This window comes from Devosia rhodophyticola (assembly GCF_028816475.1).
Taxonomy (GTDB): Bacteria; Pseudomonadota; Alphaproteobacteria; order Rhizobiales; family Devosiaceae; genus Devosia; species Devosia rhodophyticola.
The window spans coordinates 114,306-170,489 of the sequence record NZ_CP118247.1; the positions used below are offsets into that span (position 1 = coordinate 114,306).

Below are 56,184 nucleotides of genomic sequence, written 5' to 3' on the forward strand. Positions count from 1 at the left end.
GTTGCCATTGCCCTGCTGCTGGGAGGAGGCCTAGCCGCGCTGCAGGCGATGGCAGTCTCAACTGGCCTGCCATTCGCTGTCATTCTGCTGCTTGGCTGTGTGGCTTTGGTGAAGGGTCTGATCGCCGAACCGCGCTAAACGATCGGTAATTTGGAAGCATCAACTCGCCGTCGGAAATCAAATGGCGAGGAATCTTCCAGCTCAAAAAATCTGTGCCCGCCAACTGTAAGGCGGGCACATCCGATCCACGAGACGGCGGACGCCCAAACAGAACGAGGTAAGTGGTTCGCTCTTCTGTGCAACCGGCGATAGCAGGCGTTGCGCGCTTCCGGCTCAATGCGTTAGCACCAATGAAATCGGCGGCACTGATCCCGATCGGCGCGCAACGGCGGCCTTGGCCGTGCACGGCGCAATGCTTAAAAAGCGGCTATTGATGTCCGAGGATATCACCCAGGAATGCTTGAGCGCGTTCGTGCTTGGGATTGGAGAAGAACTCTTGCGGCGTCGCCTCCTCGAGGATTTCACCATCGGCCATAAACAGCACCCGGTCTGCAACCTGACGGGCAAAACCCATCTCGTGCGTAACGCAAATCATCGTCATGCCGTCCCTGGCAAGCTCGATCATCGTGTCGAGAACCTCTTTCACCATTTCAGGATCGAGGGCGGATGTCGGTTCATCAAAGAGCATGGCTTTTGGCTCCATGCACAAGGCACGAGCAATGGCAACGCGTTGTTGCTGGCCGCCTGAGAGTTGAGCGGGATATTTTTCAGCCTGTTCCAGTATGTGGACGCGATCAAGATATTTTCGCGCAGCCTTCTCCGCCTCATCACGCGGCATCTTCTTCACACGGCGCAACGCCAGAGAGCAATTGTCGATGATGCGGAGGTGCGGAAACAAGTTGAAACTTTGGAAAACCATGCCAATGTCGCGCCGAACTCCTTCCACAGATTTTGCCGTTTCCCCCATGACGCGACCGTCGACAGTTACAGTTCCGCCACGAATTTTCTCAAGATGATTGATGCACCGGATCAGAGTCGACTTCCCGGAACCCGATGGGCCGCACAGGACGATTTTCTCGCCTTTGCGGACCGAAAGGTTGATATCCTTGAGGGCATGGAAGCCGCCATACCATTTGTCTACGTTCTTGAGCTCAATGAGAACTTTGCCCTCTGACGTAGGCAATTTTGACTTTGTGGGCATGGCGACTTCCAGTTTGTGGTTGTTCAGGCCTATGGGACGGTGAAAGACACGCCTTCGACGGGCGCCTCGAACTTTGGCTGGTCCAGCTTGAACCATTTTTGGTACAGCGTTTCCATCGTGCCGTCGGCTTTGAGGCCTTCGATGAATTCGTTTACCGTCGCGTTGATCGTCTTATCTCCCAGAATGGTGCCGACGCCTTTGTAGTTCGTCGCCAAAACAATCTTTTCTGCAAACTTGCCGGGCGCAGCCTCATCAATGCGCTTGATCGCGAATTGGGTCGTTCCGATTGCGTCGACCTGGCCGGATAGCAGCGCCTGGATGGTCGAGGAGTCGTCGTCAAAACTCAACATTTTGGCGTCTGGCGCAACGTTCGGCAGCGTGTTTTCCTGCGTGCTACCTTTGGGTACACCAACCGTCAACTTATCGAGGTCAGCGAAGCTTGCAATTTTGGTGTCGATCGGCGCAATAACGGGCATGCTGTCCTCGGCATAAGGAATGCTGTATTGCAACGACTTCGCGCGTTCCGCGCTGATGCCAAGCGTTGCGAACAATGCGTCGACCTTTCCCGTCTGCAGGGCGGCGATGCGGTTCTGGTTGGTGACCACAACCAGTTTGAGATCCACTCCAAGGTATTTGGCAAATAGTTGCGACAAGTCGGCGTCGTAACCATCATTATTGCCGGTCGAATCCAGGAACCCGAATGGTGGATTGTCTCCCTGGATTCCGATGACGATGGTGCCGCGATCCTTGATGTTGTCGAGCGTGTCGGCGGCGGCGGGATTGACGCCGAGAATTCCTACCATGGCGAAAACAGCCACGGCACTCCCGAATGCTCGTCGCGAAATACTGGTCATCTTCATTTTCAGTCTCCTCAGTTGAACACGTAGTATGCAGCGGTTGCTGCTCTTCGCTGTCTGGACCCCAAACAGCATCAGATGGCGCGGTCTCCTCCGACCGATACGCTAGCGGCCAAGTGACATCTTCTTCTCCATCGCACTTCCGAATATCGACATTGGCCAACAAACGAAAAAGTAGATTACCCCGACGATCCCGTAGACCAGCAGCGGCTGGAGGAGCAGGTTCGAGACGATCTGCCCGGCGCGCGCAAGTTCCACAAAACCAACGATTGCGGCGAGCGATGTTCCTTTGGTGAGCTGAACTGCGAAACCAATCGTCGCGGGCAGGGAAATTTTGAGCGCTTGTGGAAGTATTACGTCCCGCATGCGCGACACATAACCGATCGCAAGCGCATTTGAGGCTTCCGTCTGTCCGGCAGGAAGCGACTGGATCGTCCCACGCCAGATATCGCCCAGAAAGGCGCTAGCGTGTGCTGTGTATGCAATTGACACTGCCAGCCAAGCGTCGATGCTAAATTGCATCAGGGCCAGGCCGTAGTAGATGACGAAGAGTTGCATCAGCAACGGCGTACCCTGAAAGAGTGCAATGTAGGTTGCGGCCGCCCTGCGAATGATGGCTACCCGGCTAACGCGAGCAAGAGCGATCGCAAGCCCGATGATGCCACCACCAACAAAGCTGATGGCCGTCAGCAAGACAGTCCATTTTAGCCCTTGAAGGAGGAAGAACATTTCGGGAATGCCAAAATCGTGCATCTATTCCACTCACTGATTGGGATAGCTGAACAAACGGCGGCCAAGCATCGAAAGCGTGGTCATCATCAGCCATGAAATCACCAGGTAGAGGCCGGTGATCGTGAAATAAACCTCGAAACTGCGGAATGTCTCAGACTCGATCCGTTGTGCGTAATGCGTCAACTCATTTGCCGATATCGACGAGCAGACCGACGAAGTTAGGGTCAGCAGAATGAATTGCGACGTCAGCGCGGGATAAATTGCCCGGAGCGCAGGCACCATCACGATGTCGCCCAATATCTGAAATTGCGACAAGCCAAGGGCAGCGCCTGCTTCAATCTGACCACGTGGAATCGATTCGACTCCGCCCCTGATGATTTCGATGGAGTACGCGCCTCCGTTTATCGCGAGCGCGATGACGGCCGTCATTGTCGGGTCCATGCGAACGCCAATGAAGGGAAGGGCAAAAAACAAAAAGAAAATTTGCACCAGAAACGGCGTGTTTCGGATGACCTCCACGAAGATGCGGACTGGCACCAGAAATATCAGACGAGAAGAACGCTGTAGCGCAGCACCCAATAGGCCGATGCACAGCGCCAGAACAATCCCAGCACACGACAATGCAAGCGTGGAGCCAACTCCATACACCAGGTCCTGCCAGCGATTGACCACGACGCTAAAGTCCAGCATGTGCAACGGTCTTTCCCTTCAGCTATCTTTTTCAATCATCTTTGGCGCGACAGTCGCTCTTGGATTGGCGTTCGCCGACTCATGCGTACAGCTGCCTGAACAGTCCAACGGACTGGCGGAAACCGTCCTCGAAGTTTCCGTTTCCGGGGTGGTAGACGCTCTCGAAGGAGATAACGCCGTCATATTTGTCGGCTTTCAACGCGTCGGCCATAGGTTTGAATTGATCCGCTAATTGACCATCGCCCATGCGACGCACTTCCAGCGTCGCGCGGGGAGTGTCGACTTTTACATCCTTGATGTGGACATGGCCGAGATAGCCGTCCCGCACCTCATCGTAACCGTCGGGAAAAGCGCGCTCATGGCACCAACAATTGTTGGCTGGGTCCCAAAGGACTTTCAGCGTATCCTTCGCATCCAGATCGTCGATGAGCTTTCGCGCTGTGTAGTTGGAGTTCACCATGGTCCCGTTGCCGGTTTCAACAACCAGAGTCAGCCCTTCCGCCCGAGCCAACTCAACGGCAGGAGCAATCATTGGGAGCATCGTTTCCCATGCGCCATGCGCGACGTTCCACTTTTCTGCGCCGTACCGTCCCCAGAGAATCTGTTCTTTCCTCTGGGTCATGATGCGAACCAGGGGCGAATTTAGTTCGTGAGCCATTTCCATGACCCGCTTGAGGGCATCCATGTGCTTGACATGAAGCGCGTCGCCCGGTCGGTTTGCTGTAGTCATACCGGCAAAGACGTGGCGCGAGAGGCAAGAAACAGGCTTACCGTGTGTTTTAAGCAGGCTCTTGATATCGAGGATTTCCTGCCTTGAGTGATCGCCGACCTCTTTTTCACCCACAAACTGCAGTTCGGCATATTCCAGGTCGAATTCGTCCATCACAGTGAGAGCATGGGCCAAGTCGCGGCTAACGCCGTCGCAGATCAGACCAAGTTTCATTTCGATATTCCCCGTTAGCGGTGCAGTTCTGCGCCAATGATTTCTTCCATGACCCGTGTGCAAACCCAGTTGTCGCCCTTGGGGTATTTGGTCTTGCCCTGATGGAAAATCTGCATTGCAGTCGACGCCATAAACATCGGGACGCCAAGATCCTCGGCCATATCGAGAGAGATCGTCAGGTCCTTATGCATCGTGCCGATGCCGGATCCTGTTCCTTCGAATTTCCGATCAATAATATTTGCCAGTGCAGTGTTAGCGACGCCGCATCCCGCTCCGCTGGTTGAAAAAACGTCGTACAGTTTTTGGCCTGACACACCAGCTTTTGCAGCTAGCGCGGCTGCCTCGAAGGTTGCACCAAAGATGGAGCCAATCAGCGTCTGAAGGCACGACTTCATAACTTGCCCATCGCCAGCGCGATCGCCCACCCGGTGTATTGTTCCGGACACCGCCTCCATGACCGACTTGAACTCGTCAAGCGCGTCCGCATCCCCCGCCGCCATCATTGTCAGCGTGCCGCCCTGGGCGCCTGGGAAGCCGCCCGACACAGGACTGTCAATCAACTTGATACCTGACCCCTCGAGCGCGTCGCCTATTTCCCGCGCTTCGCTCGGCTTGATGGTTGCGGTCAGGATAACCGCGCCGCCCCCAGGCATGTGACTGACAAGCCCGTCAGCGCCCAGGATGATGGATTTAGCCTGCAAGCCATTCATCACCATCACGTAGACAGCGTCACAGACTGCCCCAAGCTCGGCCGCGCTCTGTGCTGGTTTGCCACCCATCTCCACAAACGCCGCCATTCTCGGGGGGCTAAGATCCAGGCCTGTGGTTTCAAATCCATTCTTGATCAGATTTTTGGCCAGACCACTTCCCATGTCGCCAAGCCCAACCACGCCTACCCGTTTCATCCCAGTCTCCATTGTCGACAGCTATAAGGCCTTATTTGATGTGTTTTTGTATAGTTAATATCCCCGACTACGTCAATCATTCATCTAATGAGCACTCACAGTTGACGATTTTAGCCCAAATTGGTACTACTTTTTCAGCGTGGGAATGTAAGAACGCGCTTTCTTGCCAACTTCCCTTAATCAATAATGACCTTGGTTAAACCGCTGAATGGAAGGCTTATTGATGAGTAGAGACAATCGACCCCGCGCACTCGACATCGCACTGAGAGCTGGACTGAGCACATCCACGGTCGATCGGGTGTTAAATGGTCGCGGTCGCGTCAGTACCAAAGCCGTCCAGCTCGTCATGCAGGCGCAATCGGAACTGGAGCAGCCGGCCTCATCACCTGCGGACACCATCGAAATAATTTTGCCGCTGAACGCCGGCAATTCAACACGTTATCTTGGCGCATTTTTCCGCCTTGCAGGCCAGAAGAACGGGGTTTCCGTCAAAGTAAATTGGGTCGATCGAATGATCCCGGCGGCTTTGAGTGCTGCATTGCTTGAAACTATTGAGCGCTGTCCGCGCGGTGTCGCGTTCCAGGCGTTGGATGACCCGCTGGTGCACGAAGCGGTCGCTGCGCTACGCTCGAAAGGCGTGAGGCTGACGACGATCGTTTCCGACTTAACCGGAGAAGGCGTGGGTTATGTTGGTATGGACAATCGTGCGGCCGGCAGAACTGCCGCGCTTCTGATGGGCAATTATTGCGCTGGCAAAGGTACAATCGCCGTAGTCTGGAGCGGCCAACTTTCGCGCGCCCATGAAGAGCGTGAATCGGGATTCCGTGCGCTCATGCGGGCCGAATTTCCTTCCATGCTGGTTAAAGACGTCAATAGCGGCAACGATCAACCGGATGAGAATTTCCGCTTGATCCGCGAATTGCTGACATCCGATACTTCGATAGCAGGCGTCTATTGCGTAGGTGCGGGTCCGTCGTCCATCGTCGATGCTGCTAAAGCGACCGGGCAGATCAACCGAATCAAGATTTTCGCGCACAATCTCACTCATGTTACGCGCGCGCATCTGCTGGATTCCGAAATTGACGTCGTCATTCACCAGAACATGCACGAAATTGCCAACCGGGCATTGGCCGAATTGCTGTCGGACGAGCCGATTGGCCGGATTGCTGTCGCCACGCATATCATCACCCGCGAAAACGCACTTCACCACCTCGATCTAAACGCCATCAGCGATTGGCTTGAATGAGGATGATTGAAGCATCGAATTGCAAATTACTCCTGACAGAGCGGGCTGGAATGCGGTGCGTGGCGGGACCGGTTTCAAGAAATGTCGTCACGCGCAACCACATTCTGGATGGTGATTGCTCATGACACATCTTAACGTTACGGCAAAGGATATCCCCCTCGCCATGATCGGTGGTGGTTTTGGCTCCGCGGTTGGCATCAGCCATCGCGACGGTGCCCAGATGGGAGGCGTGTTCAAACTTCGGGCCGGCGTGTTCTCGTCAGAGTTGGAACGCGGTCGTGCATTCGGAGCGACGGTCGGTGTCCCGCCGGAGCGATGCTACGCGAATGTCGACGAACTTGTGAGGTGTGAATCCGGCCGAGCCGATGGTGTTCGCCTCGCAACTATCGTCACGCCGAATGCACTGCACGGACCGGCCGCCAAAGCACTTTTGCTGGGCGGGATCAACGTGATGTGTGAGAAGCCCATGGCCATTTCACGCGCAGAGGCCGCAGAGCTCAAGTTGTTGGCGCGACAGCGCGGCCTGGTGTTTGCCTTGGCGCACGCGTATTCCGCCTACGCAATGGTACACGAGGCGCGGGCGCTGGTCGCAGAGGGCGCGATCGGTAAGATCGTCATGGTCCAAGCCCAGTACGCATCGGGGTGGGCCAGTCTTCCCATTGGCAAAGATGCCCGCCGTGGCGCGCTTTGGCGCACCGATCCTGCGCAAGCTGGTCCGTCGAGCGTGTTGGGCGATCTCGGCACACATATACACCATCTAACCCGTTTCGTTACGGGGCTGGAGATCACCGAAGTTGCGGCGGAATTGTCCTCTGCTGTTGTTGGTCGGAGCGTCGACGATACCGCCGGAATTCTCTTGCGCTTCTCGAACGGCGCCAGTGGAATGATGTGGGTCACAATGGCCGCTGCCGGATCTGGAAACGAGCTGACGATCCGAGTTTTTGGCGAGAGCGGCCAAATTGCATGGGAACAGGAAATTCCTGACATCCTGACAGTTCGACATGTGGACGGCACCGTCGAACTGCGCCGACGTACCATCGTACCCGGGTCGGTATCGAGCAAAATTTCTCGGAGGCGCCCGGGCCAGCCAGAAGGTTTTGTGGACGCATTCGCAAATCTTTACCGCGACGTGGCGCTGCGTCTAACAGCATTAGCTGCTGATGACGTTTCCAGTGCTCCTATCATCCCGGATGCAGATGATGGCGTTTTGGGCATGGCGTTTATCGAGGCGGCAGTCGGCTCGCATGAAAATGGCGGCGCTTGGACAGCAATTCGGGGAGTTCTATCATGAACGGGTGCATTGGCGTTGCTGTGATTGGTGCGGGTTTTATCGGCAAAGTACATGCAAAATGCATCCACGAAAATCCACGCACGCACCTTTCCGCAGTCTACGACGTCAATACCGAATCCGCAGGCCTGCTCGCGGCCCACCATTCTGCTACCTGCGCCGTTTCCTTAGAAGAAGCGATCCGCGATGCCGACGTTGTCATCATCGGCACACCCACAGTCACGCATGGTGAGATCGCGCGACGCTGCATCGAAAACGGGACCCCGTTCATGTGCGAGAAACCTCTCGATACAGAACTCCAGTCGGCAATGCGAACTGCTGGAATGGCAAATCAGGCCGGGGTGTTTGCCGGAATGGGATTTAACCGCAGGTTCGACGCCCAGTATCAAGTGCTGCACCAATCGATTGGCAATGGAGATTTGGGCAAAGTCGAAATCGTCCTGATGACATCCCGCACCCAATCGCTGCCTTCGGTTGAGTATGTCGCCAAATCCGGTGGACAGCTTCGCGACAAGGGAGCGCACTGGTTCGACCTGCTTTGCTGGCTCACGCGCGAACGTCCAAGAGAGATTTTCGTGCAGGGAAGCTGCCTGATCGACAAGCGCTTTGCAGACTATGGTGACGTCGATACCGCGACAATCGCCATTGAAATGGAGAGTGGCGCGCTTTGCCAGATGAATTTCAGTCGGCGGACCGCTTATGGATATGATGAGAGAATAGAGATTGCCGGGTCCAACGGCATGATGCAGTCCTGCCTTCCCATCCCGGTAAACGTACAGCATTATCATGGAAACAGGATTACCCAGGGCGGCATTCATCCGGATTGGTATTCTCGCATCCAGGGCACCTATCCCGCTCAGCTCAATGCACTCATCGATGCGATCGAGGGCAAGGGAGAGTTTCCGAGCTTAGTGGACGGGCTCGTGGCCGAGGCTATCGCGCTAGCCGGCACCCAGTCGTTGGAGCAGAGAAAGCCTATCCCGATACCATACGATTTTGATATCTGATTGTGGCCTGTAGGCCGTCGCGGTTGACGTGTAAAATGACTATCGAGGGAGAGGCAACTCCCAACTGTAGCTGGATCCAAATACCTTTAGTTTGGACTACGCCGCTGCAAGGCCGGCAAGGGCGACCGAAGTACGGTCTCTACACGATCCTGCCCCATGTCGGCACGGATAGAGGATAACGCTGCCCCACAACTTCGCCTAGAGACTGCCGCACAAGGCCGACAAAGAACTGCGTTGAACCGACGTTGCCGATCGAGATTTGCCCGGTCGCCGACAGCAAAACGCCTATGCCAAGAAAAAGGCACAGTGATCAGATCAAAGCACAGGCGATAGGCCGCGGAAATTTTGCCAGCCTACTACGTTCGGTATCCCTATTGGGGGACGGAACAAGATGCGCAGCCGCGACTATCCTGCCAATAGCAACTTCGGTGGTGCCAAGTTGAGAATTCCGCACTGCACTCGCTAGACGGCAACAAACGACGAGGTTTCGCTGCGCGCTGCCGTCCTGTTATGGCATCGACCAACATGAACGCGCACGCTGGTCAGGCGTCCGCGTGTTCGTTCAATCATGCCGCAGAGGGCGACAGCGAAGGGCCAGGTAAGGCTTGCCCGGCAGCTTGATGCCAAAATCTGCGTCTGCCTTGCCGCCGCGAACAATGGCACCGTGTCGTGTTGGGTGAGGAACTACAGGCGGCACCTGCTCGGCGGGATTGATGGTCATATTCCAAGTGTCGATAAGGTCGACCTGATAACGGCGACCGTCTTTGGGCAGGCCACTCGACCAGTGAGCGGGCTGGTGTTCACCGAAATATATATAGCGGACCTCACCATCCACAGCGCCGGACACGCGGCTCCACGGAAAAGAGTTCGTACCTCCCATTGGCGTTAGACCGGCGCCCGCATCCTCCTCAAGCAGATTGCGCAAGAAAGCGAGCCGCTGCCAGGCTTGCCCATATAGTTTGCCGCCTTTGGCCCACCAAATGATGTCGTTTGGATGCTCATAAGTTTCCCCATGCCCAGCATATCCGCCACGCAGCGTGGTGGTCCAAAAGCGATGAACCAACTCCTGGGCCGAAATGTTGCCCCAGGCCGGCCAGATATTACCTTCATATTCAGGCTCATCATTGACCACAGGCTTGCCATAGTCGTCGCGCCACTCCGGGGTCTTCCTGACGTCCCAGTTCTGGATGCAGACGTGGCTAATCCAGGGCTTGGTGTGATCATAGTACATCGTAACATCGCCATTGTGGATCGACGTCAGGTGCCTGCAGGGATCGTCACGTTCAAGGATGTGGAAATATTCGTCCCACTGCTCCATCGGCTTGGTGTCGAGCAAAAAATCATACTCATTGGCCATCGACCACCACACATTGCTATAGGCCGACAGGCGCGCCGCAAGATAGGCTACATAACGGTAGTCCTGCTCCGCGCTCATGTCGCAATAGCCCCAGCGATCATAGGGATGGAACACGATGATATCGGCTTCAATACCCATGTCACGCAGCTTACCGACCTGTTGTTCGAAATGGCGGAATGCTTCGGGATTAGGTCGATCGAAGTCGAGCGTCCCATCCGCCTTTTCGGCATAGATCGGGTAAAGCGGTTCATTGGTGTTGAAAGGGTAATTTTTGGGGAAGACTCCCATACGCAATTTGTTGAAGCCAGCCGTTTCCAAGGTTTGCAGGGTTTCCTCCTGCAATTGCAGTGCCTGGTGGGTCCATGCGTAACAGGTTGTCCCAAATGGCAAATAGCGGGTGCCATCGGCGTAGGCAAAATGAAATTGGTCGGCAACGCGCACTGGTCCATGCGCCCCTTGTCGCGGCGCGTCGACGGTCAAGCTGCCTGTGGCACCATCAAGTGCTGGCACCGAACTTTTGGTTTTATAAGTCCATTCGCCCATCACATCGGGCATAAAGCGCACTATGTAGGCGCCGTCGCCATCGTAAAATCCCGTCACCCGAACGCTGCGCGCGCCATGAGCAAAATCGGCTTCAAGGCTAACGTCGAGATAGGGGTTGCCATCGGATGGTCCCGAAAGGCGCAATTCGAAAATATCCCATTGGGCGGTTGTGGTTGTCATTTTGTTTCTCCAAGGGGGTGGCGTCGGTGCGCCGCAACAGGAATGCCTGAAACGGCTTTGCGGGAAAGTGCAACACGTCGCCCCGCACTACGTCTGGCGCAATCTCGGTTTCGGTCATTTCCCAGGTGTCAATCAGAGTGGCGCGATAATGTTCATCGGGTGGCACTACCACGCTGGCTTCGCCGGGTTGGTTGACGCCGAAGTAGCTCAGATAATATTGGTGTGCCTGTCCAGCCGTTGCATAGTGGATGCCCACTCGCTTCCAGTCCTCTTCGCCGGGCATCGGCCGGGTTAATTCGGGCAGCGTGACGACATCAAGCCCACCGCCCATGGTGATGCGGTAGTGGCCGGTATGAGGCATCGGCTCGAGACCTTTGTCAGGTCCCTCCTCCAATATGCGGCGCAAAAAGGCGATCCGTTTTGGGCTTTGGCCAACCAATTTGCCGCCCTTGGCCCACCAGATCGTTTCGGTGTCGTTATTGTAGGTTTCGCCGTGGGTGACATATCCGCCATTGACGGTACCCGCCCAGAACCGGTGCACCATTTCCTGGCCGCCGATATTGCCCCAGTCCTCAGAAATATCGCCTTCATAGGAACATTCATCGTCCGAGATCGGCTTGTTATACATCTGGCGCCATTGAAGCGCCCGCGCTGTATCCTGGCGCTGGATGCTGACATGGGTAATTCGGGGATGGGTATAGTCGAAGGGCGCAAATCCGTTGTGAATCGAAAGCAAATGACCGAACGGGTCAGCCTTGGCAACGACCTCGATCATGCGGTTCCAGTCGTCCAGCGTTTTGTTGGCCATGAAATCATACTCATTGGCCATCGACCACCACACGTTGGGAAAGGCCGCCAGCCGCGCCACCAGATAGCGCAAATAGCGGTCGTCCTGTTCAGCCGCCATGCGCGAAAACCCCCAACGATCATAGGGGTGCAGAACGATTAGATCAGCTTGCACACCGATTTCCGCCAGTTGGCCAATGCGCTTCTCCAAATGATGGAAATAGGCCGGATCGGGTCGATCAAAATCGAACGCCCAACCGGCATCCTCGATCTTTGCCGGCCAATTGCTCGACCCCTGCTTGAGCATCGCGAAAGGATAGCGCTCTGGCTCGTTTTGATTGTAGCGGTAGTGCTTTGGGAACACGCACATCCGAATTTTAGTGAAGGGTGCATTGGCCAATGTCGCCAGGGTTTGTTCTTCGAGCGCGTCGCCCTGCAGGTTCCAGACATAGGCGGTGGTGCCAATATTGATGAAGCGCGTGCCATCGGCATGACGAAAATGAAGTCCATCGGCCCGCACCGGCCCATGGTTGCCTGCTTGTGCCGGCCCCACCTCAACGGTGCCGCTAACGTCATCAAGTTTTGCTGCATTGCTCGTGGTATTATAGCGCCACTCGCCAATTTGATCCGGCAGGAAACGAATACGATAAATACCCTCACCATCGTAAAATCCAGGAACATTGACCACCCGGTCGCCAAGACTGAACCGCGCTGCGAGTTCGACATCCAAATACGGATTGCCCGAGGTGGGTCCATCTAGGGTAATTTCAAACAGCCCCCAAAGCGAGGCACGCTGATCGGTCATGGTCGGTTTCACTTCCAGATTGGTTAGCCGGCAATACGGCTACGAGGCCGCCATCGGCTACGGGTGGTCGGAATAGAACTGAGAAGCAGTCGGGTATAATCATGTTGTGGATTGCCCATCACATCACGGGCCGCACCGAACTCGACAACGCGCCCCTTGTTCATCACAGCCACAAAATCGCTGATATAATAGGCGGTCGCCAGATCGTGGGTGATATAGAGGAAGCTGCGCCCTTGTTCATCGCGCAGGCGCTTGAACAGATTAATGATGATCATGCGCCGAGATGCATCGATCATGCTCACCGGCTCATCGGCAACGATCAGGCTGGGGTCCGGTATCAGGGCGCGGGCAATGGATATCCGCTGCAACTCACCGCCTGAAAACTGATTGGAATATTTGCCGCGCACATCCGCCAGGTCGAGACCCACCGCCACCAACGCGTGGTCAACGGATGCCTCCGCCTCTTTTGCCTGCAAGCCAGCCACGCGATCTGCTGTTTCAAAGAGATAGGCATCAACCGGGCGATAGCGGCTAAAGGCTTCGAAGGGGTTCTGAAATATCGGTTGAACCGATTTCATAAAATCCCGTTTCGATGGTTGCGCACCTTTGCCCGCAACCACCTTGTCATAAACGATGGCGCGCCCCGCGCTCGGCTCAACCAGCCGCAGCAAGGTTTTGGCCAGTGTCGTCTTGCCGCTACCAGACTCCCCAACAACACTAATGATGACCGGCCGGTCGCTCTCGACATTGATGTTAACGTCATCGAGCGCGGTAATGATCTTGGCCCGCCCAAAGCCGCCCAAGCGATAGTCCTTGTTAAGGCCCTCGGTGCGCAGGATTACTGCCATATTGGTTCTCCGGCAGCGGGAATTTCAGACCCGGCATGATGGCAGGCGGCAAAATGACCCGGCTTATGTTCAACCAACGGTGGCTCTTCGGCCCGACACTTGTCTGTCGCCAACGGACAGCGGGCGGCGAACCGGCAGCCACCCAATTCGCCCCAAAGGCTCGGCGGACTCCCTGGAATGCCGTTTCGCGCACTTTCGTCGCCAATGGTGGGGAGCGAACTGATCAACATGCGGGTATAGGGGTGGAGCGGCGCGGCAAAAACGCTGTCGGACTCTCCGTATTCCACAGCTTTGGCGGCATACATGATCAACATGCGGTGGGTAATTTGATAATGCACACCCATATCATGCGACACCAGAATGATGGTGTTGCCCATCTGCTCCTGCAATTCCATGAGCAGAAGCAGGATTTCCTTTTGCACCACCACATCGAGTGCGGTTGTCGGCTCGTCTGCCAAAATAAGTTCGGGTTGGAAGAAGGTCGCTAGCGCAATCATCACGCGCTGTCGCATGCCGCCAGAAAGCTGATGGGGATATGAATCAAGAATTTCAACCGGCAATCCTAACTTGCCAATATAGGTTTTAACCTGTTCCATAACCTTGCGTTTATTGGGTTCATGGCCGGGAAAGTCGACAAATTGTTTGCCGATTTTAACCACGGGATTGAGTGAGCTCATCGAACTTTGCGGCACATAGGAAATGCGCTTGAACCATTGCTTTTGAATGGTGTCACTGGTGACCGGCTTATTTTGGTCATCGTTGAATCCGTACTCAATCGAGCCCGACGCCAAACTCATGGGTGACAGGACGTCGCCATAAAGTACTTTCATCAGGGTGGACTTGCCACAACCCGATTCACCGGCGACCCCAAGAATACAGCGATCAGGGATTTCAATATCGACCCCATCGACAGCGTTGATGGAACCACGCCCGGTTCGATAGGCCGCAACGAGATTATTAAGACGGATCATGAGACACCACGCTTGCTGGCGAAAGCTGCATTAAAACCTGTTGAGGTCAAGAACAGGCCAACAAACAGGGTAACCGTGGCCACGATCGGCGCAACGATCCAGACGTAGTTCCCGGTAAATAGGGCGTTGTAACTCAGCGCCCAGAATATGATTGAACCAAGAGTTGGAATTTCAACTTTTGACAGGCCAATGACCGCGAGCGTTGCCTCGGTGTTGATTGCGAACAGCACCGTGTTGATGAACCCCACCAACAAATAGGCCGACACATAGGGAAAGATTTCGCGCATCAAAATGTCCATGGTATTGGCACCCGAAAAACGAGCCATATTGATGAACTCCCGCTCGCGCAGGGTCAGCGCCATAGATCGCACTGTTCGCGCGCCCCAGGCCCAGCCAAAGATGATGATGATGAAGCCTACAGTTAAAAAATTAGAGTTGCCCCGGATGACCGCACCCAGAATGATCAACACCGGCAAAAGTGGGATGGTGATGAAGGTGTCAACAAAAAGCATGACGACACGTTCGAAGGCGCCACCGATATAGCCAGCGCTCAGGCCGATAATCGTTGAAATGATCGTAACGCCAAGCGCGACGACAAAGCCCAGCATCAGGGAATTTCGGATGGCATAGACCAAGAACCAGAAAATGTCCTGGCCAAGGGCATTAGTGCCTAAAAGATGCTCCCATGAAACCGGCAGGTTTTTCCAATAGGTGGCCTGCGCGGCCGGATCAACTGTATTGAAGAGCGGCAGAATGAAACTGCCCACGGCAAGCACCATGACAATCGTCAGGCCAATGATGAGCCGCACATTGAGCAGCCAATAGAAATTTTCTCCATACGATCTGGCGCTGACGGAAGCCGCCACCGGATCGCTTGTACTAGCGTCTATAGTGGAGGTCATTTGTGCCTAATCCGTGGATCTAGAAGGGGATAGATAAGGTCGATTACCAAGCCAGCTGTTGCTACAGCGACGATGGAAACGGTGATGGCGCCATAAAGCACGTTGTAATCACCGCCGCTGGCGGCGGTGCGCATGATCAAACCAACGCCGGGGAAGGAAAACAAAATCTCGGTGAGCAAAGCGCCGTTAAAAACCGTGCCGATTGACAGTGCCAGGGCCGTGACCTGAGGTAGCATGGCGTTGCGAAACACATAGCGGACCATTCGGGTCCAATGCGATGTGCCTTTAAGGCGGGCATAGGTAACATAGGCCTCCTCGGTGGTGGCCACAGCCAGCGCCTTCATGCTCAAAATATTCCAGCCAAAACCGGCCAAAATTAGCGCCATGGCGGGCAGTAATGAATTGTACACGATCAGCCAAATCTTGCTGAGGGAGATATCCCCCACCGGAAAGGTCGGCGACAATGGGAAGATTGGGATTATGTAGGCAAACAAAATGATAAGGCTGACGGCCAAAATATAATAGGGAATTGGGTAAATCATAATGCCGACGATCTCGAGCAATGTCGCCAGCTTGCGGGTGTGAAAATAGCCGGCCACCAGCCCAACCATATTGCCGAGTGCCCACCCCAAAACCGTCGTGGTCAGCAGCAGTGTCAGCGTCCAGGGCAGCGCATTGAGAATGATGTTACTGACCGGCTCGGGATAAAATGCAAATGAGGGCCCAAAATCGAAATGCAGCACGACCCGATTAAGAAACGAAACATATTGAGTAAATAGATCGCCTTTAAGGCCATAAAGCTGCTCAAGATTGTCTCGCAGCTCCGCGATGGCTTCACTTGTTAGGCTACCGCTGGCACGCGACTGCAACTCGCCGATATACCCATCAATAGGATTGGCAGGCATAAAGCGTGGCAGGAAAAATGTAATCGTCAGCCCGATAAACAGGACCGCAAAGTAAAGACCCACCCGCTTGGCAATGTATTGGACGACGCCCATTTCATGTTCCTTGAAACGCAGTTTGAATAGTGGGGCGGCAAACGTACCGCCCCACAAGCGAATCAGATGAGCCTATTTGCCAGTCGGCTCGATATTCACCAGCGTCTTTTTGAACGAACTCCACCAAGTGTAAGGCGCAGCATAGAAATTGTCCTGCTTGGAGTAATTGGTCCAATATGTGTTGTTGGTCGGGATCGAGGTAGGAATGCTCATCAGGTTAATTTCCTGCATGCCCTCGGTGAGCATGTGAGCGATCTCGATGCCATTTTTGACAAATTCATCAGAGTCGGTTTCCAGCGAAGCGCTGTCGCTAACAATTTTGAAAATGTCAGGATCGGTAACGCGCAAATAGTTCCCCGTTAGAGGGTCGCTCGAATCTGCGGGCTTCACATTTTCTGGCCGCAGGACGCGCCACGTATTACGCCAGTTGGAGTTATAAACGCAGGTATTGGACCAGTTCAGCATCAATTCGAGCTTGGAGTTCGTGTTTTGAACGGCGTTGAACTCGCCATTGTCAACTTGACGAACCTGGACATTGAAGCCTGCTTTCTGCCAGCTATCGCCGATAGAAAATCCGAGCCGCTGCAAGGTCTTGTTCCAGTCACCCGGGACGGCAAAATCGATAGTGAACGGGGTGCCATCAGCATTCATGAAGAAGCCGTCGGCGCCCTTTTTCATACCAACCGAAGCCATCAGCTTTTCGGTCTCGGCGGGGTCAAACTTCCACCAACCCATACCAAAACTGGCCTCGATTGCGTCACCAGTTGGCAGGTCGGCCTCGGGCATGCCCTGCGCCTTCAACGCGTCAACAAGTTCGCTCCCGAAATTTGGGTTGAACGGCTTATAGCCATCTTCCAGCGTCAGGTCGTTGAGGAAGGATGCCGATGGCTTATAGAACAATGGATCAGTGATTGGCGTGTCCGAAAGCGGCAATGCCGCAGCCTTGAACTGACCGCTAAGAGCGGTAATGCCAACCTGCTTGAGGTCGAGCCCTAACGCCAATGCCCAGCGCACTTCTGACTTATCAAAGGGCGCTTTTTCCTGGTTGATATAAACGCCCCACGAGCAGGCATCATTCATATCGTGGAACGGCATGGTCGCCGAGAACGTCTGAACGGCCGGATTGCGCCCCTTTGCTGCCTGAATACTATCGGGGCTCATGAACGTATCAACGTCATATTGGTTCTGCACGAACGCCAACGTACGTGTCTCTTCGGGGCCGAAATCCTTGTAAAGAACGTACTTAGCCTTTGGTTCGCCAAGATTGCCCCAGCCCGAGCGCTCCCAGTCATCCCGGCGCTCCCACAACTGCCAGAAACCATTGGGATCAAAGGCTTTGATTTTATAGGGTCCAAGCGTCACCGCATTGGTGTTTTTGAAACTTACAACATCATCACCCTGCGGCTCGAATATGTGCTTGGGAACAGGAACGAATTGAGCGCCCCAGGAGTAAACGCCCATCGCGGTCTGAAAGTCATAAGAGGGTTCGGCAGTTTCAAATTCGATGGTATATTTGTCGATCACATTCCAGCTTTTGATCAAGCTGGTATAGGCCGAAACACGGGTGAGCTTGTCGCGATATTTAAAAGCAGTAGCGAGCGTATAATCGAGATCGTCCGTGGTAAATTCGACCCCATCGCTCCAATAAACGCCTTCACGGAGCTTGACCCGGAACTTGGTGTGCTCGGGGTTCAAAACCTCCGGCATCTCGGCGGCAAGTTCGGGGTAGGATACACCCTTTGCGGTATCCATTTCCCAAAGTGAACTCCAGCCCAGTTCTCTGAAACCGCGCCAAATCGCATATGAAATAAGCGGATTTTGTGCATCGGGGTTGGCGACCTTGCCGTCGAATGTCTGCACGATCAGGGTTTCGCTACGCGGCGTCCCTACATCGGTCATTTCGCCTTGCGCAAATGCGGTACTTGTCAAGAGAGCGCCCAAGAACGGCACCAATAGGAAGCGGCCTAGCCTAGCCATGTCTGATCCTCCATAGCCGGCCAATCGCCGTTGGGCGGGACGGCTTAACTGTTTCAAGCAATTTCGAGATCAAGCTTTGAAATTTGGCTCATCATCCGCTCAACTGAACGACGGATAACCGACCCCACAATTTCCTAGCATTCCTCGCGCATGCTCTCATGCGCATCGCCAACCACTTTTGATTAAGTGCGTTTATTTGCGATATTTAAGGAATATGGGGGGAAACCGACAGAGTCAACACACATCCCGCCCACAAGGCGAAATTTTCTGGACGATTTGAACTATGTGATTTTTTAGTCGGCGACGATGACTTCGACACCGCGCCGCTCAAATTCGGCGCGATCAGCCGCAGAAATGCCGCTATCGGTAATAAGGGTATGGACCAAATCGACGGCACCCAATGCGGAAAATGATACGCGGCCAATTTTGGTGGAATCGGCGAGCAAATAGATATGAGACGCAGCCTTCACCATGGCTCGTTTGACGTAAATATCGCCAATTGCTGGATATGTCAGCCCAGCGTCAAACGAAATTCCGGCCGTTGCCAGGAACAGTTTCTGGGCGAAGATGCCCACAAAGAACTCGACTGATTTTTCGCCGCTCAACGAGAGTGTTGGCGCCTTGAACTGACCCGCAGGCATGTGCACGCTGTTGGTTGGAATGGCCCCCAGGATCAGCGCAATATTGAGCGCGTTGGTAATGATGTTGAGATTCTGCCGCCCTTTGAGGTTTTCTGCGAATTGAGTGGTTGTGGTGCCCGAGTCAATAATAATCGTCTCGTTATCGCCAACCAGCGCAGCCGCCGCCAATCCGATCCGCGTCTTCATATCCATGTTCTGCCCGTGATGCAGGGTCATGGATTGCACTTGCTGGGGAATAGATTTCAGGTAGGCTCCGCCGTGCTCGCGCGTGATATAGCCATCACGATCAAGACGCTCCAGGTCCTGCCTGATCGTGGCTTCAGACACCCCAAACGCAGCTGAAAGGTCGCGCACCCGGGCGCTCCCTTCCTCCTGTAACCACTCGAGAATTTTCATGCGGCGCGGCTCGGCCAGCAGTTGCGGAGCACCATCCAACCGCACTTTTCGATCGCGCGACGCTCTGGTTGTTTTAGCTCCCGCCATACTGATCCCCCACGCCTTCCGCACACGCTGTGTAATTGAGTATTCTTGCTACCGGTTTTGTCATTCGCCGCAACGGAAAGCAACAGTTCACACTCGTCGCGCTCAACCATAATTCTTCATTAAACGAAAAGAAAACGCATTTTTCGCTACTTTTCAGTATTGCATGCAAACAGACCGCGCTGTAGCCTTCAGAAAAATCAGAGACGGCGACAGGCAACGCCGCGCCCATGAGGAGGCAATTGTGCAAACAAGTGTCTTGCGCCGCCCGCTGACGAACGACTTCAACAGCCGTTCGCCACGTTCAAGGCCAGCAATCTCGGGGGCGCTACGCGCCAAAGAGTCACCCCGTCATTGAACAGGAGGCAAAATTGCTATCGTCCCCACCAGCTGGCCGCACACTTACCAATGACATGACATTGATCATTCGTGACAAGGCACTGTGGATCCGCCGTCGCAGCTTTCAAATGGTCTATGAGGCGCGCCTGGGGCATCCGGGCGGCGACTTTAGCGCTGCTGATATCTTGGCCACCCTCTATTTCGGGGTACTTCGATACGATCCTACCAATCCCACCGATCCTTCCCGCGACCGTTTCGTCATGAGCAAGGGGCACTGCACCGGAGCATTCTATGCCGTTTTGGCCGCCGCCGGATATTTCCCCGAGGCAGACCTCAGCACCTATATGAAACCGCTCTCAATGCTCAACGGCCATCCCAATCGCAACTATTTGCCCGGTGTTGAGACCAATACCGGGCCCCTTGGTCACGGTCTGCCCGTTGCCACCGGCATTGCCATTGCCGGCCAGATCGACGGCACCGCGTCGCGAACCTTTGTACTCACGGGCGATGGCGAGTTGCAGGAAGGCAGCAACTGGGAGGCCGCCTTAACCGCGGCACACCGCAAACTAGAAAACCTTACGTTGATTATTGATCGAAACCGCCTGCAACAGGGTGCCCGGACCGAGGAAACTGCTTCGCTGGATCCGCTGGACGACAAGTGGCGTGCCTTCGGTTGGCATGTCGAAGTGGTTGACGGACACAATTACGACGAGCTCTTCAATGTGCTCTCAGAAAGCCCCAAAGGCCGCGGCAAGCCGCTTTGCGTCATTGCCAATACCTTCAAGGGCAAAGGCGTCAGCTTCATGCACGATAATGTTGCATGGCACCATGGGGTGCCGAATGCAGAACAATTTGAACAAGCCATGGTGGAGTTGGTCTGATGAGCGCTGCACCACAGCCCAACGGCGTCTATTTTGATTGCCGCGACAGCTTTGCCGCTACCATTGAAAGTCTGGCCGAGGCCGATCCACGCATTGTTACCGTAGTCAGCGACAGTGTCGGTTCTTCAAAACTTGGCGGATTCAAGACAAAATTTCCCGACCGCATGGTCAATGTCGGCATTGCCGAGCAAACCCTGGTGGCCGTGGGCGCGGGTCTGGCCAATGGCGGCAAACTGCCGTTCGTTTCCGCCGCCTCCTGTTTTCTTACCGGACGGGCGCTCGAACAAGTCAAAGCAGATATTGCCTATTCCAACGTCAATGTGAAACTGATCGGCCAATCGAGCGGTGTCGCCTATGGCGAGCTGGGTCCGACCCATCATTCCATCGAAGATCTCGCCTGGCTGCGATTGTTCAACAATATGAAGCTGATTGTTCCTGCGGACCCGTGGCAGACCGAGCAGGCCATTCGTGCGGCAGCTGCTTATGATGGCCCGGTATTTGTGCGGGTTAGCCGTATGCCCGTTCCAGCACTGCAGCGTCGGAATCCAGTATTTGAGATCGGTGTTGCCGAAACGCTTGTTGATGGTACGGACGCCACCATAATTGCCAATGGCACCATGGTGCATCGCGCTGTCGCTGCGGCAACGGCGCTTGCGGCAGAAGGCATTTCTGCGCGCGTAGTCAATATGGCGACGGTCAATCCACTGGATGAAACCGCTATTGCCGCCGCCGCCGAAACCGGCGCCATTGTCACCGTCGAGGAACATTCAGTACGCGGTGGGCTCGGTGGGGCGGTTGCGGAAATTATTACTGGCACCAATCCAGTACCGATGCGTATCATGGGCTTCCCCGGTTTTGTTCCCACCGGCTCGGCGGACTGGCTGATGGACCATTTCGGACTTACCCCCGCCGGTATTTCTGATGCCGTCAAGCAGACGATTGCCCGCAAGAAATGAGTGCTTCCGAACTCATTCTGGCGATTGATCAAGGCACAACCAACACCAAGGCGTTGCTCGTTTCGCAGACCGGAAAGGTTCTTCATCAGGCCTCGGTGCCCAACCAGGTCAGCTATCCTCGACCCGGTTGGGCGGAGCAATCGGCCCTCGACCTCGTCGCGGGGGTGAAATCGGTTATCGCGACAGTGTTTGATCTGGCCGGTAGTGACCACGTTATTGCCGGTGTCGCCATTTCCAATCAGCGCGAATCGATCATTGTCTGGGACGCTAGTACTGGCGAGCCCATTGGCCCCTGCATTATCTGGCAATGCCGCCGTTCTGCTGACCGTTGCGATGCATTACGCGCCGCCGGGCATGCTGATCTGATCGAAGACAGGACCGGTCTGGCGCTCGACCCGCTGTTCCCTGCCGCAAAAATTGCATGGCTCCTCGATTCGGTGCCCGGTGCTCGTGTTCGCGCCGAACAGGGCGAGTTGCGTGCCGGCACTGTTGATAGCTGGTTGTTGTGGACTTTGACGGATGGCGCCGTCCACGCCACCGACCACTCCAACGCTTCACGCACCCAATTATTCAATACCGCAACGCTCGAATGGGACGCCGAACTGTGCGCGCTGTTCGACGTTCCCCAGCGCATTCTGCCGCAGGTCAAATTCTCCGACGCTCATTTTGGTGACATCGCGGCGGGGGTCACCGCCCTGCCCGCTGGTACCCCCGTTTTGGCTATGATTGGGGATTCTCATGCCGCGCTTTTCGGTCACGGTGTACGCGCTCCGGGCACCGTCAAGGCAACCTACGGCACCGGCACATCCCTGATGACGCTCACGAAGCAACGGGTCCGTTCGCGTCATGGCATGTCAAGCACCATCGCGTGGAGCCAATCTTGCGTGGTGCATCATGCGCTAGAGGGCAATATCAGCGTTTCTGGCCAAGCCGCTTCATTCATGGCTGGCCTGCTGGGGGGCAAGGATGCGGCAGCGCTTTCGGCGCTGGCGCAAACTGTGCCGGACAGCGGTGGCGTTACCTTCGTGCCGGCGTTGGTCGGTCTTGGCGCGCCCCATTGGCGGGCTGACGCGCGCGGCGCCATAGTTGGCATGAGCTTGGGCACCAAACCGGCTCACCTCGCCCGCGCCGCGATAGAAGCGATCGCTTTCCAGGTCGCCGACGTTCACGCGGCGATGGAACAGGATATAGGGGTTCCGCTGGGCGAATTGCGCGCTGATGGCGGCGCGTCGCGGAACGCTGAATTGATGCAGTTCCAATCCGACATTCTTGAATGTCCGGTGGTGACCGCTTCGGCACCCGAGGTCAGCGCAATCGGCGCTGCCGCCCTCGCCTATTCAGGCCTTGGCATCGCGGTGCCTGGCGTCGCTGCCGCACGCACCGTCAATCCAATCATGGATGCACAGACGCGCAACCAACATCGTCAACGCTGGCAGGCCGCCATCGCGCAAGCACTGGTTCAGCCAACGAGTAACAAAGACAACGGAGGACACTCATGACCACCCAACGCTATGGTGCCGGAATCTGGCATTTTGCCACTTATGTCGACCGCTATGCCACCGACGGATACGGCGCGCCGCGCTCGGTCATCGACGCCATCGACCTTGCCGGGCAGGTCAAGGATCTGTCGGTCGTTGATATCAATTATCCTTTTTTTGGCGGCGAGTTCTCTAATGCCGAGATCAAGACAGCACTTGATCGCAACAAGCTTGGTGTCATTGGCATCACGCCCGAAATCTATACCCGCGAATTTTCCAAGGGCGCCTTTACCAACCCCGACGCTGGTGTGCGCCGCCGCGCGCATGAACTGATTACCGAGTCCTGTGATGTGGTGCGGTTTTTCAACGCCGACTATGTGAAACTTTGGCCCGGACAGGACGGCTGGGATTATCCGTTCCAGGTCGATCACGGCACGTTGTGGAAACATTCGCTGGATGGCGTCGGCCAACTGGCCAGCGAAAACCCTGATCTCAAATTTGTCATTGAATACAAGCCGCGCGAACCGCGGGTTCATATGAGCTTTGATTCACTGGCACGGACCCTATTGGGTATCGAAAAGATCGGCTTGCCCAATGTCGGCATTCTGCTTGATTTTGGCCATGCGTTGTTCGGTGGCGAATCTGCGGCGGACTCCGCCCAAATGGCTATCGATTATGGTCGCCTCTTTGGCATGGACGTGAACGACAATTACCGCTCCTGGGATGACGATCTGGTCGCGGGTAGCCTGCATCCGATTGAACTATTCGAGTTCTTTCATGTGTTGCGCAAGAACAAGTGGGAAGGCGTCTGGCAACTCGACCAGTTCCCGTTCCGCGAGGACAGCGTGGCGACTGCCAACCACGCCATCGACTTTCTCAAGGCGGCTGGCAAGGGATTAGACGCACTCGATATTGACGCACTCAACGAGGCGCAGAGTCGTCACGACGCCATTGGCGCGCTCAAAATTGCCCAGAAGGCACTGTTCGGCGCCATGTAGCGCCGAACAATTTTGACCATTAATCCGGAGACGATTGCCATGCTACCGCGTGAAAAACGTGCACGCCTGATACTCAATACTGACGCCAAGAACGAGGCCGACGACCAGTTCACTATCGTTCATGCCTTGCTTACACCGACCTTTGATTTCCATGGCCTGATTGCGGCCCACTTTGGCGATCATCGCTCAAAGACCGCAATGCTCGCCAGTCGCGCCGAAATCGACAAATTGCTTGAATTGATGAACTTGTCTGGCCGCATCCCCGTTGCCAATGGCGCTGCAACCGCCCTGCCCGACGAGAAAACGGCTGTGCCCTCACCGGGCGCGCAAATGATAATTGATCACGCCATGGCGGACGATGATCGCCCACTCTATGTGGCGTTCCTCGGCCCGCTGACCGATATGGCGTCGGCCATTCTCATGGAACCACGTCTTAATGAACGCAACGTCATTTGCGTCTGGATCGGCGGCGGCGTTTGGCCCACCGGTGGTCGGGAATTCAACCTGATGAATGACATTGCTGCCGCCAATGTCGTCATGCGCTCCAATGTCCAGGTTTGGCAGATTCCAAGCACGGTCTATCGCATGATGGCAGTTAGCTACGCCGAGCTGCAGGAGCGTTGCGAGGACAAGGGCGCCATCGGCAAATATCTGTTCGACCAACTCGTCGAATGGAATTTTCGGGTTCATCCGGGCCCAATTGAGCACCGTTCGCTCGGTGACACACCTGCCCTTTCAGTCATTCTCAATCCAAATGGCGGCACCCATGAATGGCGACCCGCGCCAGAGTTCACCTCCCACATGAACTATGTGCACACAGGCCAGCACCGACCGATCAAGGTCTATGACACAATCGACGTGCGCTACATCCTCGAGGATTTTTACGCCAAAATTGCCCGCTTCCACCGTGGTGTGCAAGATCTGGCCAATTTTGGCTAGGCACAAGGGCGATCCGCGCCACGCCGAAAAAGGTGCAAATGATTAGGGCACCGTTCAGTGAACGATGCCCTTCCCATTTTTGAAATGAGCACAAAATGCGCCGTTTCCAGCCTAGCCCACGTCCGCCATCTGTAATTTGCCTTCGTGCACGAAACAGGTCTTATCGAACAGGTTCATATCGACTGGGTTTGGCAGGCGTACATCATTCAAGTCTGGCACGCGCTTGTTGCCGAGCTCGAATGACCGATCAACCTGCGAAATCAACACCACGATAGACCCATGCTTTTTTGCATGAGCCCTTAATATTTCGACCTGCTCCCCTAGATCGGGGTGGCTTCGTTTCTGGTCCAGAATTTGAAGATAGTCGACCACTGCAATCACATCGTTCGCGGTATTGCCAAGGCGATCGACTATATGGCTTGCGCAGATGTCGTTGGACGTGTCGATAATAGGCGGACTGGCCAGCTCGCCGATGTCGATCCCGAGTGCGTTGTAGTGGCTTAAGACATCGCTTTCATTGAATTCAAGGGTGAAGAAGATACCCCGTCGGCCCATCCTTGATGCCGACGCCGCAATTTCCAGCCCCAATAGGGTTTTGCCTTGGCCCGGTCGGCCGCCGAGCAAGACCACATCGCCCGCGTTCAGCGCCGCGATTATCTGATCAGATGCCCGTCCTGTGGGCATTTTTGATGCCAGATGGCTCCAACTCCTAAAACCTTCGGCAATCGCAACGCTGTCGAGCGCATCATGCAGCGGAATATTTCGGCCTCGTGCCATGAGCCTGGCCTGGCGCTTCAGTTTGAAAATCGGGGCAGATAGTCTCATCGATACCTCCTGTTTCGAGCGGTATCCGCAGTCCCTCCTTATGCGCTCGCCGAACAGAACAGGTTCGAAGGTTTAGTCGCTCCGCATGTCAAATGCTGCCCCGTCGGAGGGGGAGGCCCGAGCAAGGCCATGAGCAAACGATATAGCGCTCGACAGAGTCGTTCAATGGCCGTTCGAAGACTTACTGCGCACCGGTTTGTCGCACAGGAAAGTTTGATAATTGACGTCCTACGCACCAAGAAGCAGGCAAGAAAAAGACGTCCGGACCGACGGTTCGGACGTACAGTTTTACAGGGAGGAGCCCTTATTCCCTGATCTGGAATGTCTCAAGTTGAGTTACGGGATGTAGGTTCGTCCATGATAAGAACGCGTGCGTCCTCAGCGAGGGCTTTGGCAATTTCGGATAATCTGCTGTTCGCCGATCATCAGATCGCCCACCAGTGTGTCGGAATTTATCTCATGCACCAGGCGTCCGATCAGTTCTTCAGCCCGTTTGCGCTGCGCTGTTCGCTCGTTATGAAATCCTGCCCGGTGATGTCGCGACCAAAGGAATGTTCTCTGTCACGCTCATGTTGGGACAGAGGTTAAGCTCCTGAAATACAATTTCAATACCCTTGCCCGCCCCATCGCGTATTGATAAAACTGATCACTTCATCGGCAATGATTATCGTGCCAAGTGTGGGTTTTTCAACACCAGCCAGTATTTTCATCAAAGTCGATTTGCCCGCCCCACTTTCGCAAATCAACACGTTGAGGGCACCGGTGTGAACATCAAAATCTACGTCCTGCAGCGCCAAAGTGCCCAGAAACGCCTTGGTGGTTCCCTGCTCACACGAAAAACAAAAAGTCCAACGAAATAAGGGATCACAAAAAGAAAATGGCACCAGAACTGGAGCGGGTAGCGGGAATCGAACCCGCATATTCAGCTTGGAAGGCTGCTGCTCTACCACTGAGCTATACCCGCCCATAATCGCCGAGGGCGATGGACAAAAGTCCTTGCGTTGATTCAAATTCATCAACGCCTCGCCTTCTAAAGGCTAAGTGATGGTCAGGCAAGTGAGTATTGTCGCTTGCGCAGCACGCAATCGAATTTTTGCCGCGACGGAAGTCTGTAGCTGAAATCTGCGTTTACGAGCTCTGAGCGGTCGCAGCCGCTCAATTAAAACACCAGTCCTCCTCCAGCCGCGTCGATGCGCGCGCCAGACAGATATGCCATTTCTTCGTCGAGAAGTCGGACGATTGGCGCGGAAATCTCGTCGACTGATGCGAGACGACCAACGGCAATTGTTCGCTCGACTGCCGCGAGCCTGGCTGGATCGTTTATTATTGGGCTTGTCATGTCCGTCACGGTTGCCCCGGGTCTGACACTAAAAACGCGAATGCCAAGGGGTGCGAGTTCTTTGGCTGCGCCGATGGTGAAGCCATCAACTGCGGCCTTGCTGGCGGCATAAGGGGTGACTTTGCTACGCCCGCCGATGGTTGCAGCCATAGACGAAATATTGACGATGGCACCACCGACACCGCCTCGAGGAACTGCCATTTGGCGAACAGCTTCGCGACAGCAAAGCATTAGCCCCACGACATTGACCTGGAACATCCTGCTCAATGCCTCGGCTTCGAATCCCTCGACCGTCATTTGATTACCGCCAATACCGGCACTATTGACTAGGCCCACCAACGTTCCGAAGGACTTTATCCGAGCAAAGGCATCGACGACGGCATTTTCATCGGCAATATCGGCCTGCAAGGCAATTGCCTTGACACCCGCCTCCTTCAGCTCCGCCAAGAGCGTGTCACACGCCTGTTTATCGGCGCGGTAAACAATGGCCACGTTCTGACCATTGCGGGCGAGGCGTCGGCAAACTTGCGCGCCAATTCCGCGCGATCCACCGATCACGGCTACAAGTTTCTCGTTGGTTGCATTGTTCATGTGTTTCTCTCGATTTGGCTCGACCGACCGCGCTATGGAACTTTCGGTTTGAAAATTCGGTATATGATGTTGGAAACTGAACCGTTTGCGCAATGTATGGTGTTCGTGTCTGGTTTATTCCGTTAACTCTTGTTCAGCTCCAATTTTCCAGTTGAGAATATCGTTATGAACGCCAGTGCTCTATTTGCCCGTTTTGTAGCCGTCGTTGGCGCGGCAGCGGTTGCCGTGCGCCATTCCGGTGATGGTCCACGTCCGCCGGTTTATGGCACAACGCCGACCATTCCCGATGCGAAGCCGCAGGGCAGCATTCCGACGCTAAAAATGCCGACCGCGAAAGGTTGGGAAAACGGGCGCACGCCAAAAGCAGCGTCAGGGCTCAAGGTCAATGCATTTGCCGCTGGGCTCGATCATCCACGCCACATGCATGTGCTGCCCAATGGCGACGTTCTAGTCGCCGAATCTCTGGGTGAAGCTGGTAAGGTCCGAAGCGTATTTGATTATGCGATGGCGAGCACCATGCGCCGCGCCGCCGCAATGGGCGATAGTCCCAATCGCATTATGTTGCTGCGCGATGGCGATGGCGATGGCGTTGCGGAAACCCGGCATGTGCTTATCGAAGGGGTTCGCCAGCCGTTTGGTATCGTTCTTCTGGGCGACACGCTTTACGTCGGTGCGAGCGATGCGGTTCTGGCATTTCCATACGAAGAAGGAGCGACGAGCATTACCGCTCCGGGGCGCGTCGTCATGACGACCAAGCCTGGCGGGCATTGGACGCGCAACCTCATTCAAAGCAAGGATGGCACCAAACTCTACGTGGCAGTCGGGTCGCAAAGCAATATTGCGGAATCCGGACTGGAAGCGGAAATCGATCGCGCCTGTATCCACGAACTGGATTTGGCGACTGGGCAATCGCGCGTATTTGCAGGCGGCCTGCGCAATCCGGTGGGTATGGCCTGGGAGCCAACAACGGGCGCTCTGTGGACTGTGGTCAATGAACGCGACGGGTTGGGCGATGAAACACCACCCGATTATCTGACTTCGGTGCAGGACGGTGGTTTTTATGGCTGGCCTTTCAGCTATTGGGGCAAGACAGTTGATGATCGCGTGCCACAAGACGCAGCCAAAGTCGCATCGGCAACGGCCCCTGATTACGCTCTTGGCGGGCATACCGCCTCGCTCGGCCTTTGCTGGTTGCCTGAAGGTACCCTGCCCGGCTTTCCGGCCGGCATGGCCATCGGTCAGCACGGGTCCTGGAATCGCAGTAAGTTAAGCGGCTATAAAATGGCCTTCGTAGCGTTCGAAAATGGCAAACCGGTTGGAATGCCACGTGAAATCCTGACAGACTTCCTGTCGCCCGATGAGAAATACTCTTATGGGCGTCCGGTAGGCGTGGCCTTGGCTGCGGACAATGCCGTTCTGATGGCTGACGATGTAGGTGATGTGATCTGGCGGGTCACGGCGGCCTGATCTCAACGCCCATCTGGTTAGGACGAGACATATGCATCATATTGGCAAACTTCTGGTGGCTGGGCTTGCGCTCCTGGCCAGCAGCACCATCGCCTGCGCACAGGATGCTCCGGAAAATGCCACACTGGTGCTTGGCGCTCAGGAAAGTGGCACGGTACAGTGGGAAATCCAGACGATAAAGGATCTGGGGCTGGACCAGAAGCACCACCTCACCCTTGAGGTCCGACCATTGGCTGACAGCCGCGCGGGTCAGGTTGCGCTTTTGACAGGTACAGTCGATGTCATCCTGTCGGATTTCATTTGGGTTTCCATCCAACGCAGCGAAGGCAATATGGTGACCGCGGTGCCCCATTCGCTGGCGGTTGGCGGGTTGATGGTGTCGCCAGACAGCGCCATTGCCACGGTAACGGATCTCAACGAGTTGACAATCGGGGTTGCTGGCGGACCGGTGGACAAGAGCTGGGTTGTTCTGCAGGCCTACTATAACAGCATCACCGGCGAAAAACTGGCTGACCACGTCAACGCCAAGTATGGCGCACCACCGCTGATCAACGAGCTTTTGCGCTCAGGCAAGATCGACGCTGGTCTTAATTTCTGGCAATGGAATGCACGCTCCAAGGCAGTGGGCATGCGCGAAGTCATTTCGGTCGCGCAGATGCTGAGCGAGTTGGGCGTTGACGAGCAGCCGCCCCTTTTAGGATGGACGTTTACCGATCAGGTGGCGAACGATAAAAACGATGCCATTGTCCGCTTTCTTGAAGCTTCGTTTGAGGCCAAGGAAATATTGGGTCACGATGACGCCATTTGGGAAAGGCTCAAGGGGGTAATGGGCGCCAGTGATGATCCGGCACTTTTCATTCAACTTCGCGACGACTATCGGCGCGGAATTGTCCCGCGCTATGATGAATCCACTGTACAGGCCGCCGAACAGACTTTTGGATTGATGGCGCGATTTGGTGGTAGCGACCTGGTGGGAAGCAGCGATAGGCTTGCAGCAGGTACCTTTTGGTCAGGATTCCGCAAATAAGCACGCCGACGACAGATAAGGACAAGCGCCGACTGCGGGACAGGCCCGGGCTCGAATATCTGTCGCTTCCATTGTTGTTGCTGGTCTGGCAGGTGCTTGCCATGGCCTTTACCAATCGGCTGTTTCCATCGCCCGTCGCGGTGAGCAAGGAAATGTGGTTTCTCGCGACAGAGGGGAGGCTACTGCTGGATCTGGGCAAAACGCTGCTCCGGGCAAGTGCGGCCTTCGTGATTTCCATGGTGCTTGGGACGGTGCTCGGCATCCTATTGGGGCGCCAACATTGGGTCGACCGGCTTTTTTCAACCTGGTTGCTGGTGGGGCTCAATTTGCCGGCCATCGTTGTCGCCATTTTGCTTTACATCTGGATGGGCCTTACTGAGGGGGCGCTGATCCTTGCGGTCATCATCAACAAGGTTCCGTTGGTGATCACCAACATCCGCGAAGGGGTTCGTAGTTTTTCGCCTGATTACGATGAATTGGCGCGGGCATTGCGGATGCCGATGGGGCGACGTTTGCGTTTGATATTCGTTCCACAACTTTTGCCTTTCGTCCTGGCCTCGGCGCGCACCGGCCTGTCGCTGATCTGGAAAATCGTACTGGTATTCGAGGTCCTGGGGAGTGACGGCGGCGTTGGTTTTCGCGTCAGTCTGTTTTTCCAATTGTTCGACATTACCGGGATACTGGCTTACACAACCGCCTTCATTCTGGTGGTCATGGCGTTCGAATATGGGGTGAACAGGCCAATCGAAGGGAAAGTCGTGCGATGGCGCATGGACCCGGCCTGACGCTGAATATCGTCGAGAAGCGTTTTGACCCATTGGCAACGCCAGTCCTGGACCAATTCACGCTGAACATCGCGCCTGGCAGCGTCGTGGCACTGGTGGGGCCCTCGGGCGTGGGCAAATCAACAATTTTGCGGCTTGTTGCAGGTATTGACCGGCTATTCAGTGGCCGGATTACGGTTGATGGGATCGACGCTGACAAGGCGCACCCGCCCGGTTTTGTGTTTCAGGATCCGCGTTTATTGCCGTGGCTAACAGCAATTGACAACATTCGCGCTGCTGATGGTAAAATGCCCCAAGCAACGGCTTTGCAAGCGCTGGCCCAGGTCGGCTTGAACGGCTACGGCGATGCCTATCCACATCAATTGTCGGGCGGCATGCAGAGGCGACTGGCGCTGGCGCGCGCGCTAGCCATCAATGCCGAAGTGCTTTTGCTTGATGAGCCCTTCGTTTCGTTGGACCGGGCGCTCGTCAATGAGATCCATGGTCTGCTGGCCGAACTTGTCGGAGCCAAACGACCCACCGTGCTGTTCATCTCCCATCTTGCCGAAGATGCGGCACGGTTGGCAGATCGCGTAGTTGTACTGGCCGGGCGCCCTGCCCGCATTGTCGATGATATTGAGCTTCCTACATCACGCCAACAGCGGGACGGCAATATAATCAACGGTTATATCCGTCGGATCGAGAGCGCAGCCAGCACGAAAACTGGAACAAAATTGTAATTTCTCCCAACAGCGCACCATAAAATTCGGCAAATTTTCAGGTCTTTGCGCTGGCGCAAAGACGGGACCCAATTCTGTGATTGATTGCCCCTGTGCCTGTGTCATTCTTGGCATTTGGCTCGCTGCACACGGAGAATTCGCCATGGCCAAATATTCAAATCACCAAAGCGGCAGCAAGGAAGCCGACGAAATTGCCAACCGGCGGTTGCTGGTCATGCTCATCGCGGGCATGGTTCTGGCGGTCATTGGCATATCGGTTATTTTTGCCGTAGTTCACTAACTACCAGCCTGGTCCAGCCGGCCGCACAGATTGTCACAATGATCAGGCGACTTTCCCACGACTGGTGAGAAAAGTGCCGGCCAGTTTGACCAGTTCATTTACAAATAGTGGCCTAGAGAACAAATAGCCTTGCACTGTCTGGATCGAGGTTTGATCGAGCAAGTAGTTGAGCTCGTCCTCAGTCTCCACCCCCTCGGCGACAACGCTCATGCCCAGGGTATTGCCGAGCGACTCGATTGCCTTGAGAATGCTCTGGCTGCGCGGGCGGTCCTGAATCGAGAGGATGAAAGAGCGATCAACCTTGATTTCGTCGGCTGTGATATCGGCAAGCGCCGATAGTGACGAGTATCCCGTACCGAAATCATCGATAGATACCTTGGTGCCCATCCTGCGCAACTGGGGCAATACAAGGGACTGAAACGGCCCCGCCGCAACAATGGCGTCTTCGGTAACTTCGAGTATGATGCGCTGTGACTGCCCGCTCGCGGCTAGTCTATCGGCAAATTCGGTCATGAAAGTAGGGCTGGAGGCTTGGCGCGCCGAGACGTTTATACTAATGCGCGTTTGGCTGCCGAAGGCATTGTCGAGCGCGGGAAAACTGGCAATTGCATCGGCAACAATGATGGTTGCAATGTCATTGATGAGACCCAATTCGCCGGCAATTTCGATGAATTCGCTCGGATTTCGGACGCGGCCATCGCAGTCGGTCCAACGTGCCAGTGCCTCAAAGCCCGTAACGCGCATCGTCCTGATATCGATTTTTGGCTGGAATACGCAACGGAACTGACGCTCGCGCACCGCAACGCGCAGCTGCTGCTCGATCTCAAGACGGGCAGCGGCAACCATGCCCATTACATCATCAAAATAGGCGGTTGTGCCCTTGGCAGCGGACTTGGCTCGATACATGGCGATATCCGCATTGCGCCGAAGCGCTTCGTAATCGCTGCCGTGTTCGGGATAGAGCGCGATGCCCATAGAGGCCGACGAAACAACTTCAATGCCCTCGACCAGAAACGGACGCTTCATTTGCGACTCGATACGAGCGGCAATCGGCTGTAGATCGCTGACATCGTCAAATGTATCGAACAATATGAGAAACTCGTCACCACTAATGCGGCCCACGTGATCACATTTGCGAATACTGGCACGCAGGCGACCAGCAACGCTTTTTAACAGGGCGTCACCAACGGCATGGCTATACAGATCGTTGACCTGTTTGAAATTATCGAGATCAACAAAGGCCAAGGCAATCATGCCATTGTCACCGCGATTTTTGATCGCCGCTTCGACCAATTCCTGCATGCAGGTTCGATTTGGAAGCTCTGTGAGTTGATCGTGGTTGGCGCGATGGGCCAACGCCTGCTGACTCTCCTGAAGCTTGTTTGCAAGCGAGAGCAGACGCTGACTTTCAGCGACGCTTTGATTGGCGTCACGTGCGGCAAACGCGTGGGACGCCAATAGGGCGAATTTTCGCGCCAAAGCCACATGATCGCGATCAAATCCGGCATCACCAACGGGCCGGAGCAACATCATCAAACCCCTACGATCCCGAACCCGCATTGGCAAATAGAGTGCGGGTTGCGATTTTGAGATGGTTCCAAGATCGACGTCGAGCCATTCCACCAGATTTTCGTTGGAGAAGGTAACGGCCGCGCGGCCATCAAGCACTTTCTGGAAGAACCGCCCTGCACACCAGCGGCTATCAATCAGTTCCGCGGGCTGGCTGGCCACACACTCAAGGTGACAATCAACGTCACCAAGTTCAACGAGAACGACCGCGTGGGAAAATCCGAAAATTGGCTCGAGTGCCTTGAACACGCCCGAAAATGGATCGACTTCGTCGCGGCATAGAAGCGCTTCGAGTGCACTGGTCAACTGCTCAGCATGAACAACTTCAGTGCGCAGCCGATCTATCTGCCTTTGCATTATAACGACTGTTTCGCGGAGTTCCTCGGAGCTTTCCATCTGATCAACTCAGTTGTTATTGCCCAAAGGCAATCGCAGAAATCATGAGATTGCCATGGACATTCTTACCCAGGATCAGACCCTGCTCACCGAATGTGAAGCATCCCACGAACGGCTTGTCAGAAAAGCTGTCGGCAACAGTTTGAGACACCTGGGACATCCTGTCGCCAACTGCCAACATGCAGCCGCCGCAGTAAACGACAACACCACCGGCCAGGCTATCGATGCCGCTGGGCAATGATGCTGCGGCCATAGAGGCAACACGGCCGGCGCGGTCCACGAGCCGTTGTTTTTCGCCGCACATGGAATAGATGCGCGTGCCTTCTTCAATTTCGGCAAATGTCGACAATCCGCCTTCAGGCGTTATCGCATCAGGGTGAACAAGCAGGTAATGGGAGACTTCGTTGATATTACCAGAGTCGATACCCAGCGGAAACATGGTCGTGTCCGCCAGGATGTTGCCACCATCAGCCAACCGCTCGGTCAAGCTGCCGCCAATCCATTCATTGTAAAGTTCGGCCGCAGGTTTGTCATCGATGGCCATGATGTGGCGACCGCGCGACTTCGTCACGATGCCGCTATTGCCATCAACACTGAAGCCGATACGCGTGACAATGCCGCTCTGTCCAGACGGCTCATACCCCCCTGAAAGGCAAAGCCTATGCCGCCAGAAGAAAACAGCACGCCAACCACCAATCCGTTCGGCAAAAAGCGGTCAGGACCGAGTTGGCGCCAATTGCCCGCAACCGTGTCGTCAGCGGAACTTCCACCAATGATGGGGCACCTATCACCAACGATGCGGCGCAAGCCGGAAATGACCGCTTCTTCATGACCGGGTGCCTGATAGACCCAGATCAGTTCAGGCAATTCATCGGGGCAGTCTGCGGCTTCCAGTGCCGCCAACAATGCGGTTTCTGCGGATACCGCCGGATCAGCGCCAATTTCGACAATTGCCGAGCCATAACTGCCGCAGGGATCCTCGATCAGGAGCAAGCCGATTGAATCGGCACCGCCCAGTCCTGCCTGGGTCATGACGCCCGAACAGGAGGTGCCGCCGAGCACCGATACACCCGGAAAACGTTGGTTTAGAAACGAGAGAATTTTGCTGTCGTCATGCATGCAACCGTAAAAGACATAGACAAAATTTGGCGCGATATCAGATTTATCGAGTTCACTTGACAGTTCAGCGAGCGCTCCGCTTGTGGTCGTTGCCGACGACATTACTGAGTTTAGCCGAACCATCTACAACCTCTTCCAAACTACGGTAAAATTCTCAACACTATTGCCGATCTGTACAACGCAATCGCTATGGAATTCGTAAAAACACTATTCGTTGAAACCCTTGTAGATGAGATGTCTTAATTTTGACTTGTGAAGCCCGCCTACATTGACGACGTACTGTCAGGCTCGTCTGCGACGTCGGTTTGACAGTCAACAGGGAAGCCTGCGGCCAAGGCAATGTCGCTGATTAATGCTTGGAGTAATTGCCCTGATACCAGGAAACGAAGTCATCAACCCCGTCTGCGACGGTTGTTGACGGGCAATATTGGGTCAAGGCGAACAGAAGTGATGGGTCGGCCCAGGTTGCGACAGGGTCCCCCGGCTGCAACGGCAGCAAGCGTTTGCTGGCTGACAGATCAAGCGCGGATTCTATCGCCTCGACAAAGTCGAGCAGTTCGACCGGCACGCCGCCCGCGATATTGACGACGCGCCATGGTGCTACAGACGACAGGCTGTCGTTTAGTTGCGGGGACATGGTTGAACCGGGTGGTTGCGGTTCGACAGCGGAAAGCCGCACAATGGCTTCGATAATGTCGTCAATGTAGGTGAAATCGCGCCGCATCTTGCCTTCGCCGTAAAGATCGATTGTCTCCCCAGCCAAAATGGCGCTGACGAATTTGAACAACGCCATATCGGGGCGTCCCCAAGGGCCATAAACAGTAAAGAAACGGAAGCAGGTCGTGGGAATTTCAAACAAATGGGCATAGGAATGCGACATCGCCTCAGCCGCCTTTTTTGTAGCGGCATATAGCGAGACAGGATGGTCGGCGGAATCAATTTCGCGGAATGGCAAATGCTGGTTGCCGCCATATACCGAACTGGTCGAGGCAAGCATCAGGTGGCGGGGCGGCGTGGCCCGTGCAGCTTCGAGCAGATTGAGGGTGCCCACAAGGTTGGCATCGGCGTAGCTATGCGGGTTGTCGATGCTATATCGAACCCCTGCCTGTGCCGCCAAATGTACAATGATGTCGGGCTGAAATTCCCGGACACACTTCTTGAGGGTGTCGCGGTCTTCAAGCATTGCCTCGATCGCCGAAAAAGCCTCGTATCCTTCAAGAATCGCGAGGCGCTGGCGTTTGAGTGCGACATCATAATAGGGCGTTACCCCATCGAACCCCCAAACCTCGTGCCCGTCTTCAAGCAGCCGACGCGCGAGATGGAAACCGATGAATCCGGCCGAACCAGTAACGAAATATTTCACTCGGTAACCTCGAAACCTGGTTGGTATTTAATCTCGGGAAGCCCCAGGCCGCGATAGCGAAAGCCAAGAGATTGCAGCACGGATGGGTCAAAAATGTTGCGCAGATCGACGACACGAGGTGACGTCATCGACGCGTGGATCCGGTTGAAATCGAGTGATCTGAAAATATCCCACTCGGTGACCAACACCAGACATTCTGCATTGTTCGCAGCGGCATATGGATCTGCACAGAACTCAACATCGTGCAGAATGGCCTGTGCAGGACGGGTTCCCTGGGGGTCGTACGCCGCTATTGAGGCACCCACACCCTGCAACGCCTCGATGATGGCAATTGAAGATGCGTCGCGCAGGTCGTCGGTGTTGGGTTTGAACGTCAGTCCCAAAACGGCGATCTTTTTGCCATGAACATCCCCACCGCACGTGTCAATTATGCGCTGCGCCATCGCGTGCTTTCGCTGTTCGTTGATGGCGATGGTCGCCTCGACCAACCTCATGGGGCTACCGAATTCGCGGCCAGTCTGGGCCAGCGCCAATGTGTCCTTGGGAAAACACGAACCACCGAAGCCGGGTCCGGGGGCAAGAAATTTAGGTCCGATGCGCGGATCAAGTCCTAGCCCAAGCGACACGTCTCGGACATCCGCGCCTGTCTTTTCGCAGAGATCGGCGATTTCGTTGATAAAGCTGACCTTCATGGCAAGAAAAGCGTTGGCCGCATATTTGGTCAGTTCAGCGGACCGACGGCCGGTGAAAACCAGCCGGTTCCCATCCTCCGAAATGGGGGCGTACAATTGCTCGATTACCGGCTTTGCCTGGGCATCGTCGATGCCGACAATTATACGGTCAGGATAGGCAAAGTCCTTGATAGCGTTGCCTTGACGCAGGAATTCAGGATTTGAGACGACCACAAAATCCGCCGCTGGATTGGCCCGGCGCATCATCTGTTCGACCTCATCGCCCGTTCCGACCGGCACGGTCGACTTTGTTATGACGACGGTGAAATTGCGGATATGCACTGCTATGGCTTTGGCTGCCGCGTGGACATAGGTCAATTCCGCTTGACCGTCGCCGCGCCGGGTTGGTGTGCCGACTGCAATCAGAACAACATCGGCGTTGGCAACGGATTGTGCCATGTCCGGTGCAAAGGAAAGTCGACCAGAGCCAAGATTTTCGGCAACCATAGCGTCGAGGCCGGGTTCAAAAAACGGCACCTTGCCATTTGAAAGATCAGTGATCCTGGACTCATCGAGGTCGATGCAGGTCACCAAGTGACCGACATTGGCAAAACAGGCACCGCTAACCAGCCCCACATAACCCGTACCGACAACAGCAATCCGCATGCTCGTTCCTCGTTGTCTCACCCGACGATTGGTCAGACGATTCAGATCAACGATCTGCTTATGCCATTGTCTTTAGAAGGGACCAACTGCAAACGGGCAATTGGTGATCCAGACTCGGCGATCCGGCGTATTACCTTGGCAGAGGTGGAGCGGGCGATGTATGCCATAGCCATGAGTGAGATGAGATCGGGGAAGAATTTTGGTGCGCCCGGGGCTGAGCCGGCCGATCTTTTGCGCCTGATTGCCCAAAATGGCGACAAGTCGGCCTTGAGCGAGCTTTTCTTGCTGTTCGGGCCAAAAATCAAGGCTGTGATGCTCAAAGGCGGCGCTAGCGATGCATTGGCTGAAGATCTGGTGCAAGAAACAATGTTGACTGTCTGGCGCAAGGCGGCGCTTTACAGCACAGAGCGCGGCGCGCCGAGCACCTGGATTTTCACCATTGCCCGTAATCTGCGGATCGATCAGCAACGCCGGAAATCCAACCGCCCCCATGAAGATCTTGCCAAGGTTGAAATCGCGAGCGACTTGCCCTCAGGCAGCGTTATGGTCGAGCAAAATCAGGTCATATCCCGGGTATCACTGGCGTTGCAGGCTCTGCCTGCCGAGCAGCAAGAGGTGGTTCGCCTCAGTTTCATCAACGACATTGCCCACAGCGAGATCGCAACCATGCTCGCCATTCCGCTGGGGACAGTAAAATCGCGGCTGCGGCTGGCCTATGAACGGCTGCGCCCGCTTCTGGAAGACTTGCAGTGACCATTTCCCATCATCCCGATATGTCCACATTGATGGCGTTTAGCGCCGGGACGCTTGACGAGCCCTATGCAGCGGTCATTGCGACCCACCTTGCCATGTCCAGCGGCGGGCGGGCAATCGCGCGGCGCCTTGATCTTATTGGCGGGGCGTTGCTGAACGAGGAGCAGGATGCGGAATTGACCCCGGGGGCGCTTGATCGGCTGTTGGCCGCGACCGATCGGACGCAACAGCCAGATGAAGCAAGGCCAGAGACAGACGTCCCGCTGCCGCTGGCGCATTATTTGCCCGATGGTCTGACGGGAGCGAAATGGAAATGGTCGGGTCCGGGGGTGGCAATATGTGACTTGCCGTCAAGTGCCGACACGTCGCGGCTGATGTTATTGCGGGTTGCGGCGGGACGCCCTGTCCCCGAGCACGGCCACGGCGGCCATGAACTGACGCTGATATTGACCGGGGCCTATCGCGATCGGTTTGGGGTGTTCGGCCCGGGTGATATTGCTGACCACGACGAGGACGTTGAACATCAGCCAATTGCGGAAATGGGCGCTGACTGCATTTGCCTCGTAGCGGTGGACGCGCCGCTTACATTCAAAAGCCGCCTGATCCGCACACTCCAGCCACTATTTGGACTCTGAAATGGCGAACAAGAAAGTTGTATGGATCATCGGTGGCGGGTCGGGGATTGGGGCCGCGGTGGCGCACAAACTAGCCGAAGCGGGCTGGCAGGTCGCAATTTCAGGCCGCCGCGTGGAGAAGTTGGACGCGGTGGCAGAAGGCCATGACATTCGCCCTTTTCCGATGGACGTCACCGATGGAGACGCGGTCAATCGGACGATCAGCGAAATTGTCGCCGCATACGGCCGCATTGATATGACAATTTTTGGAGCAGCGGCCTGGCAGGCGCGTCGCGTTGGTGACTATGCGTTTGATCCCTTCAGCAAGGTTGTCGACACCAATTTCATGGGGGTGATCCGTGTCACCAACCCTCTGTTTGCTCAATATGACAGGCAAGGCGGCGGGCAATTTGCCGTCATTGCATCGGTTGCGGGCTATTTTGGTCTGCCCCGGTCGGCTGCCTATTCGGCGACCAAAGCGGCGTTGATCAATCTGCTGGAAACAATGCGCGCCGAACTGGCACCGAGAAAAATTATCGTGCGAATGATCGCGCCGGGATTTGTGAAGTCGGAGCTTACCGCCAAAAACGACTTTCCGATGCCGTTTTTGATGGAAACCGACGACGCTGCGAAACGGATTGTCGATGGCCTTTGCAATTCGGACCGGTTCGAAATCGCTTTTCCACGTCGCATGGTCTGGCTGATGAAAGCGATCCGTTTTCTGCCCTACCCCGTGTTTTTCTGGTTCACCAGCAAACTGCTGCCCAATGGCAAGAAGTAGCCAATCTGGAGTCCAATCAGCCTTTTATGCGGGCTTTCTGTATTGATAGATTCCCACATCGATAGAACCTTCGGCAAAGCCCGCCTCGCAGTAGCTGAGGTAATAGACCCACTTGCGCCGGAACTCCTCATCGTAACCCAGCGGGGCAATCATGGGCCATCTGTCCAGAAAGCGCTCGCGCCACAATCGTAACGTCTTGGCATAGGACAGGCGGAAAGCCTCAGAATTCTCCAGCACCAGTCCCACTTTGTCTCCCAATTGGCGCATGACGGTCTTGGTCAGCAACATACCGCCGGGGAAAATGTAACGCTGGATGAAATCGGGACCACTGCGATAGCCGTCGAAATCAGCCTCATCAATGGTAATCGCCTGGATCGCGGCTGTACCGCCGGGCCTCAAACGGTCATGTACCGTCTGGAAATAACTCGGCCAGTTGTCTTCTCCCACCGCCTCGATCATTTCGATTGAGGCGATATGATCGAACTGACCAGTGGTGGCGCGGTAGTCTTCAAAGTGCAGCGTCGCCAAACTGTCCAAGCCCTGGATTTGCAGTCGCTCCTGCCCATAACGCAATTGCTCGGACGAGAGCGTAATGCCGTGTAGCTGGGCGCCATAATCACGCGCTACGGCTTCCGCAAAACCACCCCAGCCGCAACCGATTTCAAGCACGCTGGACCCCTTGGTGATGCCCGCCAAGTCTGCGACGCGGTGGTATTTTAAGCGTTGGGCCTCCTCCAGACTTTGATCGCCTGAGGTAAAAACTGCCGATGAATAAGTCATGGAAGGGTCAAGCCACTGACCATAAAAGTCATTGCCGAGATCATAGTGTTCGGCAATGTTCTTTTTTGACCCTTCGAGGGTGTTGCGACGCGACAGATGATACCCTAAATCCTTGGCGGCACGGCGAAATAGGCCAGGATTGGCTTTATCGAATACGTCGCGATTTTGTAGAAAGAACCGGAAGAGCGCGGTCAGGTCGTCGACTTCAAAATCCCCGCGCATGTAACTGGCGGCAAATCCCACCGTGCCGCGCTTCATCGCTTCGCTCAGCACATTGAAGTTCTTGAGCTTTACGACGGCGTGCTCGCCCGTTGAGGCGTTTCCCACGGTCCGCGTACGGCCATTGGGAAGGGTAACCGTTAACGCCCCGAAACGGGGTGTTCCCAGCATTCTAACTCCAGCCCACTCGGTGAATCTGGACAACAGCCGTGTCCAGAGCGTTGCTCCGCTATTGGACTCGTCGACAGCACTTTTACTCATTGCCTGCAATTCCGAAACTAATGAGACGCCGGGTGTTTACCCCTGGTTTTCGGCCTAATGCCGAGCGTAAGTGGCACGCCCTTCAGCCACAAACGCAGCGCCTCCCAATGAATACCCACCATTATTTTAGCGGTCATAAGTGGATATGCAAGTGCGAGTTTCAAGAGGGTGGCGTCACTTAGCGGCTTATGCTCGCCCTCAAAATAAGCTGTGAGCACACTCCCCATCATTTGTCAGTACGATTCCCATGAAGACATTGGCATCAGGCGGGCGGACGGAGAACCGATATGTGCCGTCGATTCCGTTGAACGGGGACACATAGAATGCCTTGGGCTCGTCGTGGCTGATGTGGGCACCATCGCCCTCGACGAGGGCCTGATAGAAATGATGTTGTCCAAAGGTATTGCGGACCTCGTAAACCAGCATTTTCGTGCGGTTCTGACCATCATCAAGAAAATAGACTGTCAGCGGGTTGAACCCGTACCCAAACATGCGCGGATAGGCCAGCATACGAACGCGGGTTATGGTATCGCCCAGCCCCGCCTGCCTGGCCTTCTGACGAATGAACGCCGCAATCGAGGAGCCGTCGTGGGGGCCAAAATCCTTGCTGTGAAACGAAACAAGATTGAATCTATTCAAGGAGAAAAAACGCAATTCTTCATCCAGTGATTCAAGCTGGTCCAGATCGACCAACACCGAAAAGACGCGGTAACGCAACGCGTGTCGTTTCGGGCGCACCCGCTTGTGCACAACATCGCCAACGTAGATTGCGCCGAAGGCGCTTCGGTCTATTCCGCCGCCCACAATTGCTGGTCTCCCTGGACCCAGTTGTGGGCAATACGATCACGTTGTTCGGGAACAATCCAGGGACGGCTCAATGGACCAATTCTTTCAGCCACTTCAAGACCGGCCTGGAGACCATCTTCGTGGAAGCCATACCCCATCCACGCGCCGGCAAACCATGAATTCTGCACACCCTGAATCTTCCAGAGGTCGGATTGGGCTCGTATTGCAGCCGCGTTGAATATGGGATGTTCGTAATCCATCGTGCGCTGCACTGTGCCGGGCGCGAACGCGCGCCTGGGATTGAGGGTGACGAATATGTCAGTTTTGGTTTTCAGCGGTTGAAGCCGGTTCATCCAATAAGTCAGACTTAGATCGTCATCCCCCCTGTCGCCACGCAGATAGTTCCATGCGGACCACAGATGCTTGCGGCGCGGCATGAAAGTCGCGTCGGTGTGCAGCACGGCGCGGTTGGGGGTAAATCGGAAGGCCGACAGAATTCTTCGTTCGGCGTCGCTCGGGTCCGCCAGCAGCTTGATGGCCTGATCGGCATGACAGGCGAATACGACTTGATCGAAATGGCGCCGCGTCCCATCGGCGAAAAACAATTCAGCACCGGAGCTGTGCCGGACAACCGCGGTAATCGATGAACTGGTTTGCGTCGCAAAACGGCGTTCGGACAGAATTCGAGTGACATACTCACGCGAACCACCAGCAACTGTGCGCCATTTGGGGCGGTTGCCGACCTGAAGCAAATTGTGGTTGGCGAAAAATTCGATGAAGGATTTGGCCGGAAAGTCCAACATACCGCGGGCGGGGGTTGACCAGATCGCTGCAGAAATCGGCAATATATGGTCTTCGACGAAAGCGCGCGAGTAGCCGAATTTTTCTAGAAATTGTCCGATGGTCAAGTTATCTTCGCAGGTCAAAATTTGCGCTTCAGCTTCGCGAAAAAAGCGCATGATATCGCTGACCAACTGCCAATGCTCGACGCGAATGATGTTGCGACGCTGTCCGAACAGGCCGTTCAGGTGCCTGCCGCTATATTCCATACGACCGCGCGCCACCGAAACCGCGAAGCCCATTGAGGACTCTGCTGTTTTGACGCCAAGATGGTCAAAGAAGGCGGTCAGGTTCGGATAGTTCTGCTCGTTGTAAACGATGAACCCGGTATCAACCGGCACCGTGCCGCTGTCGGTTGCGGCCAGAACTGTATTGGTGTGGCCGCCTAGCCGCGCGTCTTTCTCGAAGACCGTAACATTTTGAGTCCGCGAAAGTAGCCAAGCGGTTGAAAGTCCAGAGATTCCCGAACCGATAACCGCTACATTCAACTGCGTCATTGCCGGGAGTTCTCCGCCTTGCCTGCAATAGGGTACGCAAGAACGAACGGCGTGGATCAGAGAAAAGTTTCGCCTTCACAAGGGTTTGGGGCGGGCAATATCGACCAGCCGCAGCTGGACACGTTCACGACCCTGCCAATGATCGATCCCCAAAGTTCCGGCGATGTGCAAATGAGCGTCGCTGCGTGCTCCGAGCAGCGCATCGCCTTTCGGCTGTCCGGCGGCGCGGAAGGCAATTGCCTTGATGCCTGCGCCGTCGTCCGACGACAGGGTGAAACTGACGTGTCCGCCCTTGCCGACGATCTGTGGAAATTTGATGCGATGGGAGGGGAACGCAAATACCGGGGTTGGATTGCCCGAGCCGAACGGTCCGGCGCGTTCAACTTCACGAACGAATCCGACGGAGGCGCCGCGTGCCGTTAGCGCGGCATCAATGGAAAGCGCCGTGGCAGCGCGTGCGGTCAATACCGAGGCGGACAATGCTTGGTTGAGATAGGCACGGAACGGGCCGATTTGGCCATTGCTCAACGTGACACCTGCCGCCATCGCATGGCCACCACCCTTGGCAATCAGTCCATCTGAGACCGCCTGAATGACCGCCGACCCCAAGTCAACGCCAGGCATCGAGCGACCGGAACCTGTACCCGTGCCGTCGGGGCGGAGCGCGATGGCAAATGCGGGGCGGTCAAATCGTTCTTTTAAGCGCGCTGCGACCAATCCGACTACGCCCGGGTGCCAATTGGCTGAAGCCAAAACCAATACCGGAGGGCCCTCTCCCAAGCCGATTTCCGCTTCGGCAACGCGGCTAGCCTCTTCGACGGCCTCAATTTCAATGCGCTGCCGTTCGGCGTTCAACTCTTCCAATTGCGCTGCGATCACGAGAGCCTGGTGCTCGTCGTCCAGCGACAGTAGGCGAGTGCCAAGCGCGGCGTCGCCAATGCGGCCACCAGCATTGATGCGCGGTCCGATTAGAAAACCGAGATGATAAGGATTTAGCGGACCGTTGACGCGGGCAGCCAAGGCCAGCGCCGCAATTCCCCGATTGTTGCCCGCGCGAGCAATTTCCAGCCCTCGAACGACGAAAGCACGATTGAGCCCCCTGAGGGGGACCACATCGCAAATTGTAGCCAGCGCGACAATATCGAGTAGGCTCATCAAATCGGGCAATCCGGCGACTTCTTGCTGACGCAGTAGCCGATTGATGGCCACCAGCACCATGAAAGTGACGCCGGCGGCGCAGAGATAGCCCAGGCCGGAAATATCGTCTGGTCGGTTAGGATTGACCAAGGCACTCGCTGCAGGCAGGCCGTGGTCGGCGAGATGATGGTCGATTACCAGCACATCAACGCCGCGTTGGCGGGCATGGGCGATTGGGGCAACGCTGGTTGTGCCGCAGTCGAGCGTGACAATCAGGGTGGCACCTGCGTCAATCAACTTGTCCATTGCCGCGATATTGGGGCCGTAGCCCTCAAATATCCGGTCTGGAATGTGCACCGTCACCTGATTGCCGAAATGGGCCAGATAACGCGACATCAAGGCACAGGAACTGGCGCCATCCACATCGTAGTCGCCAAACAGGGCAACGTGCTCACCGGTCGACGCTGCGCGCGCCAAACGTTCGGCCAATGCATCCATATCCGTCATGACGGACGGATCGGGCATTAAGGTGCGCAGGGTTGGCTCGAGATAGGCTTCGACCTCATCAACGCCAACACCGCGTCCCGCCAGCACACGCGAGAGAAATTCGGAAGCGTCAGATCGCTGGCTTATTGCCGTCGCAACCCGCGTCTGGCTGGCATCGAGCCGATCCACCCAGGCGCGCCCGGTGACCGAGCCGGAAACATCCAGAAAATTCGTTGGCGACTGAGTCAATGACTGAATTTATCGTGCATGGCGGGCGGTGATCCAACGCACGGTCTGCGACCACGAACGCATGACGATAGTTGAAGTTTGTATGTAGTCGCGCCGCAGTCGAATTCCCTGCAGCATGCTGCCATCGGTTACGCCTGTAGCTGTAAACAGCACGTCGCCGGCCGCCAATTCGGACACGTCATAGATGCGGTTAAAGTCCGTAATGCCCATCCGGGTGCCGCGTTCGCGCTTTTCGGCGCTGTCGAAAATCAACTTGCCCTGCATCTGGCCACCAATGCAGCGCAGCGCGGCTGCTGCCAGTACGCCTTCAGGGGCGCCACCAGAGCCCAGATAGATATCAATGCCCGTATCTTCGGTATTTACCGCATGGATAACGCCCGCGATATCGCCATCGCTAATCAGTTTGACCGCGACCCCCGCGGTTCTGAGTTCTTCGATCAGGGAAGCGTGACGCGGGCGGTCAAGAACGCAGGCGGTGATTTCGCTGAGCGGCACACCCTTGGCGCCTGCAAGTGCGGTTACGTTTTCGGTGGCTGTCCGGTCGATATGAACGAGATCGGAGGCGTAACCGGCCCCGATTGCAATCTTGTGCATATAGAGGTCGCGGGCGACATTGAGCAGGCCGCCACGCTCGGCAACTGCCAGAACGCATATGGAATCTGGTTGGTTTTTGGCGCAGAGCGTCGTGCCTTCCAGCGGATCGACGGCAATATCAATCTCCGGGCCGCCCCCAGCGCCAACGTTCTCGCCGATGTAGAGTTCGTCGACTTCCCCCTCTTCGCCTTCTCCGATGACGACCTTGCCGCTGATCTGAACTCGATCCAACTCCGCGCGCATGGCGCTCGTAGCGGCGGCATCGGCGGCTTTTTCGTCGCCTTTGCCACGCCATCCAGCAGCAGCAACGGCCGCGCGTTCGGTGACCCGCACCAACTCCAGCGTCAGGTTGCGTTCAATGACAGCCGCGCGCCGTTCCCCATCGGCCTTGTTCAATTTCATCGCCATTATCTCTGCCCCCGACGCACGCTAAAGCAGCTCGATGCGGATGAGCTGCGGTTCGCCCACTATGAACCCATCTGTAGCGATCTGTGCAAGCGATTCACGCACTGCACTTTCCTGGGTCTTTTGGGTCAGCATGACGACAGTGCGGGTGGGCGGGCCGTCGATAACCTCGTCCTTTACCCGTAGATCGGGGCGTTGAATGACACTTTCGATGGAAATGGAGCGCTCGCCCATGCGAGTTGCGATGGCCGCAAGAGCCCCCGGAACGTCGCGGGCATTAATGCGGATATAGAACCCGCCATCGTGATCGCGCGCCGGTGCCTGCTTGTAGGGCATCAGTTCCTGACTAGGCACACCCAGCGGCGGCACGCGCGTACCGCGCGCAATATCGAGAATATCGGACAGCACTGAGGACGCCGTGGGTGGGCCGCCTGCCCCCGGTCCGGCCAGCAGCAGTTCGTGAACATGGTCTGTTTCCAGCGCCACCGCGTTCATAACGCCATCAACGCCTGCAATGGCGCTGGTCTTGGGCACGAATGTGGGGTGTACGCGTTGCTCTATGCCGTCCTCGGAGCGCAGGGCCATGCCAAGGAGCTTGATCTTGTAACCAAGATCGGCCGCAACTTTTATGTCGGCCTGGGTAATTTTGGATATGCCCTCGACCTGAATTTTGTCGGGTGCAATCTCATAGCCGAAGCAAAGCGTTGCAAGGATCGACAGCTTATGCGCGGTGTCGAAACCCTCGACGTCAAATGTCGGGTCCGCTTCAGCGTAACCTAGTGCCTGGGCATCGCGCAGACATTCAGCAAAGGAAATATCCTCATTGCCCATGCGCGTCAGAATGTAATTGCAGGTGCCGTTCATGATGCCATAAACGCGGGCGATACTGGCAGAACCCAAGCCTTCACGCAGGGTCTTGATTACCGGAATACCGCCAGCAACCGCCGCTTCAAAGCCCAGTTGAGCGCCCGACTCTTCTGCAATTTTGGCAAGAGAAACGCCGTGTTTGGCAAGCAAAGCCTTGTTGGCGGTCACAACAGGGCGGCCAATTTCCAATGCAGCCTTGACCGCTGCATAGGCCGGGCCATCCTCGCCGCCGATCAGCTCGACGAACAAGTCAATATTTTCAGATTTAGCCAGTGCGACGGGATCGTCGAACCATTCCAGCCCCGAAATATCGATGCCACGATCTCGCGAACGCGAACGCGCTGCCACAGCTGTTACGACGATCTGCCGACCAAGTTTTTTGGTCAGTTCAATGCCATCGCGCTGCAATATGCTGACAAGCGTCGCACCGACATTGCCGAGACCGGCCACGCCAAGGCGCAAGGGAGTTGCGACCGCGTTATCGCCGAAATCCTGCATCGCCTTCAATATCCGAGCGCGCGTTTCACTGCGCGGTTCGCGCCCTTCGCGCAGATCAAAGACGAACAGCGGATCACCGGCGACGGTGCGGCCAAAGCGCGTTGGCGTCCACCCACGGGCGGCAATAAAAGTTTCAACGGCTTGGCGAAAAGTCTGGATATCACTCATGCGCGCACATGAATAGGAAACCCCTAGCCGTCAATAGGGTTAGCGGGCGAACCTGCTAGGTATGGGCAAATGTGCAGCGTTTTTTGTTGGCACGGCCACCACCGGTTCGGGTGATGCCGTGCCAACAATCTATTTGACCGAATTCAACGGCACCACATTGGTGCGCGATGCGTCGTTGCCACCTAGCAGTTTTTTGATGCCACGAGCGGCCTGTCGGATGCGCTGCTCGTTCTCGACGAACGCCAATCGAATATACTGATCGCCATATTCACCAAAGCCAACGCCCGGTGCCACGGCAACACCGGTTTCCTGAATCAGCATTTTGGCAAATTCGAGCGAGCCCAGATGGGCAAACTGCTCGGGGATGGGAGCCCAGGCAAACATAGTGGCTTTGGGAATCGGGATGTTCCAACCGGCGCGGCCAAAGCTATCCACCAGTACATCGCGGCGATGCTGATAGATTCTGCGGGCTTCGTCGATCACATCATCTGACCCGTTCAATGCGGCGGCGGCGGCCACCTGAATGGGTGTGAATGCGCCATAGTCGAGATAAGATTTGACGCGGGCAAGCGCCGCAATCAGACGCTCGTTTCCCACGGCAAAACCAACGCGCCAACCGGGCATCGAATAGGTCTTGGACATGGAGGTAAATTCAACGGTGATGTCGATGGCACCGGGAATCTGGAGAACCGATGGCGGGGGAGCGTCGTCAAAATAGATCTCGGAATAGGCGAGATCGGAGAGAATGAAGATGCCCTGTGCCTTACAATATTTGACCACTTCGGCATAAAAATCGAGATCGGCCGTATAAGCGGTCGGGTTGGCCGGGTAGTTGAGGATCAAGGCGATCGGCTTAGGGATCGAGTGGCGAACGGCCCGATCAAGCACCCGCAAGAATTCCTCATTGGGGTCCGCTGGCATGGAGCGCACAACGCCCCCCGACATGATGAAGCCAAACGAATGGATGGGATAGGTCGGATTGGGTACCAGGACAACGTCGCCCGGCGCCGTGATGGCTTGCGCCATGTTGGCAAAGCCTTCCTTGGAGCCAAGCGTTGCGACAACCTGGGTATCGGGATTGAGTTTTACCCCGAAACGCCGTCCATAATAGGATGCCTGGGCCTTGCGTAGACCGGGAATGCCCTTGGAGGCGGAATATCGGTGGGTGCGGGGATCGAGCACCGTTTCCTTGAGTTTATTTACGATGTGATCCGGGGTCGGCAGATCGGGATTGCCCATGCCCAAATCAATGATGTCGACGCCGTTGGCACGAGCCTTGGCCTTGATCGGGTTGATATGCTCGAACACATAGGGTGGCAGGCGGCGAATGCGATGGAAGTCTTCGCTCATGATGTCCTCAGCGGTCCTTGGGACCCAAATGGCCGCGACGCGCCTTGCGCCACTCCCGTCAAATAGAGGGAAAATTATCGCGGAATTATGGTTGCAAACGGGTTAAAGGCGCAAGGATGCGCCAGGCATCGTGTTCGGCTCTTCCCAGCCACCAAGTGGCCCTCGGGAAGAGCTAACGGGCGTTCGCCTCGCTCTGCGCGCGCGCCGCCGCACACCGAATTTTGCAGGCGAGCGAGGCTCCAACCAAAGCAATGGTGTACAGCGTTGGCATAACTCTTGCCCTTCGAGCCCGATTTTTGTAATGAATTCCGCTAGTAGAGCCGTTCTTAAATGCTGTTTCCAGTATTGTAAATGGCCCGAAGGACGCCAACCTTCGGTACACAACGGCACATAGTGAGGTTAGACATTGAAGCGCATTGCCCTGGTCACGATAGGCACGCAAGGCGACGTTCAACCCTATCTGGCCCTCGCCACAAGCCTTAAAAACCGCGGCTATTCGGTCGTGTTGGGAGCGTCAGAAGAGTTCGAGGACATGGTCACTGGCTATGGAATTGATTTCCATTCGCTCGGCCCTTCCATTCAGGCATTCCTGCAGCAGTCGCGATTCGAAAATGCGATGAGCCAGTCAATGCTGATCAATGGCCCCTCGCTATTACGGCAAGGCCAACAAATCGTTGATACGGCGGCGCGGCACGCCTGGAGCATGTGTCAGGGCGCCGACGCGGTCATCTTGAACATGAACACCAGCTTTGGTATCGACATTGCCGAGGCGCTCAATATCCCGGCGGTCATGGTGGCGCTGCAGCCGCTGAATTCCACCAGCGAATTCCCGCTTTGCATCTATTATGGCGCTGATTTTGGGCGCGCCTTCAATCGGCTGAGCTACACAGCCATGACGGTCCAGCAGATTTATTACAATTTGCCACGCAACAAACTGCGCCGTGAATTGATGGGATTGGAATCGCGCAAGAAGGGCGGCTTTTTCAAGAACACCGACGGGTCGGCCCTGACGACGCTCTACGCCTATTCGGCTGCCGTTTCGCCGCGCCCGCGAGACTGGCCCAAAACGGCGTTGGTTACAGGCTATTGGCAGTTGCCCGATCACAGCGACTGGCAACCGTCGCAGGCCTTTCAGGATTTCCTCTCAGGTGGAGAGGCACCGGTCTATATTGGCTTTGGCTCCATGCCGTTCGGTGCCGAACGCAATACGCAAATCCTCAAGGAAGCGGTCAAGCAATGGGGTGGTCGGGCCGTCGTCGCGCGGGGCTGGGGCGGAATCAATCCCAATGATTTACCAGACTCGATCTTTGCCATCGAAAAGGCCCCCCACGACAAGCTGTTCCAGTATGTTAGTGCTGTGGTTCATCATGGCGGCGCTGGCACCACCTCGGCGGGATTGCACTTGGGGCGACCGACTTTTGTAGTTCCCCAAACCGTTGACCAACCCTATTGGGGCCGGCGGGTTTATGAATTGGGCTGCGGACCCAAGCCGATCAGACTGCGCAAGCTAACACCGGATCTATTGGCCAAGGCGCTTGCCGATCTGAGCACCAACCAGAATTATCGCAAGAGTGCTGCGGCACTAAGCGAGCATTTGATTGCCGAAGACGGCGCCGCCAAGGCGATCAAGGTCATCGAACGCGTGATGACCAACTATGTGCCGGGTGCCGCAAAAGAAGAAGAAACGCTCGAAGCGCAAGCCGATCCTCAGCAAGACCGGCTAGAAAATTAGCGTTGGCGCATCAGTGCGGTGGCGACTGCGGCGACAGCAACAGGGCCGAGCTGCGCTAATGCCAAGGCGAAGATCAAGATGCTCAAATCGGCGTTGACCCAGGCAAGAGTCACGAGGCCAGCACCGGCCAGAGCAAATGCAAAACCAGCGGCTCGATGCACGACGCGCCAGGCGCGATCATCCTTGATTGGCCAGGGTAGCCTTAGGCCGGCGTAGCTGTTCCGTTCCGCTTCGGCGATCACAACACCGACGACGATCAGCAAAGCACCAAGCCCGTAAGCGGTTAACTTGATCAGGTCGAGATCGGAACCGATCCCGATGAGAAGCAATCCCATTTGGACTGCGTCCGCAACGGTCAAGAATAGTGTCAGCGCCGGATCAAGGACGTGCCGGGTCTGTAAGAGCCTGTTTTTGGTCAGCCCCATCCCCAGCCCGATAAAAATCAATGTAATCAGCAGTGCAACGATAGGTGCGCCAGCGAGGGCCATATCGCGCGGCCAGATCCAGTCTGGTTGACTGTGCGGCCCCCAGTGGGCCGGATAGCTGAAATCATCAGGGACGCGGAACAGGATAACGCCGGTTGTGGCCATCAATACGGCCAGCAGCAACAGGTGAAATCGCGTTACCAATCTGAACATTAGGCCGATACACTGACTAGAGGGAGGATGCGGCGGTCAAAGAAAAGGGCCGGTTTCCCGGCCCTTTTACAAAATCGATAATCCCTGCGCTTAACGCTTGGAGAACTGGAAGGACTTGCGGGCCTTGGCCTTACCGTACTTCTTGCGTTCTACAACGCGGCTATCGCGGGTCAGGAAGCCACCCTTCTTGAGGACGGCGCGCAGTTCAGGCTCAAAGTAGTTCAGAGCCTTGGAGATGCCGTGACGAACCGCACCAGCTTGCCCCGAAAGGCCGCCGCCAGCGACGGTAACTGTCACGTCGTACTGGTCGGTACGCTCGGTCGCAACGATTGGCTGCTTGACGATGAGCTGAAGAACGGGGCGGGCAAAATAGGTCGCAAATTCGCGGCCATTGATGACCAGTTTGCCCTTGCCTGGCTTGATCCAGACGCGGGCAACGGCGTTCTTGCGCTTGCCGGTGGCATAGGCGCGACCGAGTGAGTCAAGCTTTTGCACGTGAACAGGGGCTGTTGATACAGCTTCTGCAACGGTGCTGCCGCCGAGTTCTTCCAAAGAATTGATGGTCTCAGCCATTTACTTAACCCTCACGTTCTTGGAATTCATGGCAGCAACGTCGAGCTTGGTCGGCTGCTGGGCTTCATGGGGATGCTCGGAACCGGCATAAACCTTGAGGTTTTTGAGCTGTGCGCGGGTCAACGGGCCGCCGGGAAGCATGCGGCGAACGGCGTTTTCCAGAACGCGCTCGGGGAAACGACCTTCGAGCAATTCGCGGGCCGTACGGTCCTTGATGCCGCCAGCAAAGCCGGTATGCCAGTAAAATTTGTGCTGATCCAGCTTGCGGCCGGTCAGTTTCACCTTGTCGGCATTGATGACAACGATGTTGTCGCCCATGTCCATGTGGGGTGTAAACGTTGGTAGATGCTTGCCACGAAGGCGAGAGGCGATGATTGACGCAAGACGGCCCACGACGAGCCCTTGGGCGTCGATCAGGATCCACTTTTTGTCGATATCGCTCGGTTTGGCCGAGTAGGTGCTCATATCGCGATATTCCTCAGAAGTTTCGCGGCCATTTAGCGATAGCGGGAAAGGCAGTCAAGAGGTATTATAATGTTGTTGTTTTTCAATATGTTATAAATGCGGTATCATGATACCGCGTCGAGATTCTGACGGTTTCGAACCATGTCTGCGAGGTAGGCGACGGCTGCGCCGGCGAGCATGAAAGCCATTGCCTGATGGCCGATGGCCAGCGACAAAGGCACGAAATTGAGCAACGTTGCGATGCCAAGTGCTACCTGAACGAGCACTAAAAGCCCCAAACGTGTTAGCCAGCCGTGCACGCCGAGAAAGCCTTCGGTGCGACTTTGACGCCAAATTAGCAGCCCGAGATAGAGTACGACGAGATAAGCTATGCATCTATGGACGAACTGAACCGTCAGGGCGTTCTCAAAAAGGTTGCGCCACCAAGGATCAATGACGGCGAGACCGTTCGGAATTATCGAACCATCCATCAGCGGCCAGGTGTTGTAGCCCATGCCGGCATCAAGACCGGCGACGAAGGCCCCTGCCCCGATCTGAATGAAAATCAGCGCCAGAAGCAGTCCGGCGCTCCACATGTGGCGGGATGTTACGGTCCCCGATAGCGCGCCCGGTTTGAGCCAGCGCGGTACGAACACCAGCGCCATGAACAATAGTGAGGCGGCGCAAAGGTGGGCGGCCAGACGATATTGGGAGACGGAGGTCAGTTGGGTCAGGCCCGAGGTTACCATCCACCAGCCCAAAAGCCCTTGAAATCCACCCAGAACGAACAGGCCGAAAAGTGGCCAAGCCAGACGACGGGGCAAGCGGCGCTGCAGCAGGAAAACAGCGAAGGGCGCGAGGAAGGCAAAACCCAGCAATCGACCAATCAGGCGGTGCAGATATTCCCAAAAGAAAATGCCCTTGAAATTGTCGAGGGTCATCCAGCTATTGAGGACTTCATATTGGGGAATGGTCTTGTAGGCGTCGAATTCGGCCTGCCAGTCGGCATCTGACAAGGGTGGAATGATACCGGAGATCGGCTTCCAACTGGTAATTGAAAGACCCGATTCGGTGAGGCGCGTAATGCCGCCAACCACGACCATACCGAGAACCAGCGCCGCCATAACATAGAGCCAAATCCGCACCGGCCTGAGCCGGTCGGGGGCGGTTGTGGTTGGTATTGATGCGGCGTTTTGGGCGATGGTCACGGCATTATCCCGGTATCGGAGAACCGCCGAGAGTGGTAAGCCCCGAAAACCTGTCCTGCAATAGCCGCGATGACGCACCATGAGCCAATCCATCCGCAAACTCCTTGGTATCGTCCTGATTCTGGTCTCGATCGCCGTGTGGTTGGGATTGGGAACATGGGTCTATCTGGGATTGCTGCAGGAAATGCCCTGGTGGGTGCATATTCCTTATTTCTGCGTGGCGGGCCTCGGGTGGCTTTATCCGGCGATGGTGCTGATCCGGTGGATGGCCAAGCCCGATAAGGCCTAGGCCTTGACCTCTTTGAGGTGCAGGAACGCAACGCCAATCAACGCCAGACTGATGCCGCTGGCAACTGTGCGGGCGATATTCCAGACCTGCCATTTGGCAGAATAATCGGTCCATATCTGCTGCGCGGCTTCGGTGCTTTGGGGAATTTCAACCAACGCCAACGCTTCGTTCATCGGAACATTGACCGCCATCGTGGCCCCTAGCCCGCCGATCAAATAGACAATGCCTGCCGCCAGAAATGCCCGAGCGGACAGTTTGCGCCGTTGGGTTTGCGACAACCATGCGGTGACGAAAAGAATAACCGGGGTGCCGAAAAATGCCGGTGCGAAGACGGCGTTTCGGACGGATGCGTTCATCGCCTGCATGGCGGCAATTGCGACGGTGGGTTCGGCCGTATCGAGCCCCCACATGGTCGAGCAAATCCAGGCGTAGAAAAAGCCGAAGATTGCGCCACAAAGCACCAGCGACAAGAAGGCGAATGACGTCAGTAGCGGCGGAATCTTGAGAAACTGAGGTTGGGGTGTCATGTCATCTCCCTGGGCGTAATTGCTATTACGGTTGTATGTATCCGTAATTGCTATTACGGATACTGTCAATGCCATGAGAGGTCGTGATGCGCGCGCAAACCAGATCACAGCGACAGGAAGAGATTGAGATTGCAGCCTATAAGCTGCTGGAAAAGAGCGGCTATGCGGGCACCTCGATGCAAGGCATTGCGCGCATGGCCAAGGCATCGAACGAAACCCTCTACAATTGGTATGGCGACAAGCAGGGCCTTTTCAAAGCGCTGGTCACCCGCAATGCGGCCGAAGTCAAAGCGCTGTTGGAACAAGAACTGTCCACCGAACGGAATGCTCTGGCCATCCTTGGCCAACTCGGCCCAAAGCTATTGGGGCTCCTCCTGGGCGAACGCGCCATAGCCCTCAACCGCGCCGCCGCCGCAGATGCCAGTGGTGAATTGGGCGCGGCTTTGGGCGAGGCGGGACGCGATGCGGTGCTGCCGCTGCTTCTCAAAGTGCTGGAGCGGGCACAAAGCGCAGGCCAGCTTTCTTTTGAGCGCAGCGATCAGGCGGCTATTCTCTATTTGAATTTGCTGGTCGGCGATCTGCAGATTCGACGCGTAATCGGCACGGTACCGCCACCCACAGCCGCGTTTTGCGAGGAGCGGTCACAGCGGGCTTTGTCGTATCTGAGCCAGATTATGGGATGATTTTATGCACCGACCCGACCGGGCCATTGGCTGAAACCAGATTGCCTGCCGATAGCGGCGACTACATTTGACTCGCCTGGTTAAAAGCGTGCCATTGTTGCATTCGTTGAGCGTGATGCGCAAACGTTAAGCAAATTTGCGAACCAACACCGTTCGCCACACCATGAACGATATGTGCGCGGCGACGCTTATACCAATACGATTGAGGGTGTGTTTTCGATCTTCAAACGCGGCATGAAGGGCGTGTATCAGCATTGCTCCGAAAAGCATTTGCATCGGTATTTGGCTGAATTTGATTTCCGTTATAATAACCGTTTGGCACTAGGGTGTGATGACAAAGCACGTGCAATAAATGCCGTGCGTGGTATCGTCGGCAAGCGTTTGACCTACCGGTCAGCTAACGGCTCATAAGACTAAGGTGATAAAATGAGCGGTCGGGAACTCCGGTTCAAGATTGAAGCCTATAGCCCCGAGACATTCCCAATGGAGCGTCTCGGCCAGTATCTTGCTGACCTTGGGGCTATGCTTGGAGAAGCTACCCAAGTTCATTTTGTGAAGCTTGAAAGCGGAAGCACTGGGTTAGTTCATCGTGTTGAGAGCGAGGCGTTGCCGAGAGTTGAGGCTCATATTGCTGATGTTCGATCGGGCGAAGCAGAAGTGGTCAATCTAAATGCCTATCGGTCGATAAACGCCAGACTGAAAGAGGACAATGCTACCGCCGCTCTGCAAATCGTAGACAGTGGGATATCCATACTTGATTTCCCGGGAAAGAATATACCGGACCCTCAGCCCCCCGAAATTGTAACTCAACCAGGAACTATTGATGGGATTGTTATCCGCTTAGGGGGTAAGGACGCTAGTGTCCCTCTGAGTGTGCAAAATGGCGATACGATTTACCGGTGTAACACCACAAGGGAAATGGCCCGGCAACTTGGCCCGCACATCTTTGGGAGCGACTTGCGTTTTAACGGACTTGGAACGTGGCAGCGACAAGAGACTGGCGCGTGGACCTTAAATAAATTCAACGTGTTCAGCTTTGT

The 56,184-nt window shown here is 55.7% G+C and carries 56 protein-coding genes, 1 tRNA gene and 1 pseudogene (2 of these 58 running past the window's edge); 22 read left to right on the forward strand and 36 right to left on the reverse strand.

Going from position 1 to position 56,184, the window contains the following annotated elements:
- On the forward strand, window positions 1–138 hold the 3' portion of the coding sequence (locus PSQ90_RS00600) for a BCCT family transporter (protein ID WP_282211514.1). It extends 1,500 nt beyond the left edge of the window; the window shows 138 of its 1,638 coding nt (coding positions 1,501–1,638); its start codon lies off the left edge, out of view; it ends in the stop codon at window positions 136–138.
- 289 nt (window positions 139–427) lie between these two features.
- Here PSQ90_RS00600 and PSQ90_RS00605 read toward each other — a convergent pair whose 3' ends face one another.
- From PSQ90_RS00605 to PSQ90_RS00630, 6 genes are all read right to left on the reverse strand, one after another.
- Entirely contained in the window at window positions 428–1,201 is a 774-nt protein-coding gene (locus tag PSQ90_RS00605; protein ID WP_282211515.1) for an amino acid ABC transporter ATP-binding protein, read from the reverse strand.
- Window positions 1,202–1,230: 29 nt separating this feature from the next.
- A complete protein-coding gene (locus PSQ90_RS00610; RefSeq protein WP_282211516.1) occupies window positions 1,231–2,055 on the reverse strand; it encodes a transporter substrate-binding domain-containing protein in 825 nt (274 codons plus the stop codon).
- A gap of 108 nt (window positions 2,056–2,163) precedes the next feature.
- Window positions 2,164–2,811, reverse strand: a complete 648-nt coding sequence (locus PSQ90_RS00615; RefSeq protein ID WP_282211517.1) for an amino acid ABC transporter permease — start codon at window positions 2,809–2,811, stop codon at window positions 2,164–2,166.
- 9 nt (window positions 2,812–2,820) lie between these two features.
- Complete coding sequence (locus PSQ90_RS00620) at window positions 2,821–3,480, reverse strand: amino acid ABC transporter permease (protein WP_282213119.1); 660 nt, start codon at window positions 3,478–3,480, stop codon at window positions 2,821–2,823.
- A gap of 79 nt (window positions 3,481–3,559) precedes the next feature.
- Window positions 3,560–4,423: a sugar phosphate isomerase/epimerase family protein gene (locus tag PSQ90_RS00625; RefSeq protein ID WP_282211518.1), complete on the reverse strand. Its 864-nt coding sequence runs from the start codon at window positions 4,421–4,423 to the stop codon at window positions 3,560–3,562.
- A 14-nt stretch (window positions 4,424–4,437) separates the two neighbouring features.
- Window positions 4,438–5,328 carry an NAD(P)-dependent oxidoreductase gene (locus tag PSQ90_RS00630; protein WP_282211519.1) on the reverse strand — a complete coding sequence of 297 codons (891 nt, stop codon included), beginning with the start codon at window positions 5,326–5,328 and terminating at the stop codon, window positions 4,438–4,440.
- Between the two features lie 223 nt (window positions 5,329–5,551).
- Between PSQ90_RS00630 and PSQ90_RS00635 the strand changes: the two genes are divergently transcribed.
- The 3 genes from PSQ90_RS00635 to PSQ90_RS00645 all read left to right on the forward strand — a co-directional run bounded on the left by PSQ90_RS00635 (window position 5,552) and on the right by PSQ90_RS00645 (window position 8,869).
- Entirely contained in the window at window positions 5,552–6,574 is a 1,023-nt protein-coding gene (locus tag PSQ90_RS00635) for a LacI family DNA-binding transcriptional regulator (protein WP_282211520.1), read from the forward strand.
- A 121-nt stretch (window positions 6,575–6,695) separates the two neighbouring features.
- Window positions 6,696–7,865, forward strand: coding sequence for a Gfo/Idh/MocA family protein (locus PSQ90_RS00640; protein WP_282211521.1), 1,170 nt, complete (start codon window positions 6,696–6,698; stop codon window positions 7,863–7,865).
- Window positions 7,862–8,869 carry a Gfo/Idh/MocA family oxidoreductase gene (locus PSQ90_RS00645; RefSeq protein ID WP_282211522.1) on the forward strand — a complete coding sequence of 336 codons (1,008 nt, stop codon included), beginning with the start codon at window positions 7,862–7,864 and terminating at the stop codon, window positions 8,867–8,869. The genes PSQ90_RS00640 and PSQ90_RS00645 overlap by 4 nt, the downstream gene beginning before the upstream one ends.
- Window positions 8,870–9,431: 562 nt before the next feature.
- Here PSQ90_RS00645 and PSQ90_RS00650 read toward each other — a convergent pair.
- The 8 genes from PSQ90_RS00650 to PSQ90_RS00685 form a co-directional block, all read right to left on the reverse strand.
- A complete protein-coding gene (locus PSQ90_RS00650; RefSeq protein WP_282211523.1) occupies window positions 9,432–10,949 on the reverse strand; it encodes a DUF5060 domain-containing protein in 1,518 nt (505 codons plus the stop codon).
- A complete protein-coding gene (locus tag PSQ90_RS00655) occupies window positions 10,867–12,540 on the reverse strand; it encodes a DUF5060 domain-containing protein (RefSeq protein ID WP_282211524.1) in 1,674 nt (557 codons plus the stop codon). The genes PSQ90_RS00650 and PSQ90_RS00655 overlap by 83 nt, the downstream gene beginning before the upstream one ends.
- Before the next feature lie 23 nt (window positions 12,541–12,563).
- Window positions 12,564–13,388: an ABC transporter ATP-binding protein gene (locus tag PSQ90_RS00660; protein ID WP_282211525.1), complete on the reverse strand. Its 825-nt coding sequence runs from the start codon at window positions 13,386–13,388 to the stop codon at window positions 12,564–12,566.
- The gene (locus tag PSQ90_RS00665) at window positions 13,379–14,359 is read right to left on the reverse strand and encodes an ABC transporter ATP-binding protein (protein ID WP_282211526.1); all 981 of its coding nucleotides are present in this window, start codon (window positions 14,357–14,359) and stop codon (window positions 13,379–13,381) included. The genes PSQ90_RS00660 and PSQ90_RS00665 overlap by 10 nt, the downstream gene beginning before the upstream one ends.
- Window positions 14,356–15,261, reverse strand: coding sequence for an ABC transporter permease (locus PSQ90_RS00670; RefSeq protein ID WP_282211527.1), 906 nt, complete (start codon window positions 15,259–15,261; stop codon window positions 14,356–14,358). The genes PSQ90_RS00665 and PSQ90_RS00670 overlap by 4 nt, the downstream gene beginning before the upstream one ends.
- Window positions 15,258–16,259, reverse strand: a complete 1,002-nt coding sequence (locus PSQ90_RS00675; protein ID WP_282211528.1) for an ABC transporter permease — start codon at window positions 16,257–16,259, stop codon at window positions 15,258–15,260. The genes PSQ90_RS00670 and PSQ90_RS00675 overlap by 4 nt, the downstream gene beginning before the upstream one ends.
- Before the next feature lie 72 nt (window positions 16,260–16,331).
- Entirely contained in the window at window positions 16,332–18,236 is a 1,905-nt protein-coding gene (locus tag PSQ90_RS00680) for an ABC transporter substrate-binding protein (RefSeq protein ID WP_282211529.1), read from the reverse strand.
- Between the two features lie 293 nt (window positions 18,237–18,529).
- Window positions 18,530–19,360: a DeoR/GlpR family DNA-binding transcription regulator gene (locus PSQ90_RS00685; RefSeq protein WP_282211530.1), complete on the reverse strand. Its 831-nt coding sequence runs from the start codon at window positions 19,358–19,360 to the stop codon at window positions 18,530–18,532.
- A 410-nt stretch (window positions 19,361–19,770) separates the two neighbouring features.
- Between PSQ90_RS00685 and PSQ90_RS00690 the strand changes: the two genes are divergently transcribed.
- The 5 genes from PSQ90_RS00690 to PSQ90_RS00710 are packed head-to-tail and all read left to right on the forward strand — an operon-like array spanning window position 19,771 to window position 24,948.
- Window positions 19,771–20,577 carry a transketolase gene (locus PSQ90_RS00690; protein ID WP_282213120.1) on the forward strand — a complete coding sequence of 269 codons (807 nt, stop codon included), beginning with the start codon at window positions 19,771–19,773 and terminating at the stop codon, window positions 20,575–20,577.
- Window positions 20,577–21,533: a transketolase family protein gene (locus PSQ90_RS00695; protein WP_282211531.1), complete on the forward strand. Its 957-nt coding sequence runs from the start codon at window positions 20,577–20,579 to the stop codon at window positions 21,531–21,533. The genes PSQ90_RS00690 and PSQ90_RS00695 overlap by 1 nt, the downstream gene beginning before the upstream one ends.
- Complete coding sequence (locus tag PSQ90_RS00700) at window positions 21,530–23,032, forward strand: FGGY family carbohydrate kinase (RefSeq protein WP_282211532.1); 1,503 nt, start codon at window positions 21,530–21,532, stop codon at window positions 23,030–23,032. The genes PSQ90_RS00695 and PSQ90_RS00700 overlap by 4 nt, the downstream gene beginning before the upstream one ends.
- Window positions 23,029–24,009: a sugar phosphate isomerase/epimerase family protein gene (locus PSQ90_RS00705; protein ID WP_282211533.1), complete on the forward strand. Its 981-nt coding sequence runs from the start codon at window positions 23,029–23,031 to the stop codon at window positions 24,007–24,009. The genes PSQ90_RS00700 and PSQ90_RS00705 overlap by 4 nt, the downstream gene beginning before the upstream one ends.
- A 39-nt stretch (window positions 24,010–24,048) precedes the next feature.
- Complete coding sequence (locus tag PSQ90_RS00710) at window positions 24,049–24,948, forward strand: nucleoside hydrolase (protein WP_282211534.1); 900 nt, start codon at window positions 24,049–24,051, stop codon at window positions 24,946–24,948.
- A gap of 111 nt (window positions 24,949–25,059) precedes the next feature.
- Here the strand turns inward: PSQ90_RS00710 and PSQ90_RS00715 are convergent, their stop codons facing one another.
- From PSQ90_RS00715 to PSQ90_RS00730, 4 genes are all read right to left on the reverse strand, one after another.
- Window positions 25,060–25,773 (reverse strand): DNA helicase, encoded by a 714-nt coding sequence (locus tag PSQ90_RS00715; protein WP_282211535.1) that lies wholly within the window; start codon window positions 25,771–25,773, stop codon window positions 25,060–25,062.
- Between the two features lie 605 nt (window positions 25,774–26,378).
- Window positions 26,379–26,693 carry an ATP-binding cassette domain-containing protein gene (locus PSQ90_RS00720; protein ID WP_282211536.1) on the reverse strand — a complete coding sequence of 105 codons (315 nt, stop codon included), beginning with the start codon at window positions 26,691–26,693 and terminating at the stop codon, window positions 26,379–26,381.
- Window positions 26,664–26,737, reverse strand: a tRNA-Gly gene (locus PSQ90_RS00725). Before PSQ90_RS00725 ends, PSQ90_RS00720 begins: the two co-directional genes overlap by 30 nt.
- Before the next feature lie 195 nt (window positions 26,738–26,932).
- The gene (locus PSQ90_RS00730; RefSeq protein WP_282211537.1) at window positions 26,933–27,703 is read right to left on the reverse strand and encodes an SDR family NAD(P)-dependent oxidoreductase; all 771 of its coding nucleotides are present in this window, start codon (window positions 27,701–27,703) and stop codon (window positions 26,933–26,935) included.
- A 165-nt stretch (window positions 27,704–27,868) separates the two neighbouring features.
- On the opposite strand from PSQ90_RS00730, the gene PSQ90_RS00735 reads away from it, so the two are divergent.
- From PSQ90_RS00735 to PSQ90_RS00755, 5 genes are all read left to right on the forward strand, one after another.
- Window positions 27,869–29,170, forward strand: coding sequence for a PQQ-dependent sugar dehydrogenase (locus PSQ90_RS00735; RefSeq protein ID WP_282211538.1), 1,302 nt, complete (start codon window positions 27,869–27,871; stop codon window positions 29,168–29,170).
- 31 nt (window positions 29,171–29,201) lie between these two features.
- Window positions 29,202–30,197, forward strand: coding sequence for an ABC transporter substrate-binding protein (locus tag PSQ90_RS00740; RefSeq protein WP_282211539.1), 996 nt, complete (start codon window positions 29,202–29,204; stop codon window positions 30,195–30,197).
- 101 nt (window positions 30,198–30,298) lie between these two features.
- A complete protein-coding gene (locus PSQ90_RS00745; protein WP_282211540.1) occupies window positions 30,299–30,982 on the forward strand; it encodes an ABC transporter permease in 684 nt (227 codons plus the stop codon).
- The gene (locus PSQ90_RS00750) at window positions 30,961–31,701 is read left to right on the forward strand and encodes an ABC transporter ATP-binding protein (RefSeq protein ID WP_282211541.1); all 741 of its coding nucleotides are present in this window, start codon (window positions 30,961–30,963) and stop codon (window positions 31,699–31,701) included. The genes PSQ90_RS00745 and PSQ90_RS00750 overlap by 22 nt, the downstream gene beginning before the upstream one ends.
- Window positions 31,702–31,843: 142 nt before the next feature.
- On the forward strand, window positions 31,844–31,981 hold the full coding sequence (locus tag PSQ90_RS00755; RefSeq protein ID WP_282211542.1) for a hypothetical protein: 138 nt from the start codon (window positions 31,844–31,846) through the stop codon (window positions 31,979–31,981).
- Window positions 31,982–32,023: 42 nt separating this feature from the next.
- Here PSQ90_RS00755 and PSQ90_RS00760 read toward each other — a convergent pair whose 3' ends face one another.
- The 5 genes from PSQ90_RS00760 to PSQ90_RS00780 form a co-directional block, all read right to left on the reverse strand.
- Complete coding sequence (locus PSQ90_RS00760; protein WP_282211543.1) at window positions 32,024–33,907, reverse strand: putative bifunctional diguanylate cyclase/phosphodiesterase; 1,884 nt, start codon at window positions 33,905–33,907, stop codon at window positions 32,024–32,026.
- 55 nt (window positions 33,908–33,962) lie between these two features.
- Window positions 33,963–34,517: an FIST C-terminal domain-containing protein gene (locus PSQ90_RS00765; protein WP_282211544.1), complete on the reverse strand. Its 555-nt coding sequence runs from the start codon at window positions 34,515–34,517 to the stop codon at window positions 33,963–33,965.
- The gene (locus PSQ90_RS00770) at window positions 34,514–35,188 is read right to left on the reverse strand and encodes an FIST N-terminal domain-containing protein (RefSeq protein ID WP_282211545.1); all 675 of its coding nucleotides are present in this window, start codon (window positions 35,186–35,188) and stop codon (window positions 34,514–34,516) included. Before PSQ90_RS00770 ends, PSQ90_RS00765 begins: the two co-directional genes overlap by 4 nt.
- 226 nt (window positions 35,189–35,414) lie before the next feature.
- Window positions 35,415–36,428: an NAD-dependent epimerase/dehydratase family protein gene (locus PSQ90_RS00775; protein ID WP_282211546.1), complete on the reverse strand. Its 1,014-nt coding sequence runs from the start codon at window positions 36,426–36,428 to the stop codon at window positions 35,415–35,417.
- Complete coding sequence (locus PSQ90_RS00780; RefSeq protein ID WP_282211547.1) at window positions 36,425–37,765, reverse strand: UDP-glucose dehydrogenase family protein; 1,341 nt, start codon at window positions 37,763–37,765, stop codon at window positions 36,425–36,427. The genes PSQ90_RS00775 and PSQ90_RS00780 overlap by 4 nt, the downstream gene beginning before the upstream one ends.
- 60 nt (window positions 37,766–37,825) lie before the next feature.
- Between PSQ90_RS00780 and PSQ90_RS00785 the strand changes: the two genes are divergently transcribed.
- From PSQ90_RS00785 to PSQ90_RS00795, 3 genes are read left to right on the forward strand one after another with little or no spacing between them, the layout of a single operon-like run.
- Window positions 37,826–38,518, forward strand: coding sequence for a sigma-70 family RNA polymerase sigma factor (locus PSQ90_RS00785; protein WP_282211548.1), 693 nt, complete (start codon window positions 37,826–37,828; stop codon window positions 38,516–38,518).
- Window positions 38,515–39,153, forward strand: a complete 639-nt coding sequence (locus PSQ90_RS00790) for a ChrR family anti-sigma-E factor (protein ID WP_282211549.1) — start codon at window positions 38,515–38,517, stop codon at window positions 39,151–39,153. Before PSQ90_RS00785 ends, PSQ90_RS00790 begins: the two co-directional genes overlap by 4 nt.
- Before the next feature lies 1 nt (window position 39,154).
- Window positions 39,155–39,913: an SDR family NAD(P)-dependent oxidoreductase gene (locus PSQ90_RS00795; protein WP_282211550.1), complete on the forward strand. Its 759-nt coding sequence runs from the start codon at window positions 39,155–39,157 to the stop codon at window positions 39,911–39,913.
- Window positions 39,914–39,937: 24 nt separating this feature from the next.
- Here PSQ90_RS00795 and PSQ90_RS00800 read toward each other — a convergent pair whose 3' ends face one another.
- From PSQ90_RS00800 to PSQ90_RS00830, 8 genes are all read right to left on the reverse strand, one after another.
- Window positions 39,938–41,083 (reverse strand): SAM-dependent methyltransferase, encoded by a 1,146-nt coding sequence (locus tag PSQ90_RS00800; protein WP_282211551.1) that lies wholly within the window; start codon window positions 41,081–41,083, stop codon window positions 39,938–39,940.
- A gap of 107 nt (window positions 41,084–41,190) precedes the next feature.
- On the reverse strand, window positions 41,191–41,403 hold the full coding sequence (locus PSQ90_RS17085; protein WP_407648143.1) for a DUF1365 family protein: 213 nt from the start codon (window positions 41,401–41,403) through the stop codon (window positions 41,191–41,193).
- Window positions 41,372–41,977 carry a DUF1365 domain-containing protein gene (locus PSQ90_RS00805; protein ID WP_282211552.1) on the reverse strand — a complete coding sequence of 202 codons (606 nt, stop codon included), beginning with the start codon at window positions 41,975–41,977 and terminating at the stop codon, window positions 41,372–41,374. The genes PSQ90_RS17085 and PSQ90_RS00805 overlap by 32 nt, the downstream gene beginning before the upstream one ends.
- Entirely contained in the window at window positions 41,962–43,296 is a 1,335-nt protein-coding gene (locus tag PSQ90_RS00810; RefSeq protein WP_282211553.1) for an NAD(P)/FAD-dependent oxidoreductase, read from the reverse strand. The genes PSQ90_RS00805 and PSQ90_RS00810 overlap by 16 nt, the downstream gene beginning before the upstream one ends.
- A gap of 75 nt (window positions 43,297–43,371) precedes the next feature.
- The gene (recJ, locus tag PSQ90_RS00815) at window positions 43,372–45,168 is read right to left on the reverse strand and encodes a single-stranded-DNA-specific exonuclease RecJ (RefSeq protein ID WP_282211554.1); all 1,797 of its coding nucleotides are present in this window, start codon (window positions 45,166–45,168) and stop codon (window positions 43,372–43,374) included.
- Window positions 45,169–45,177: 9 nt separating this feature from the next.
- On the reverse strand, window positions 45,178–46,170 hold the full coding sequence (gene glpX / locus PSQ90_RS00820; protein WP_407648144.1) for a class II fructose-bisphosphatase: 993 nt from the start codon (window positions 46,168–46,170) through the stop codon (window positions 45,178–45,180).
- 21 nt (window positions 46,171–46,191) lie between these two features.
- Complete coding sequence (locus PSQ90_RS00825; protein WP_282213122.1) at window positions 46,192–47,532, reverse strand: homoserine dehydrogenase; 1,341 nt, start codon at window positions 47,530–47,532, stop codon at window positions 46,192–46,194.
- A 297-nt stretch (window positions 47,533–47,829) separates the two neighbouring features.
- Window positions 47,830–49,050 (reverse strand): LL-diaminopimelate aminotransferase, encoded by a 1,221-nt coding sequence (locus tag PSQ90_RS00830; RefSeq protein ID WP_282211555.1) that lies wholly within the window; start codon window positions 49,048–49,050, stop codon window positions 47,830–47,832.
- 406 nt (window positions 49,051–49,456) lie between these two features.
- On the opposite strand from PSQ90_RS00830, the gene PSQ90_RS00835 reads away from it, so the two are divergent.
- Window positions 49,457–50,782 (forward strand): glycosyltransferase, encoded by a 1,326-nt coding sequence (locus tag PSQ90_RS00835; RefSeq protein ID WP_282211556.1) that lies wholly within the window; start codon window positions 49,457–49,459, stop codon window positions 50,780–50,782.
- On the opposite strand, the gene PSQ90_RS00840 is transcribed toward PSQ90_RS00835, so the two are convergent.
- From PSQ90_RS00840 to PSQ90_RS00855, 4 genes are all read right to left on the reverse strand, one after another.
- The gene (locus PSQ90_RS00840) at window positions 50,779–51,420 is read right to left on the reverse strand and encodes an SdpI family protein (RefSeq protein ID WP_282211557.1); all 642 of its coding nucleotides are present in this window, start codon (window positions 51,418–51,420) and stop codon (window positions 50,779–50,781) included. The genes PSQ90_RS00835 and PSQ90_RS00840 overlap by 4 nt on opposite strands.
- 90 nt (window positions 51,421–51,510) lie before the next feature.
- Window positions 51,511–51,993 carry a 30S ribosomal protein S9 gene (gene rpsI, locus PSQ90_RS00845; protein WP_282211558.1) on the reverse strand — a complete coding sequence of 161 codons (483 nt, stop codon included), beginning with the start codon at window positions 51,991–51,993 and terminating at the stop codon, window positions 51,511–51,513.
- Entirely contained in the window at window positions 51,994–52,458 is a 465-nt protein-coding gene (rplM, locus tag PSQ90_RS00850) for a 50S ribosomal protein L13 (RefSeq protein WP_282211559.1), read from the reverse strand.
- Window positions 52,459–52,562: 104 nt separating this feature from the next.
- Complete coding sequence (locus PSQ90_RS00855) at window positions 52,563–53,645, reverse strand: COX15/CtaA family protein (RefSeq protein WP_282211560.1); 1,083 nt, start codon at window positions 53,643–53,645, stop codon at window positions 52,563–52,565.
- Window positions 53,646–53,724: 79 nt separating this feature from the next.
- Here PSQ90_RS00855 and PSQ90_RS00860 point away from each other — a divergent pair, with 79 nt between their 5' ends.
- Window positions 53,725–53,934 (forward strand): DUF2842 domain-containing protein, encoded by a 210-nt coding sequence (locus tag PSQ90_RS00860; RefSeq protein WP_282211561.1) that lies wholly within the window; start codon window positions 53,725–53,727, stop codon window positions 53,932–53,934.
- Here PSQ90_RS00860 and PSQ90_RS00865 read toward each other — a convergent pair.
- Complete coding sequence (locus PSQ90_RS00865; RefSeq protein WP_282211562.1) at window positions 53,931–54,461, reverse strand: anthrone oxygenase family protein; 531 nt, start codon at window positions 54,459–54,461, stop codon at window positions 53,931–53,933. The genes PSQ90_RS00860 and PSQ90_RS00865 overlap by 4 nt on opposite strands.
- 86 nt (window positions 54,462–54,547) lie before the next feature.
- Between PSQ90_RS00865 and PSQ90_RS00870 the strand changes: the two genes are divergently transcribed.
- The 3 genes and pseudogenes from PSQ90_RS00870 to PSQ90_RS00880 form a co-directional block, all read left to right on the forward strand.
- Complete coding sequence (locus PSQ90_RS00870) at window positions 54,548–55,144, forward strand: TetR/AcrR family transcriptional regulator (RefSeq protein WP_282211563.1); 597 nt, start codon at window positions 54,548–54,550, stop codon at window positions 55,142–55,144.
- Between the two features lie 147 nt (window positions 55,145–55,291).
- Window positions 55,292–55,555 (forward strand): annotated as a pseudogene (locus PSQ90_RS00875) (transposase); the annotation flags it as partial.
- 15 nt (window positions 55,556–55,570) lie between these two features.
- Window positions 55,571–56,184: the 5' portion of a hypothetical protein gene (locus PSQ90_RS00880; protein ID WP_282211564.1), read on the forward strand. It continues 130 nt past the right edge of the window; only the first 614 of its 744 coding nucleotides appear in the window; the start codon lies at window positions 55,571–55,573; the stop codon falls past the right edge of the window.

Bases quoted from the DNA above. Each gene is read 5' to 3' on its own strand.
- PSQ90_RS00605 (WP_282211515.1), bottom strand. From the start codon at position 1,201: ATGCCCACAAAGTCAAAATTGCCTACGTCAGAGGGCAAAGTTCTCATT.
- PSQ90_RS00610 (WP_282211516.1), bottom strand. From the start codon at position 2,055: ATGACCAGTATTTCGCGACGAGCATTCGGGAGTGCCGTGGCTGTTTTC.
- PSQ90_RS00615 (WP_282211517.1), bottom strand. From the start codon at position 2,811: ATGCACGATTTTGGCATTCCCGAAATGTTCTTCCTCCTTCAAGGGCTA.
- PSQ90_RS00620 (WP_282213119.1), bottom strand. From the start codon at position 3,480: ATGCTGGACTTTAGCGTCGTGGTCAATCGCTGGCAGGACCTGGTGTAT.
- PSQ90_RS00625 (WP_282211518.1), bottom strand. From the start codon at position 4,423: ATGAAACTTGGTCTGATCTGCGACGGCGTTAGCCGCGACTTGGCCCAT.
- PSQ90_RS00630 (WP_282211519.1), bottom strand. From the start codon at position 5,328: ATGAAACGGGTAGGCGTGGTTGGGCTTGGCGACATGGGAAGTGGTCTG.
- PSQ90_RS00635 (WP_282211520.1), top strand. From the start codon at position 5,552: ATGAGTAGAGACAATCGACCCCGCGCACTCGACATCGCACTGAGAGCT.
- PSQ90_RS00640 (WP_282211521.1), top strand. From the start codon at position 6,696: ATGACACATCTTAACGTTACGGCAAAGGATATCCCCCTCGCCATGATC.
- PSQ90_RS00645 (WP_282211522.1), top strand. From the start codon at position 7,862: ATGAACGGGTGCATTGGCGTTGCTGTGATTGGTGCGGGTTTTATCGGC.
- PSQ90_RS00650 (WP_282211523.1), bottom strand. From the start codon at position 10,949: ATGACAACCACAACCGCCCAATGGGATATTTTCGAATTGCGCCTTTCG.
- PSQ90_RS00655 (WP_282211524.1), bottom strand. From the start codon at position 12,540: ATGACCGATCAGCGTGCCTCGCTTTGGGGGCTGTTTGAAATTACCCTA.
- PSQ90_RS00660 (WP_282211525.1), bottom strand. From the start codon at position 13,388: ATGGCAGTAATCCTGCGCACCGAGGGCCTTAACAAGGACTATCGCTTG.
- PSQ90_RS00665 (WP_282211526.1), bottom strand. From the start codon at position 14,359: ATGATCCGTCTTAATAATCTCGTTGCGGCCTATCGAACCGGGCGTGGT.
- PSQ90_RS00670 (WP_282211527.1), bottom strand. From the start codon at position 15,261: ATGACCTCCACTATAGACGCTAGTACAAGCGATCCGGTGGCGGCTTCC.
- PSQ90_RS00675 (WP_282211528.1), bottom strand. From the start codon at position 16,259: ATGGGCGTCGTCCAATACATTGCCAAGCGGGTGGGTCTTTACTTTGCG.
- PSQ90_RS00680 (WP_282211529.1), bottom strand. From the start codon at position 18,236: ATGGCTAGGCTAGGCCGCTTCCTATTGGTGCCGTTCTTGGGCGCTCTC.
- PSQ90_RS00685 (WP_282211530.1), bottom strand. From the start codon at position 19,360: ATGGCGGGAGCTAAAACAACCAGAGCGTCGCGCGATCGAAAAGTGCGG.
- PSQ90_RS00690 (WP_282213120.1), top strand. From the start codon at position 19,771: ATGACATTGATCATTCGTGACAAGGCACTGTGGATCCGCCGTCGCAGC.
- PSQ90_RS00695 (WP_282211531.1), top strand. From the start codon at position 20,577: ATGAGCGCTGCACCACAGCCCAACGGCGTCTATTTTGATTGCCGCGAC.
- PSQ90_RS00700 (WP_282211532.1), top strand. From the start codon at position 21,530: ATGAGTGCTTCCGAACTCATTCTGGCGATTGATCAAGGCACAACCAAC.
- PSQ90_RS00705 (WP_282211533.1), top strand. From the start codon at position 23,029: ATGACCACCCAACGCTATGGTGCCGGAATCTGGCATTTTGCCACTTAT.
- PSQ90_RS00710 (WP_282211534.1), top strand. From the start codon at position 24,049: ATGCTACCGCGTGAAAAACGTGCACGCCTGATACTCAATACTGACGCC.
- PSQ90_RS00715 (WP_282211535.1), bottom strand. From the start codon at position 25,773: ATGAGACTATCTGCCCCGATTTTCAAACTGAAGCGCCAGGCCAGGCTC.
- PSQ90_RS00720 (WP_282211536.1), bottom strand. From the start codon at position 26,693: ATGCGGGTTCGATTCCCGCTACCCGCTCCAGTTCTGGTGCCATTTTCT.
- PSQ90_RS00730 (WP_282211537.1), bottom strand. From the start codon at position 27,703: ATGAACAATGCAACCAACGAGAAACTTGTAGCCGTGATCGGTGGATCG.
- PSQ90_RS00735 (WP_282211538.1), top strand. From the start codon at position 27,869: ATGAACGCCAGTGCTCTATTTGCCCGTTTTGTAGCCGTCGTTGGCGCG.
- PSQ90_RS00740 (WP_282211539.1), top strand. From the start codon at position 29,202: ATGCATCATATTGGCAAACTTCTGGTGGCTGGGCTTGCGCTCCTGGCC.
- PSQ90_RS00745 (WP_282211540.1), top strand. From the start codon at position 30,299: ATGGCCTTTACCAATCGGCTGTTTCCATCGCCCGTCGCGGTGAGCAAG.
- PSQ90_RS00750 (WP_282211541.1), top strand. From the start codon at position 30,961: ATGGCGCATGGACCCGGCCTGACGCTGAATATCGTCGAGAAGCGTTTT.
- PSQ90_RS00755 (WP_282211542.1), top strand. From the start codon at position 31,844: ATGGCCAAATATTCAAATCACCAAAGCGGCAGCAAGGAAGCCGACGAA.
- PSQ90_RS00760 (WP_282211543.1), bottom strand. From the start codon at position 33,907: ATGCAAAGGCAGATAGATCGGCTGCGCACTGAAGTTGTTCATGCTGAG.
- PSQ90_RS00770 (WP_282211545.1), bottom strand. From the start codon at position 35,188: ATGGTTCGGCTAAACTCAGTAATGTCGTCGGCAACGACCACAAGCGGA.
- PSQ90_RS00780 (WP_282211547.1), bottom strand. From the start codon at position 37,765: ATGCGGATTGCTGTTGTCGGTACGGGTTATGTGGGGCTGGTTAGCGGT.
- PSQ90_RS00785 (WP_282211548.1), top strand. From the start codon at position 37,826: ATGCCATTGTCTTTAGAAGGGACCAACTGCAAACGGGCAATTGGTGAT.
- PSQ90_RS00795 (WP_282211550.1), top strand. From the start codon at position 39,155: ATGGCGAACAAGAAAGTTGTATGGATCATCGGTGGCGGGTCGGGGATT.
- PSQ90_RS00800 (WP_282211551.1), bottom strand. From the start codon at position 41,083: ATGCTGGGAACACCCCGTTTCGGGGCGTTAACGGTTACCCTTCCCAAT.
- PSQ90_RS17085 (WP_407648143.1), bottom strand. From the start codon at position 41,403: ATGATGGGGAGTGTGCTCACAGCTTATTTTGAGGGCGAGCATAAGCCG.
- PSQ90_RS00810 (WP_282211553.1), bottom strand. From the start codon at position 43,296: ATGACGCAGTTGAATGTAGCGGTTATCGGTTCGGGAATCTCTGGACTT.
- glpX (WP_407648144.1), bottom strand. From the start codon at position 46,170: ATGGCGATGAAATTGAACAAGGCCGATGGGGAACGGCGCGCGGCTGTC.
- PSQ90_RS00825 (WP_282213122.1), bottom strand. From the start codon at position 47,532: ATGCAGGATTTCGGCGATAACGCGGTCGCAACTCCCTTGCGCCTTGGC.
- PSQ90_RS00830 (WP_282211555.1), bottom strand. From the start codon at position 49,050: ATGAGCGAAGACTTCCATCGCATTCGCCGCCTGCCACCCTATGTGTTC.
- PSQ90_RS00840 (WP_282211557.1), bottom strand. From the start codon at position 51,420: ATGTTCAGATTGGTAACGCGATTTCACCTGTTGCTGCTGGCCGTATTG.
- rpsI (WP_282211558.1), bottom strand. From the start codon at position 51,993: ATGGCTGAGACCATCAATTCTTTGGAAGAACTCGGCGGCAGCACCGTT.
- rplM (WP_282211559.1), bottom strand. From the start codon at position 52,458: ATGAGCACCTACTCGGCCAAACCGAGCGATATCGACAAAAAGTGGATC.
- PSQ90_RS00860 (WP_282211561.1), top strand. From the start codon at position 53,725: ATGAGCCAATCCATCCGCAAACTCCTTGGTATCGTCCTGATTCTGGTC.
- PSQ90_RS00865 (WP_282211562.1), bottom strand. From the start codon at position 54,461: ATGACACCCCAACCTCAGTTTCTCAAGATTCCGCCGCTACTGACGTCA.
- PSQ90_RS00870 (WP_282211563.1), top strand. From the start codon at position 54,548: ATGCGCGCGCAAACCAGATCACAGCGACAGGAAGAGATTGAGATTGCA.